The organism is Streptomyces flavusporus, assembly GCF_046267975.1.
Classification (GTDB): Bacteria; Actinomycetota; Actinomycetes; order Streptomycetales; family Streptomycetaceae; genus Streptomyces; species Streptomyces flavusporus.
In genome coordinates this window covers 9,489,696-9,546,409 of the sequence record NZ_CP176503.1, presented here as the reverse complement: position 1 = coordinate 9,546,409, position 56,714 = coordinate 9,489,696, and the positions used below count along the sequence as shown (strand labels likewise).

General features: G+C 71.0%; 51 protein-coding genes and 3 pseudogenes (2 of these 54 cut by a window edge). 33 read left to right on the top strand and 21 right to left on the bottom strand.

Translation table 11 applies throughout. The features are described 5' to 3' along the window. Window positions 1–324 carry the start of a hypothetical protein gene (locus tag ACKTSN_RS45020; protein WP_409474344.1) on the bottom strand. The gene continues 372 nt to the left of window position 1, outside the view, so only the first 324 of its 696 coding nucleotides appear in the window; its start codon is at window positions 322–324; its stop codon lies off the left edge, out of view. Between the two features lie 113 nt (window positions 325–437). Between ACKTSN_RS45020 and ACKTSN_RS45015 the strand changes: the two genes are divergently transcribed. Beyond that, a complete protein-coding gene (locus ACKTSN_RS45015; RefSeq protein ID WP_409474343.1) occupies window positions 438–1,364 on the top strand; it encodes a UTP--glucose-1-phosphate uridylyltransferase in 927 nt (308 codons plus the stop codon). Between the two features lie 36 nt (window positions 1,365–1,400). Continuing rightward, complete coding sequence (locus ACKTSN_RS45010; protein ID WP_409474342.1) at window positions 1,401–1,745, top strand: hypothetical protein; 345 nt, start codon at window positions 1,401–1,403, stop codon at window positions 1,743–1,745. Between the two features lie 24 nt (window positions 1,746–1,769). Here ACKTSN_RS45010 and ACKTSN_RS45005 read toward each other — a convergent pair whose 3' ends face one another. Continuing rightward, a complete protein-coding gene (locus tag ACKTSN_RS45005) occupies window positions 1,770–2,432 on the bottom strand; it encodes a TetR/AcrR family transcriptional regulator (protein ID WP_409474341.1) in 663 nt (220 codons plus the stop codon). 110 nt (window positions 2,433–2,542) lie between these two features. On the opposite strand from ACKTSN_RS45005, the gene ACKTSN_RS45000 reads away from it, so the two are divergent. Both ACKTSN_RS45000 and ACKTSN_RS44995 read left to right on the top strand, forming a co-directional pair. Further along, entirely contained in the window at window positions 2,543–3,205 is a 663-nt protein-coding gene (locus tag ACKTSN_RS45000) for a DUF5701 family protein (RefSeq protein ID WP_409474340.1), read from the top strand. Between the two features lie 52 nt (window positions 3,206–3,257). Continuing rightward, window positions 3,258–3,986, top strand: coding sequence for a type 1 glutamine amidotransferase (locus ACKTSN_RS44995; RefSeq protein ID WP_409474339.1), 729 nt, complete (start codon window positions 3,258–3,260; stop codon window positions 3,984–3,986). A gap of 26 nt (window positions 3,987–4,012) precedes the next feature. On the opposite strand, the gene pgm is transcribed toward ACKTSN_RS44995, so the two are convergent. Then, window positions 4,013–5,653 carry a phosphoglucomutase (alpha-D-glucose-1,6-bisphosphate-dependent) gene (gene pgm / locus ACKTSN_RS44990; protein WP_409474338.1) on the bottom strand — a complete coding sequence of 547 codons (1,641 nt, stop codon included), beginning with the start codon at window positions 5,651–5,653 and terminating at the stop codon, window positions 4,013–4,015. Between the two features lie 116 nt (window positions 5,654–5,769). Continuing rightward, on the bottom strand, window positions 5,770–7,005 hold the full coding sequence (locus ACKTSN_RS44985; RefSeq protein WP_409474337.1) for a saccharopine dehydrogenase family protein: 1,236 nt from the start codon (window positions 7,003–7,005) through the stop codon (window positions 5,770–5,772). A gap of 158 nt (window positions 7,006–7,163) precedes the next feature. Here ACKTSN_RS44985 and ACKTSN_RS44980 point away from each other — a divergent pair, with 158 nt between their 5' ends. Both ACKTSN_RS44980 and ACKTSN_RS44975 read left to right on the top strand, forming a co-directional pair. Further along, entirely contained in the window at window positions 7,164–7,889 is a 726-nt protein-coding gene (locus tag ACKTSN_RS44980) for a TetR/AcrR family transcriptional regulator (RefSeq protein ID WP_409474336.1), read from the top strand. 10 nt (window positions 7,890–7,899) lie between these two features. Continuing rightward, window positions 7,900–8,409, top strand: a complete 510-nt coding sequence (locus ACKTSN_RS44975) for a molybdenum cofactor biosysynthesis protein (RefSeq protein ID WP_409474335.1) — start codon at window positions 7,900–7,902, stop codon at window positions 8,407–8,409. Window positions 8,410–8,500: 91 nt separating this feature from the next. Here ACKTSN_RS44975 and ACKTSN_RS44970 read toward each other — a convergent pair whose 3' ends face one another. The 9 genes and pseudogenes from ACKTSN_RS44970 to ACKTSN_RS44930 all read right to left on the bottom strand — a co-directional run bounded on the left by ACKTSN_RS44970 (window position 8,501) and on the right by ACKTSN_RS44930 (window position 18,648). Further along, a complete protein-coding gene (locus tag ACKTSN_RS44970; protein WP_409474334.1) occupies window positions 8,501–10,471 on the bottom strand; it encodes a DUF1996 domain-containing protein in 1,971 nt (656 codons plus the stop codon). Window positions 10,472–10,742: 271 nt separating this feature from the next. Then, the gene (locus ACKTSN_RS44965; RefSeq protein ID WP_409474333.1) at window positions 10,743–12,188 is read right to left on the bottom strand and encodes a glyceraldehyde-3-phosphate dehydrogenase; all 1,446 of its coding nucleotides are present in this window, start codon (window positions 12,186–12,188) and stop codon (window positions 10,743–10,745) included. A gap of 135 nt (window positions 12,189–12,323) precedes the next feature. After that, window positions 12,324–12,842, bottom strand: a complete 519-nt coding sequence (locus ACKTSN_RS44960; protein WP_409474332.1) for an ATP-binding cassette domain-containing protein — start codon at window positions 12,840–12,842, stop codon at window positions 12,324–12,326. Continuing rightward, window positions 12,839–13,729: an ATP-binding cassette domain-containing protein gene (locus ACKTSN_RS44955; protein WP_409474331.1), complete on the bottom strand. Its 891-nt coding sequence runs from the start codon at window positions 13,727–13,729 to the stop codon at window positions 12,839–12,841. Before ACKTSN_RS44955 ends, ACKTSN_RS44960 begins: the two co-directional genes overlap by 4 nt. Before the next feature lie 22 nt (window positions 13,730–13,751). Beyond that, a pseudogene (locus ACKTSN_RS44950) lies at window positions 13,752–13,862 on the bottom strand (ATP-binding cassette domain-containing protein); the annotation flags it as partial. A 162-nt stretch (window positions 13,863–14,024) separates the two neighbouring features. Beyond that, on the bottom strand, window positions 14,025–15,026 hold the full coding sequence (locus ACKTSN_RS44945) for an MASE1 domain-containing protein (RefSeq protein ID WP_409474330.1): 1,002 nt from the start codon (window positions 15,024–15,026) through the stop codon (window positions 14,025–14,027). A 59-nt stretch (window positions 15,027–15,085) separates the two neighbouring features. Continuing rightward, on the bottom strand, window positions 15,086–15,916 hold the full coding sequence (locus tag ACKTSN_RS44940) for a PP2C family protein-serine/threonine phosphatase (RefSeq protein ID WP_409474329.1): 831 nt from the start codon (window positions 15,914–15,916) through the stop codon (window positions 15,086–15,088). A gap of 125 nt (window positions 15,917–16,041) precedes the next feature. Next, the gene (locus tag ACKTSN_RS44935) at window positions 16,042–17,133 is read right to left on the bottom strand and encodes an acyltransferase family protein (RefSeq protein ID WP_409475084.1); all 1,092 of its coding nucleotides are present in this window, start codon (window positions 17,131–17,133) and stop codon (window positions 16,042–16,044) included. 138 nt (window positions 17,134–17,271) lie between these two features. Next, on the bottom strand, window positions 17,272–18,648 hold the full coding sequence (locus ACKTSN_RS44930) for a diacylglycerol/lipid kinase family protein (protein WP_409474328.1): 1,377 nt from the start codon (window positions 18,646–18,648) through the stop codon (window positions 17,272–17,274). A 238-nt stretch (window positions 18,649–18,886) separates the two neighbouring features. Between ACKTSN_RS44930 and ACKTSN_RS44925 the strand changes: the two genes are divergently transcribed. From ACKTSN_RS44925 to ACKTSN_RS44915, 3 genes are all read left to right on the top strand, one after another. Then, window positions 18,887–19,507 carry a hypothetical protein gene (locus tag ACKTSN_RS44925; RefSeq protein ID WP_409474327.1) on the top strand — a complete coding sequence of 207 codons (621 nt, stop codon included), beginning with the start codon at window positions 18,887–18,889 and terminating at the stop codon, window positions 19,505–19,507. Window positions 19,508–19,730: 223 nt separating this feature from the next. Continuing rightward, entirely contained in the window at window positions 19,731–21,623 is a 1,893-nt protein-coding gene (locus tag ACKTSN_RS44920) for an ATP-binding cassette domain-containing protein (RefSeq protein ID WP_409474326.1), read from the top strand. A gap of 141 nt (window positions 21,624–21,764) precedes the next feature. Beyond that, the gene (locus ACKTSN_RS44915; RefSeq protein WP_409474325.1) at window positions 21,765–22,922 is read left to right on the top strand and encodes a S1 family peptidase; all 1,158 of its coding nucleotides are present in this window, start codon (window positions 21,765–21,767) and stop codon (window positions 22,920–22,922) included. 129 nt (window positions 22,923–23,051) lie between these two features. On the opposite strand, the pseudogene ACKTSN_RS44910 reads toward ACKTSN_RS44915, so the two are convergent. Then, a pseudogene (locus tag ACKTSN_RS44910) lies at window positions 23,052–23,765 on the bottom strand (glycoside hydrolase family 2 TIM barrel-domain containing protein); the annotation flags it as partial. Window positions 23,766–23,769: 4 nt separating this feature from the next. On the opposite strand from ACKTSN_RS44910, the pseudogene ACKTSN_RS44905 reads away from it, so the two are divergent. The 11 genes and pseudogenes from ACKTSN_RS44905 to ACKTSN_RS44855 all read left to right on the top strand — a co-directional run. After that, window positions 23,770–24,038, top strand: a pseudogene (locus ACKTSN_RS44905) (substrate-binding domain-containing protein); the annotation flags it as partial. A 165-nt stretch (window positions 24,039–24,203) separates the two neighbouring features. Continuing rightward, window positions 24,204–25,865, top strand: coding sequence for an FAD-dependent oxidoreductase (locus tag ACKTSN_RS44900; protein ID WP_409474324.1), 1,662 nt, complete (start codon window positions 24,204–24,206; stop codon window positions 25,863–25,865). Between the two features lie 207 nt (window positions 25,866–26,072). Continuing rightward, window positions 26,073–26,414: a hypothetical protein gene (locus ACKTSN_RS44895; RefSeq protein ID WP_409474323.1), complete on the top strand. Its 342-nt coding sequence runs from the start codon at window positions 26,073–26,075 to the stop codon at window positions 26,412–26,414. Between the two features lie 121 nt (window positions 26,415–26,535). Beyond that, a complete protein-coding gene (locus tag ACKTSN_RS44890) occupies window positions 26,536–27,213 on the top strand; it encodes a class F sortase (protein WP_409474322.1) in 678 nt (225 codons plus the stop codon). A gap of 207 nt (window positions 27,214–27,420) precedes the next feature. Next, window positions 27,421–28,575, top strand: coding sequence for a SchA/CurD-like domain-containing protein (locus ACKTSN_RS44885; RefSeq protein ID WP_409474321.1), 1,155 nt, complete (start codon window positions 27,421–27,423; stop codon window positions 28,573–28,575). Between the two features lie 65 nt (window positions 28,576–28,640). Then, window positions 28,641–29,099, top strand: a complete 459-nt coding sequence (locus tag ACKTSN_RS44880; RefSeq protein ID WP_409474320.1) for a cupin domain-containing protein — start codon at window positions 28,641–28,643, stop codon at window positions 29,097–29,099. Then, window positions 29,096–30,364 (top strand): beta-ketoacyl-[acyl-carrier-protein] synthase family protein, encoded by a 1,269-nt coding sequence (locus ACKTSN_RS44875; protein ID WP_409474319.1) that lies wholly within the window; start codon window positions 29,096–29,098, stop codon window positions 30,362–30,364. Before ACKTSN_RS44880 ends, ACKTSN_RS44875 begins: the two co-directional genes overlap by 4 nt. After that, entirely contained in the window at window positions 30,361–31,611 is a 1,251-nt protein-coding gene (locus tag ACKTSN_RS44870; RefSeq protein ID WP_409474318.1) for a ketosynthase chain-length factor, read from the top strand. Before ACKTSN_RS44875 ends, ACKTSN_RS44870 begins: the two co-directional genes overlap by 4 nt. Window positions 31,612–31,643: 32 nt before the next feature. Continuing rightward, entirely contained in the window at window positions 31,644–31,901 is a 258-nt protein-coding gene (locus ACKTSN_RS44865) for an acyl carrier protein (protein ID WP_409474317.1), read from the top strand. A gap of 1 nt (window position 31,902) precedes the next feature. After that, window positions 31,903–32,379, top strand: a complete 477-nt coding sequence (locus ACKTSN_RS44860; RefSeq protein ID WP_409474316.1) for an SRPBCC family protein — start codon at window positions 31,903–31,905, stop codon at window positions 32,377–32,379. A gap of 20 nt (window positions 32,380–32,399) precedes the next feature. Next, window positions 32,400–32,732 carry a TcmI family type II polyketide cyclase gene (locus tag ACKTSN_RS44855; protein WP_409474315.1) on the top strand — a complete coding sequence of 111 codons (333 nt, stop codon included), beginning with the start codon at window positions 32,400–32,402 and terminating at the stop codon, window positions 32,730–32,732. A gap of 80 nt (window positions 32,733–32,812) precedes the next feature. On the opposite strand, the gene ACKTSN_RS44850 is transcribed toward ACKTSN_RS44855, so the two are convergent. The 3 genes from ACKTSN_RS44850 to ACKTSN_RS44840 form a co-directional block, all read right to left on the bottom strand. After that, window positions 32,813–33,841 carry a methyltransferase gene (locus ACKTSN_RS44850; protein ID WP_409474314.1) on the bottom strand — a complete coding sequence of 343 codons (1,029 nt, stop codon included), beginning with the start codon at window positions 33,839–33,841 and terminating at the stop codon, window positions 32,813–32,815. 49 nt (window positions 33,842–33,890) lie between these two features. After that, on the bottom strand, window positions 33,891–34,955 hold the full coding sequence (locus ACKTSN_RS44845) for a right-handed parallel beta-helix repeat-containing protein (protein ID WP_409474313.1): 1,065 nt from the start codon (window positions 34,953–34,955) through the stop codon (window positions 33,891–33,893). A gap of 127 nt (window positions 34,956–35,082) precedes the next feature. Beyond that, window positions 35,083–36,780, bottom strand: a complete 1,698-nt coding sequence (locus tag ACKTSN_RS44840; protein WP_409474312.1) for a tetratricopeptide repeat protein — start codon at window positions 36,778–36,780, stop codon at window positions 35,083–35,085. Between the two features lie 252 nt (window positions 36,781–37,032). On the opposite strand from ACKTSN_RS44840, the gene ACKTSN_RS44835 reads away from it, so the two are divergent. From ACKTSN_RS44835 to ACKTSN_RS44805, 7 genes are all read left to right on the top strand, one after another. Then, a complete protein-coding gene (locus ACKTSN_RS44835) occupies window positions 37,033–38,469 on the top strand; it encodes a hypothetical protein (RefSeq protein WP_409475083.1) in 1,437 nt (478 codons plus the stop codon). A 129-nt stretch (window positions 38,470–38,598) separates the two neighbouring features. Then, complete coding sequence (locus ACKTSN_RS44830; protein WP_409474311.1) at window positions 38,599–39,297, top strand: nucleotidyltransferase family protein; 699 nt, start codon at window positions 38,599–38,601, stop codon at window positions 39,295–39,297. Further along, complete coding sequence (locus ACKTSN_RS44825) at window positions 39,281–39,568, top strand: BON domain-containing protein (protein WP_409474310.1); 288 nt, start codon at window positions 39,281–39,283, stop codon at window positions 39,566–39,568. The genes ACKTSN_RS44830 and ACKTSN_RS44825 overlap by 17 nt, the downstream gene beginning before the upstream one ends. Beyond that, entirely contained in the window at window positions 39,565–40,329 is a 765-nt protein-coding gene (locus ACKTSN_RS44820) for a metallophosphoesterase family protein (protein WP_409474309.1), read from the top strand. Before ACKTSN_RS44825 ends, ACKTSN_RS44820 begins: the two co-directional genes overlap by 4 nt. 239 nt (window positions 40,330–40,568) lie before the next feature. Next, the gene (locus ACKTSN_RS44815) at window positions 40,569–42,005 is read left to right on the top strand and encodes a trypsin-like serine protease (RefSeq protein WP_409474308.1); all 1,437 of its coding nucleotides are present in this window, start codon (window positions 40,569–40,571) and stop codon (window positions 42,003–42,005) included. Window positions 42,006–42,307: 302 nt separating this feature from the next. Beyond that, the gene (locus ACKTSN_RS44810) at window positions 42,308–43,867 is read left to right on the top strand and encodes an APC family permease (RefSeq protein WP_409474307.1); all 1,560 of its coding nucleotides are present in this window, start codon (window positions 42,308–42,310) and stop codon (window positions 43,865–43,867) included. A 204-nt stretch (window positions 43,868–44,071) separates the two neighbouring features. Then, window positions 44,072–44,809 (top strand): D-Ala-D-Ala carboxypeptidase family metallohydrolase, encoded by a 738-nt coding sequence (locus ACKTSN_RS44805; protein ID WP_409474306.1) that lies wholly within the window; start codon window positions 44,072–44,074, stop codon window positions 44,807–44,809. 63 nt (window positions 44,810–44,872) lie between these two features. Here the strand turns inward: ACKTSN_RS44805 and ACKTSN_RS44800 are convergent, their stop codons facing one another. After that, window positions 44,873–45,049, bottom strand: coding sequence for a CsbD family protein (locus ACKTSN_RS44800; RefSeq protein ID WP_409474305.1), 177 nt, complete (start codon window positions 45,047–45,049; stop codon window positions 44,873–44,875). Between the two features lie 94 nt (window positions 45,050–45,143). Next, the gene (locus ACKTSN_RS44795; RefSeq protein WP_409475082.1) at window positions 45,144–46,673 is read right to left on the bottom strand and encodes an FAD-dependent oxidoreductase; all 1,530 of its coding nucleotides are present in this window, start codon (window positions 46,671–46,673) and stop codon (window positions 45,144–45,146) included. Between the two features lie 110 nt (window positions 46,674–46,783). Between ACKTSN_RS44795 and ACKTSN_RS44790 the strand changes: the two genes are divergently transcribed. Both ACKTSN_RS44790 and ACKTSN_RS44785 read left to right on the top strand, forming a co-directional pair. Beyond that, window positions 46,784–47,623, top strand: coding sequence for an alpha/beta fold hydrolase (locus ACKTSN_RS44790; RefSeq protein WP_409474304.1), 840 nt, complete (start codon window positions 46,784–46,786; stop codon window positions 47,621–47,623). Window positions 47,624–47,629: 6 nt separating this feature from the next. Next, window positions 47,630–48,625: an aldo/keto reductase gene (locus ACKTSN_RS44785; RefSeq protein WP_409474303.1), complete on the top strand. Its 996-nt coding sequence runs from the start codon at window positions 47,630–47,632 to the stop codon at window positions 48,623–48,625. 66 nt (window positions 48,626–48,691) lie between these two features. On the opposite strand, the gene ACKTSN_RS44780 is transcribed toward ACKTSN_RS44785, so the two are convergent. Continuing rightward, window positions 48,692–49,327, bottom strand: a complete 636-nt coding sequence (locus ACKTSN_RS44780) for a class I SAM-dependent methyltransferase (RefSeq protein WP_409474302.1) — start codon at window positions 49,325–49,327, stop codon at window positions 48,692–48,694. Window positions 49,328–49,487: 160 nt separating this feature from the next. Here ACKTSN_RS44780 and ACKTSN_RS44775 point away from each other — a divergent pair, with 160 nt between their 5' ends. Continuing rightward, window positions 49,488–50,345, top strand: a complete 858-nt coding sequence (locus ACKTSN_RS44775; RefSeq protein WP_409474301.1) for a fructosamine kinase family protein — start codon at window positions 49,488–49,490, stop codon at window positions 50,343–50,345. A 44-nt stretch (window positions 50,346–50,389) separates the two neighbouring features. After that, window positions 50,390–51,052: a lipoprotein gene (locus ACKTSN_RS44770; protein WP_409474300.1), complete on the top strand. Its 663-nt coding sequence runs from the start codon at window positions 50,390–50,392 to the stop codon at window positions 51,050–51,052. 16 nt (window positions 51,053–51,068) lie between these two features. Here ACKTSN_RS44770 and ACKTSN_RS44765 read toward each other — a convergent pair whose 3' ends face one another. Beyond that, window positions 51,069–52,052: an alpha/beta fold hydrolase gene (locus ACKTSN_RS44765; protein WP_409474299.1), complete on the bottom strand. Its 984-nt coding sequence runs from the start codon at window positions 52,050–52,052 to the stop codon at window positions 51,069–51,071. 278 nt (window positions 52,053–52,330) lie between these two features. On the opposite strand from ACKTSN_RS44765, the gene ACKTSN_RS44760 reads away from it, so the two are divergent. Both ACKTSN_RS44760 and ACKTSN_RS44755 read left to right on the top strand, forming a co-directional pair. Next, window positions 52,331–54,856, top strand: a complete 2,526-nt coding sequence (locus ACKTSN_RS44760) for a SpoIIE family protein phosphatase (RefSeq protein ID WP_409474298.1) — start codon at window positions 52,331–52,333, stop codon at window positions 54,854–54,856. 81 nt (window positions 54,857–54,937) lie between these two features. After that, on the top strand, window positions 54,938–56,714 hold the 5' portion of the coding sequence (locus ACKTSN_RS44755; RefSeq protein ID WP_409474297.1) for a SpoIIE family protein phosphatase. 1,043 nt of this gene lie beyond the right edge of the window; only the first 1,777 of its 2,820 coding nucleotides appear in the window; its start codon is at window positions 54,938–54,940; its stop codon lies off the right edge, out of view.

The following is a 56,714-nucleotide window of genomic DNA, read 5'->3' as shown; positions in this document are numbered from 1 at the left end:
CCACGCGGCCTGGGCCAGGCCGGTGGCGAGGACCCCCGCGCCGGCCCCTGCCGACCAGGGCCGATTCCCCTCACCGCCGCGGGCCCGGCCCAGCGCCTGCCATGCGTCGGCCCGGTCGGCGTCCGGAACCGGTACGGACATGGGTGCCTCCAGTGCCAGCGCCGCAGGCCGGCCGGACACGAGGGCGGCGGTCAGGGCACGGACCGCTGCTTCCGGGTCGGTTCCCTGTCCGACAAGCGCCGGCAACGGTGCGTCGACGGCGGCCCAGGCGAACCTGCCCAGCGACACCGAACCGACATCGACTCCGACCACCCGGGCGTCCATGGATCACAGTCCAGCACAGGCATGTGCCCGAACAAGAGCGGAAGCGGGCATTGGTAGCGTCGGCATGTGCCGTGCCGGCCGGTGCGGTGTGCCGTTCGACCGAGGGAGATTCCATGTCCCCGACGATCCGCAGGGCCGTGATCCCCGCCGCCGGGCTCGGCTCCCGTCTCCTGCCCCTGACCAAGGCGACACCGAAGGAGATGCTTCCGGTCGGCGACAAGCCGGTCATCGAGCACACCGTGCGCGAACTGGTGGACTCCGGCATCACCGACATCACCATCGTCGTCTCCGGCGGCAAGAGCCTCATTCAGGACCACTTCCGTCCCAACCCCGCCCTCGTCACCCAGTTGCGCAAGGACGGCAAGACGGCGTACGCGGACGCAGTGGAGGAGGTCGCGGAGCTGGCCCGCAAGGGGCACATCACCTACCTCGACCAGTACGGCCCGTACGGCAACGGCACGCCGGTGCTGAACGCCGCCCGCTCCTTCGGCGACGAGCCCGTGCTGGTGCTGTGGCCCGACGACGTGTTCGTGGCCGAGGTCCCCCGCGCCCAGCAGCTGATCCGCGCCTACGAGCAGACCGGCTGCCCGGTACTGGCCCTGCTGCCGATGGACCCCGCCCACTCCCAGCGCTACGGCGTGCCCATCGTCAAGGAGGACCTCGGCGACGGCCAGCTGCGCATCACCGGCCTGGTCGAGAAGCCGAAACCGCAGGATGCGCCGTCCCCGTACGCGGCCATCGGCGGCTACGTGATCACCCCGGGCATCGTCGACGAGCTGCGCGAGCAGACCCGCCGCTGGTACGAGCACCGGACCGGCGAGATCTATCTCACCGACGCCATCAACGCCTACGCCTCCACCCGCGCGGTGTACGGGCAGGTCATCCAGGGCCGTTGGTACGACACGGGCAACCCGGCCGACTATCTCGTCGCCCAGATGGCCTTCGCCCTCGCCCACCCCGAGTACGGCCCCCTGCTGCGCGGTCTGGTCGACGAACTCGACGCCGCCCGCCCGGGCACCGCCGACGACACCGGCAACTGACCTGCCGGTCGTTTCAGTCGCCGGGAGGGAGGACAGATGGGCGGGTTCGATCCGCACGTGCACGTGGAGTTGAAGGTGGTGCAGGGCGATGCGGCTGTCCGCAACCTGATGGCGTCCACGTTCGGGCTGGCCGGTGATCTGCCGAGCCATGTCACTACGGGGTGCGGGCTGCGGGTGCCGTATGCGATGACCTCTCCGCGTCCGGATCGCGTCACCTGTCTGGCCTGCCGTGAGCACGCACGGCTCGAGCACCTGCGCTTCGCGGAGAACGCCGAGCGTTTGGGCCGCATGCCCGGATCGGCCATCAGCCCTGCCCAGGCGAAAACGGCCGCGGACAGGCATCGCGACCTCGCGGAGAGGTTTTCCGACACGGAGGGCTGAGCGGTCGGCGGCGACCCCGCGCGTTCATCGGGCGTAGTCGGACAGAGCCGGTTCGAGGAGGGTGAACGCCTCCATGGCCTCCGGCAAGAGGACGGAGGCGATCTCGGAGTTGGTGTGCCCGGCGAGGGTGAGTTCCTGGATACGGCCGAACAGGACGCGGTGGACGCCGCCGAGCAGGGACGCGGCCGTGCGTGGGGTGATGTCGCCGGGGTCCGCGCCGGTGGCTTCGGCGAGGGCGGCGGCCAGGGCGTCCTCACGCCGATCGTGCAGGCCGCGCAGGCAGGTGGTGAGGGTGGGGCTCTCCGCGATCATGCGGGTGAACTCCGGGCCCGCGAAGCCGGCGACCGGGTCGTGTGCCATGACCGCTGACAGGAACGAGCTGCGCAGTGCCGCGAGGGCGGATTCGCCGGGTTCGCGGGCGGCCACGGTACGTGCCAGACCGGCCACGAACTCGTCCTGGTGGTCGAAGGCCAGGTCTTCCTTGTGGGGAAAGTAGTTCGTCACGGTCTTCTTGGCGACGCGGGCGGCGTCGGCGATCTCGGCGATGGTGGTCCGCTCGAAGCCCTGCGCGATGAAGAGCTCGGTCGCCCGGTCGGAGATCAGCTGCCGCGTCTCGCGCTTCTTGGCCTCGCGCAGGCCGATGGCCGCCGCGGAGGCGGCGGTCGTGGTGCTCGACTCGATACCCATGGCGGAATCTTACCCCTGTTGTATTTTTACGTTGACACCCTGCGCGCCCCACGCGTAAGTTTACGTCCGTTGTAAGTTTTCCGTCGTACTCGCCTCCGAAAGGGGCCGCCTTGACCGACACTGCCTTCGACGGTGAAGCCGAGTTCGACCGTCAGGTCCGCACCCTCATCGAGCTCGGGTATCCGGCGCTGTCCGGACTCGACCCGGACCAGTTCGGCGCGCTGGTCGCCCCGCTGCGCGCCCGCGCCGCGACGGCTCCCGCCGGCCCCTACGAACCGGAGAGCGGCCGCGTGCCCTTCGTGCTCGTCGTCACCCGGAACGTGGCGCCGGTCGAGGAGACGATGCCGCGCACGACGCTGCACCGCGGGCGCACGCCCGGCTTCGTCGACCGCTCCTTCGAGCCCGGCTCCCTGGAGCGGTTCGTCGCCACCGAGGAGGCCGGACCACCCCACCCGGACGCCTATCTGCTGTTCGACATCGAACGCGGCGAGGAGTTCTGCGGCGCCGTACCCAACGACGCGATGAAGGTCATCGCCGAGCGGGGTCGCACACTGCTCACCATCGAGGAGGGCATCGCTCTCGTCACCCACTTCCCGCAGGTACTGGTCAAGAACAAGTGCTTCTCCCTCGGTGGTTCACGATGCGGCGACCGCAGGGTCCCGGCGATCTGGATCAGCCAGAAGGCGCCGAAACTCGGCTGGTGCTGGGAGGGAAACCCGCACACCTGGCTGGGCATGGCCTCGGCCGGTTCCCGGGTCGCCGGCGACATCTGACCACCACCGGCAGGCTTGCGTCCCGGCACCGGCTCTTGATGGTGTGGGCCTTGTGAGTGAAGCAGCGAACACCGACCGGGACGCCCGCAGGGTGCTGATGGTGCGCAACGCGGAACGCAGTGGTCCCGGCCGACTGCGGGCGTGGCTGCACGCGGAGGGGCTGACCGTCGACGAGGTGTCCGGCCCGGCAGTGCCGGCCACTTCGGCGGGCTTCGACGCTGTGGTGCTGCTCGGCGGCGGTTTCCTGCCCGACGCCGACATGCACGCTCCCTGGTTGCCCGCCGAGCGGGCTCTCGCACGTCAATGCGCCGGCAATGGCGTGCCCTTGCTCGGCATCTGTCTCGGCGCCCAGGTGCTGGCCGTGGCGACGGGCGGCGAGGTGACGGGCGAGTACGGTCGGCCCGAGCGGGGATCGTGCACGATCGTGCTGCGCTCCGAGGCCGAGCACGATCCGCTCCTGGCCGGGATGCCTCCGAGGTTCCCGGCAATCCAGAACCACCGCGACCAGGTGACCGCACTGCCACCCGGGGCTGTTCATCTGGCCGAGAACGAGCAGTGCCCGGTGCAGGCGTTCCGGGTCGGTGAGCGCGCCTGGGGTGTGCAGTTCCATCCCGAGGTCGGTGCGGGCCGCCTCGCGGGGTGGGACGAGGCGGCCCTCGCCGACGCCGGGCTCGACCTGGAGATGCTGCGCGCCCGCGCGGCGACAGCGGAGGCGGACTCGGCTCGGGCCGCCCGGCGCCTGACGGCCAACTTCGCCGCCGTTGTCCGTGCGCGTACCTGAGCGGTACACGGATCCCGACTGCCGCGTCAGCCGCCCAGTGCCGCCAGGACCACGGACTTGGCCTCCTCCTGCACCTGACGCAGGTGGTCGGGTCCGAGGAACGACTCCGCGTAGATCTTGTAGACGTCCTCGGTTCCCGAAGGACGCGCCGCGAACCATGCGTTGGCGGTGGTCACCTTGATGCCGCCGATGGGCGCACCGTTGCCGGGAGCGTCGGTGAGCACCGCGGTGACCGCCTCGCCGGCCAGGGTGTCCGCGCTGACCTGAGCGGGCGACAGCTTGGCGAGCAGGGCCTTCTCCTCGCGGGAGGCAGGGGCGTCGATGCGCGCGTACGCGGGTACACCGAAGCGCGCGGTCATCCCCGCGTAGTGCTCGGACGGGGTCCTGTCGGTGACCGCGGTGATCTCGGATGCGAGCAGCGCGAGGATGATGCCGTCCTTGTCGGTGGTCCACACGGAGCCGTCCCGGCGCAGGAAGGACGCACCGGCCGACTCCTCACCGCCGAACCCGAGCGAGCCGTCGACCAGCCCGTCCACGAACCACTTGAACCCCACGGGAACCTCGACCAGTTGACGGCCCAGATCGGCGGCGACCCGGTCGATCATCGCGGACGACACCAGGGTCTTGCCGATGCCCGCACCGGCCGGCCACTGGTCACGGTGGGCGTAGAGGTAGGCGATGGCGGCGGCGAGGTAGTGGTTGGGGTTCATCAGGCCCGCGTCCGGGGTGACGATGCCGTGCCGGTCGGCGTCGGCGTCGTTGCCCGTGGCGATCCGGAAGCGGTCGCGCCGGTCGATGAGCGAGGCCATGGCGTAGGGCGACGAGCAGTCCATGCGGATCTTGCCGTCCCAGTCCAGCGTCATGAAGCGCCAGGTGGGGTCGGTGAGCGGGTTGACCACGGTCAGGTCGAGCCGGTGCTGTTCGGCGATGCGCCCCCAGTAGGCGACGGACGCCCCACCGAGCGGGTCGGCGCCGATGCGCACGCCGGCCGCGCGGACGGCGTCCAGGTCCAGCACGCTCGGGAGGTCGGTGACGTAGGTCCCCAGGAAGTCGTACCGGCCGGTGCCGGGTGCGGCGAGCGCCCGGGCGTACGGAAGGCGCCGTACGTCCTTGAGGCCGCCCGCGATGATCTGGTTGGCCCGGTCCTGGATCCAGGAGGTCGCGTCCGAGGCTGCCGGGCCGCCGCTCGGCGGGTTGTACTTGAAGCCGCCGTCGGCGGGCGGGTTGTGCGAGGGGGTGACCACCACCCCGTCCGCGAGGCCCGAGGTGCGGCCACGATTGTGGGTGAGAATGGCGTGCGACACGGCGGGAGTGGGCGTGTAGCCGTCCGCGCTGTCGATGAGCACCGTCACGTCGTTGGCGGCGAACACCTCCAGGGCGGTGACCCTCGCGGGCTCCGACAGGGCATGGGTGTCGGCGCCCAGGAAGAGGGGGCCGTCGGTGCCCTGGCCGGCGCGGTACTCGCAGATGGCCTGGCTGGTCGCGGCGATGTGGTCCTCGTTGAACGCACTCGCCAGTGACGAACCGCGGTGTCCGGACGTGCCGAAGGCGACGCGCTGGCCCGGCTCGCCCGGGTCGGGGTGCAGCGCGTAGTACGCGGTGACCAGCCGGGCGACATCGACGAGGTCCTCGGGATCGGCCGGCCTGCCCGCTCGCTCGTGCTGCATATGCCCGCTCCTCACATTGCTCGGTCCTTGGCTTGCCTCCTCATCTTTCCTTGTCACGGGGCGCGGACGCGAGTGCGTCACGTGCCATTCAAGGCGGTTGGCCGTCGCGGGTGTCCTCACACGCTCTGCTGCTCGCGGATACCCCACGGAGATCCGTACGCCGTCAGGAGGTCGAGGAACGGCCGGGGTGCGAAGGCCTCCGGGCCGAGCACGCCCGCGCCCGACCACCTGCCGTTCGCGATCAGTTCCAGCGCGACCACGGGGTTGACGGCCGTCTGCCACACGACCGCCTGACAGCCGTACTCCTGCATCGACCAGGCGTTGTCCACCACGTGGTACAGGTAGATCTCGCGCGGTCGTCCCTCGCGGGTGCCCCTGACCCAGGTGCCGGCACACGTCTTGCCGTGCATCCGGTCGCCGAGCCCGGCCGGGTCGGGCAGGCAGGCCGCCACCACGTCGCGCGGGGACACCTCGACCCGAGTGCCGTCCTTCGCGGTGACCGTCACGGGGTCGGTACGGTCGAGACCGATCTGGTGCAGGACGCGGAGCGCCGTGATGAACTCCGCGCCCAGCCCGTACTTGAACGTGACCCGGTCGGCCTTCACCCAGCGCGGGATCAGCAGGACCTCCTCGTGCTCGACGTTCACGCACTCCACCGGACCGATGCCTTCGGGGAAGTCGAAGACCTCGGGCTCACTGAAGGGTGCGGTCGTGAACCAGCCACGGTCCGCTTCATAGACGACCGGCGGGTTCAGGCACTCCTCGATCGTCGTCCAGATGCTGAACGACGGGGCGAAGTCGTGCCCGTCGACCGTCAGGTTCGCGCCGTCACGGACACCGATCTCCTCGATCGTGTCGAAGAGTTCGTCGGCCGCGTACCGGGCGAAGACGTCCGACAGGCCCGGCTCTACGCCCATGCCCACAAGGGCCAGCCGCCCGGTGCGACGCCACTGGTCGTCCACGGCGAACTGCTCGTCGCCGAGCTTCGTCCCGGTCTGTTCGTACGGCAGGTCCGGATGCGGCCGGGACAGGGACATCGCCATGTCCAGGTAGTGCGCGTGGGCCGTGTGCGCGGCGCGGAACAGCGGCATCACGAACCGGGGGTCGGTCGCGTTCAGCAGGACGTCGCACCGCTCGGCCGCCAGAAGCCGGGCCACCGCGCCCTCGTCGGAGGCGTCGACGCAGGTGGCGGCGAAGCGCTGGTCACCGTCGGCGGCCGCGGTGGCCACGGCTGCCTCGGCACGCGCGAGGTCGTAGTCGGCGACGACCATCCGCTCGAAGAAGTCCCGGCGGGCCGCGATCCGGGTGATGGCCGTGCCCACTCCGCCCGCACCGACCAAGAGGATGCGCATAGCAGGTCCTTTCATCGTGAAAGAGGGTGAACGACGCGTTCGCCCTGTCGCCGCCGATCGAACGCCACGGGCGTTGTCTTGGTCAATGGCGTTGGCATAAGGTCCCCGCAACGGCCCGACCACGCCCCAACCGTGCCCCAACCGTGGAGGAATGCGCGATGCCCAAACGGGTCGTGACGGAGAGCGAACGACGGCGCAGACGGCCCACCAAGCAGGGCGCCGTGCTCTCCGAGCGCCACATCGTGCTCACCGCGCTGCGTATGCTGCGCGAGCACGGCAGCCAGGGACTCACGGTGCGCCGCCTCGGGCTGGCCCTCGGCGCCGACCCCAGCACCCTGTACCGATACTTCCGCGGCATGGACGACCTTGTCCTGGCTGTCGGCGACGAACTCATCGGACGCGCTTTCGACGGCTGGACGGCGACCGGGGACTGGCAGACCGACCTGCGCACGCTGGGACTGCGCATCCACCGCTCGTACCTTGCCCATCCCCAGGCGGCGGTGCTCACCGCCAGCCGGGTCTCGGGACGCGCCCACGAGATCGCGGCCGACGAGACCGTGCTCGATGTGCTGCACCGTGCCGGTTTCCCGGTCGCCGAAGCGGTACGGATCTACCACTGCTTCATCGACCAGGCCCTGGCCTTCGCGGCGCTCGACGCGGCGGCGCTCGCGCTGCCGGCAGCGGCCCGGGAGGCCGACGAGGCGGTGTGGCAGGCCACCTATGCCAGGCTGCCCGAGTCCACCCACCCTCGGATCGCCGCAGCCGCCGGCCATCTCGTCGCCGAGATGAACGTCAGTGCCTACCCTGCGGCGCTCGACATGCTGATCGACAGCGCGGCAGCCCGTCTCGGCGGTGGCGAGCCGTCACCCGGACGGGCGGCTTAGGCTGGCCCTCATGACCAAGGTCGAGGTGGTGCAGCTGCTGGTGTCGCCCGCGCACCGTTTCGCGGGGCGTCCCGCGGACGGGCCGTCGGCCGGGTCCGCAGACGAGCTGCGGCATCGAGCGGAGGTGCGCGCCGACCTCGGTCTGGTCGGCGACCGCTACTTCGGGCAGCGGGTCCATCGCGACGCGGCGGTGACCATCATGGCCGTCGAGCACCTCCCTTTCGACATCAACCCGTCCATCGGCCTTCTGCAGACACGCCGGAACATCCTGCTGCGAGGCGTCGACGTCGACTCCCTCATCGGCTCGACGATCACTCTCGACTGCGGTGCGGGCCCCGTGACGTTCACCCTGAACCGTCCGGCCCGGCCCTGCGCGTGGATGGACGTCACCATCGGCCCGGGCGCGCAGCGCGCCCTGCGCGGCAAGGGCGGTGTGCGGTCCACACCGCTGACCGACGGAGTTCTTGCCGTCGGGGAGGCGACGTTCCGTGTCGTCGCCGAGCCGCACGCCGGTCAGTAGCGGGTCGGCGAGGGTTTCAACGGCGCCGGGGCGCACGCCCCTCCCCCGACCGTCGGCCGCCCGCTGAGCGGGCGGCCGACGGTCGGGGGCGTCACAGGGAGCGGCGCGCGGTGCGACGCAGCAGGACGAATCCGGCGATCAGAAGGACGGCGCCGGCCGCCGCGGGCCACAGGCGCGCACCGGTGTCGGCGAGTCCGCCCTGGACGGCCTGCGGCTCGGTCTGTCCGGAGGCTGAGGGGTCGCTGCCGGATTCCTCCTCCTGCGGCACTTCGGCGGCGGCAGCGTCCGAGTCGTCCTGCGCCCCGGTGTCGGACGGTCGTGAGGTGGCCGAGGGCGAGGCGTAGACGTTGGGTGCGCCACTGGCGGGGGCGGTTTCCGTGGGAGCGGAGGGCGCCGGGTCTGCGCCGCCCGCGCCGTTCGAGGGCTCGGCAGACGGCTCGTTGCCCTTGTCGCCGGGCTGGTCCGCGCCGTCGTCGGGCTGTTCGGCGCCGTCGTCGCCGGGCTTGTCCGCACCGTCGTCGCCCGGCTGCTCCTCGCCATTGCCCTCATCGGGCTGTTCCCCGGGGTTACCGTCCTGGGGTTCCTCCGGAGTCGCCGTGGGCTGCTCCCCCGCTCCCTCGTCGGGGTCGGCCCCGGAGCCCGGCTCCGCATCGCCCGAATCGCACTGCCGGCCGCCGTTGATGCAGTCGACCATCTCGCCCATCAGGTCTTCGTCGAAGACGTTGATGAAGTCACCGTGGTCCGTGACCGGCTTGTGCAGTTGCTCCGGGAAGGAGTCCACGGCGAACAGCGGGGTCGTCCGGCCTCCGTCGTTCAGGCTCGGCGCGTCGACGTCGTACACGATGCGCTGCACCAGCTGCGGTATCGCCCGGAATCCGGCGGGGCACTGACCGGCGGCGTCGGCGAAGGCCACGTGGGTGCGGTGGTTGGCGCTGTCGATGTTCCGGCCGTCCCAGCAGCTCTGGAACTTGAAGGTGCGCACCACGTCACTGCCGGACGGGCACAGCGGGTACTTGTCCTTGAGCTGCCGGTCCTCGAAACCGGTGCAGCTCCAGGAGGCGTTGGCGTTGGTGGTTCCGTTGACGAACGCCTTGGCGTCGCCGGTGATGATGCGCAGCAGTCGCGGCATGGCCGTGACCTCGCCGACCGGGCTGCCCACGAACGTCAGCGTGACCTGTGCGGGCGTGACGATCTCACCGGCGTTGCCCTCGATTCCACCGCCGGGGGCCTCGGCGTCCTGCTCCACGGTGCCGTTCTGAAGGCGCAGCACCGGCCAGTAGTACGACGACTTGTCGCCGGGGTTCTCGCAGCTCGTCTCGGCGTTCGCGAGGTCCTGGTCGCTGGCGAAGGCGTCGTTGGCCTGGTTACCGACGTAGTCGTGGAAGTGGTGGGCTCCGTTGGTGACGCCGGGGGCGACGATCACGTTGTCGGAGTTGAACAGGCCCTGTTCGTTGACGCCGCAGCTGGTGGTGAAGCTGCCGCGGGACGCCTTCGCCTGCTGGGGCGGTTTCTGGACGTTCGGCTGCACGGTGGTGATGTCCGCGTAGTCCGCGGCGACGGGCCCGTTACCGGCCTGACCGCCGTTTCCGGTCTGGCCTTCGCCTGGCTGGTTCTCGTCGTCCTGGGAGCCGCCGTTCTCGCCCTGACCGGCGTCGGCGCCGTCACCGCCCTCGTCGCCCGCGGGTCGCAGCGTGCAGGCCGCGAGGTCTTCCAGACCCTGCGGACGCTCGCCCGTCCGGTCGATGGCGGCGGCGATGCGCTCGATCGTCCCGGTCCGCTGCTCCTGCAGCGGCGTCATGATCGCGTCCGCGTCGAAGTCGCCGTCCTGCGCGGCGCCCGCCGACTGCTGGAGCTGCTGGTAGGCCTCCGTCACCTGCTGGTCCAGCAGGGCGAGTCCCTTGTCCACGTCCGCTCGCGCGTCGTCCGGAACCTCGGTCAGCTTCTCGCCCACGTCCGGGCAGTCGATGGTGGTGGCCGTCCCGGCCCCGGCTTCGTTCGCGAGCGTGCTGTTCGCACCCCCCGAACCGCCGTCGGTGGCGGAGGCGTAGACATTCGCCACCACCAGTCCCCCACCGCCCAACATCAGAGCGACAGCTGCGAATGTCGCCCGTCTTGCACCTTTGGGGCGTCTGCGCGTCTTGCGTCCCACGGAGTACTCCTACGACTGATGGCCGACCTGGTCATGGAAGCCTTCCGGTCACATACGCAGCCGAGCGCCGACATGTTCAACCGCGTCGTGGATTCACGTGTGCGCGGCTCCAACAGGCCGTGAAACGACGTCGTCCCTGGCGAACCTCCCGCGGTGTTCGCCAGGGACGCAGCAAGCGCCGAGATCAGTGCAGCGGAGCCGGGTAGGTGGGGTACTCCACTCCGGACACGTGCTGGACGACGCGGATGACCTGGCAGGAGTAGCCGAACTCGTTGTCGTACCAGAGGTAGAGGATCGCGTTGTCGCCCTCCACCTTCAGCGCGCCGGCGTCGACGATCGAGGCGTGGCGTGAGCCGATGAAGTCGCTGGAGACCGCGTCGGGGGCGCTGATGAAGTCGATCTGGCGCTTGAGCGGCGAGGTCAGTGACACATCGCGGAGGTGGTCGAGGACCTCCTGGCGGGTTGTCTCGCGGGCGAGTTGCAGGTTGAGGATCGCGATCGAGACATCGGGCACCGGGACACGGATCGAGCTGCCGGTGATCTTCGCCTTGAGGTCGGGCAGCGCCTTGGCGACGGCGGAGGCGGCGCCGGTTTCGGTGATGACCATGTTCAGCGGCGCCGAACGGCCGCGCCGGTCGGACTTGTGGTAATTGTCCAGCAGGTTCTGGTCGTTGGTGAAGGAGTGGACGGTCTCCACGTGGCCGCGCAGGACGCCGTATTCGTCCGCCATCGCCTTCAGCGGCGGCACGATCGCGTTGGTGGTGCAGGACGCGCAGGACAGGATCTGCTCGTCCGGCTTGATGGTGTCGTGGTTGACGCCGTGGACGATGTTCGGGACGTCGCCCTTGCCCGGCGCGGTCAGGACGACCTTCTCGATGCCGGGGCGAAGGTGCTTCGACAGGCCTTCGCGGTCGCGCCACTTGCCGGTGTTGTCGATGAGGATGGCGTCCTTGATGCCGTACGCCGTGTAGTCCACCGTCGTCGGGTCGTCGGAGTAGACGACCTGGATCTCGTTGCCGTTGGCGATGATCCTGCTGTTCGCCTCGTCGACGGTGATCGTGCCCTGGAACTGGCCGTGGATGGAGTCACGGCGCAGCAGGGAGGCGCGCTTGACGAGATCCTGGCTTCCGCTGTTGCGGACGACGATGGCCCGCAGCCGCAGTCCGTTCCCGGAGCCGGCCTTCTCGATGAGCAGGCGCGCGAGGAGCCGTCCGATGCGGCCGAAGCCGTAGAGGACGACGTCGCGCGGCTCCCGGCGCTCGATCTTGTTGGCGCCCGTGGCGCCGGCCACGGCCTCGGCGGTGAACTCCTGCACCGACAGACCGCGGTCGTCGGTCCGGTACGTCGCGGCGAGCATGCCGATGTCGATCTGGGAAGGGCCGAGATCGAGGGCGGTCAACGCCTGCAGGAAAGGCATCGTCTCGGTGACCGAGAGCTCCTCACCGGCGATCTGCCGGGCGAAACGATGGGTCTTCAGGATGCTGACGACCGATTTGTTCACCAAGGAGCGGCTGTGCAGCAGGACGGTGACGTCCTGCTCCCGGTGCAGCTTCCCGATGACCGGGATCATCGACTCCGCGATCTCCTCGCGGTGCTTCCAGTTGGTGAACGAGTCTTCGTTGACAGTCACAAGTACATCTTTCGAGCTAGGCGGCGCTCATATGATAGACGTTCGCTCTTCCGGGTCATACAGCCGGTGCCGTCGCAGCGCGCTCCGTGGTCGCGCTTGCGGGGCCCCGCGGCACGGGGCCCCGCATTTGGGCCGTCAACTCAGAGCCAGGTGAGGCCAGTTGCGGATGTCGCGCTGCATCTGGCGGTCGTGCGTGGCCACGACGACCGCCGCGTCGGTGGCGTGGAGGGCGTCGGTGAGTTCGTCGACCAGGGCGATGGACAGGTGGTCGGTGGGCTCGTCGAGCAGCAGGACGTGCGGGCGGGCGGCCAGCGCCAGGGCGAGGTCGAGGCGTCGCTGCTGGCCCATGGACAGCTCGGTCACGGCCTTGCCGGCGTCTCGCGAGGTGAGCAGGCCCAGTGCCGTGAGCCCTACGACTTCGCCCTCCTCCAGGACGCCGGCGGTGACCAGGTGCGCGGTGTGCGCGTCGTAGAGGTCTCGGGCCCGGCGGTGTGTGGCGTGCGGTGACTCCTGGCCGAGGAGGTGCAGTCGGATGTTCCGCGGCCGGTGGACCCGGCCCGTTGTGGGGGCGAGCCGTCCGGCCAGGACGGACAGGAGCGTGGACCTGCCCGCGCCGTTGGGTCCGGTGACGGCCAGCCTGTCGCCGGATGTCACGGACAGATCGGCCGATCGGTGCAGCCGCCCGGCGACGGTGGCCGCTTCGGCGCGCAGCAGTACGACACCGGGCCGGGCGGGCAGGTCGGGCAGCCAGAAGCGCAAGGGTGGGCGGGGGCGGTGACCTTGTGCTGTTCCAGGTCTTCCTGACGGCGGTGCACGGACCGGACGAGCGCTCCGGCGCGGGTGGCGCGCTGGTGCTTGCCGGTGCCCTTGTCGGGCCGCCAGCCGGTGGCCAGACGGTTCTGCGCCTCCGACAGGGCCTGCTTGAGGCGGATCTGTTCGGTCTGCTGCTGCTCGTACTCCGCCACCCACCGCATCCGTTCGGCCTCGCGGCCTTCCCGGTAGCCGGTGAAGCCTCCGCCGTAGACACGCGGACGGCCGTCGCGGGTGGGATCGAGGTCGAGGACGGTGGTGGCCACGTCCGACAGGAGCGCGCGGTCGGGGCTGACCACGACGACGCCGCCGGGGTGGGCGCGCAGCCTGGCGGTGAGGTACTCCAGCCCCGCCAGGTCGAGGTGGTTGGTCGGCTCGTCCAACAGCAGGAAGTCGTACTCGGCGCCCAGTAGGCAGGCCAGGCGGATCCGGTAGCGCTGGCCGACCGACAGCGTCGCGAGGGGGCGGGCACGGTCGCTGACCGCGCCGAGCCCGCCCAGGGCGACGTCGACTCGGCGGTCGGCGTCCCACGCGTCCAGTGTCTGTGCCGCTTCCAGCACGTCGGCGTAGTGCTGTTCGGCGCCGGGCCGCTCCTCGGCGAGCGCGGCCGCGGCGGCGTCGAGTTGCCGCAGGGCGGCGCGGGCGTCGGCGAGGTGCGCGTCGATGATGTCGCCGAGGGTGCGCCCGTCGTCGGCCGGCATCTCCTGCCCGGCCAGGGCGAGGGTGCCCACGCGGTGCACGGTCCCCTCGTCCGGGGGGCAGTGTGCCGGCCAGTACATGCAGCAGGGTCGACTTGCCGCGGCCGTTCTCGCCGACGACGCCCCAGTGTGATCGCGGGGAGACGTTCATGTCGACGTGGTGCAGGACGGTGCGGCCGCCGCGGGCGACGTCGCGGCTCCCGCCGCCTCAACCGTGGTGTGAGGAGCGGGGCCAAGGCCCGATCAGAGGAAGAGAAGCTGAGTCACGCAAATGCCTTAGCAGTCGGTGGCGCGTGCGGCGTCGGCGCACCGGCCGGATGGCCGTCTCTCAGGACGCTCCCGGCTGTCCGCGCCGGCCGTCGTCCATGGCCGGCCAACCGGGCGGAAACTCCCCTGCGGTGAGATGTTCCAGGACCTCCACCAGCTCCTGGCACGCTCGTTCCACCGACCGCCTGGTGTTGCGCTGCTCGGTGATCACGGCAGACAGGAGCAGGGCGGTCAGGGCCATCGCCCCGTTGAAGGCCTGAAGCTTGGTCATCACTTCCACCTGGGTCAGCCCTTCGAACGGTCCTATCCGGTCCGTCGCCGCGACGGTGGCCATGACCGAGGCGAACAGGGCGCACAGCATGCTGCCCGCGAGCTGGAAGCGCAGTGCCGTCCAGATCAGCAGCGGGTACACGAGGAACAGCAGGCTGATGGAGCTGTGGGTGGCCGCCGGCACGACAGCGCAGGCGATGACGGCCAGGCACAGGGCCTCCTTCCATCGGGTCACCCGCAGTGGCCGACGCAGTCCGTGCAGCAGGAGCAGGACCGGGGTGACGATCAGGACGCCCATCGCGTCGCCGACCCACCAGGCCATCCAGACCGGCCAGAATTCGGGCGCGTCCAGGCGCCCCGTGAGCACAAGGAGTCCGGCCCCCACAGTCGCGCTGATCACCATGGCGGTCAGGGCGCCCAGGAACACGAGCGCGAGACCGTCTCGTAATCGGCCGATATCCGTGCGGAAGCCCACCTTGCGCAGCAGGAGAGACCCGCAGACGGGGGCGGCGGTGTTGCCCACGAGGATGCCGATCGCAGCGGGCCGGAGCGTGGTGAGGGACGTCATGATGAGGAGGGCGCCGAGGGCGATGCCGGGCCAGCAGCGCATCCCGAGGACCAGCAGGCAGGCCACCGCCACGCCCGTCGGCGGCCAGATGGGTGTGACCACCGCGCCCTCGACGACGAGCGGCCGCATCAGGCCCAGCCACCCCGCCGCGTAGTAGCCGGCGGCGACTGCCGACGTCTGCAGGGCGACGACGACTGACCGGCGTAGATCCTCGGTACCCACCACAGCAGCCATCAGACACCGGCGCCGCCACGTCGGCGACGTGGGAGACGTGCCCTCCGGCCCTATGGCTGAACGTCGAGCCCGTCGTGGCCGACGACCAGTACGGCGGCGTCGTCCTCGTGCCCCACCCGTTCGGCACCTTTGATCACGGCGGCGGCGAGGGAGCCCGCCCCCATGCCCGCGACGGCGGCGATCCCCGCCAGCCGCACCACCTGGTCGAGCCCGGCCTCGACGTTCAGCGTCGGCCCCTCCACGACACCGTCCGTGAGCAGGACGAACACCCCGCCGGTGGTGAGCCGGTACCGAGTCACCGGGTACTCCATGCCCTCCTGAACGCCGAGGGGCGGTCCTCCCTCGTCCTCGGAGACGCCGGACTTCCCGTCGGCCGTGGCCCAGACGCAGGGGATGTGTCCGGCCCTGGCGCTCTCCAGCACTCCGGTGGACGGGTCGAGCCGCATGAAGGTGCAGGTGGCGAACAGATCGCCGCCGAGGGACAGGATGAGGTCATTGGTCAGAGCGAGGAGTTCGCCCGGCTCGCTCGTGACGGAAGCGAGCGCACGCAGTCCGACCCGGACCTGGCCCATGAAGGCGGCGGCCTCGATGTTGTGGCCCTGAACATCGCCGACGGACAACCCGATGCGGCCGTCGGGCATCGTGAAGGCGTCGTACCAGTCGCCTCCCACATTCAGGCCGTAGCACGCCGGTGCGTACTCGACGGCCAGGTGGAACCCCCGGGCGACCGGCAGATCCCGGGGAAGCATGTCGCGCTGCAGGGCGATGGCCAGCTCGACCCTGGAGCGCTGCAGCTCCGCCTGCATGCGCGCCTGGGCGGTCAGCGATCCGAGTCTGGCCAGCAGCTCGTCGCCGTCGTCCGTCGGGGCCGTGCGGGACATTGATCACTCCGGCGAGGACAGAAGCCCCCTGAGGCAAAGCAGCATTTTTCCCATCAAGGGATGATAGCGATGCCCCATCGGGGCATGACACCACGCGCGGCCATGCCCCCGTGGGGCGCTTCCGATCATGCCGGCGGGCGTGCAGCAACGCCTGCCGCAGGCGTGGTCCGCCGGAAGGCCCACTCCATCTTCGGCTCCATCACGAAGCGGAAGATCCACCGCACGGGTGGGGTGCACAGCAGCGTCACGACGACGGCGGCGACGACGGTCACGGTGATCTCGCCGAGCGGCCGGTGGAGCCAGCCGTTGTCGTACACGTGGAAGTGGTTCACGGTCTGCATGCCGAAGCCGTGCAGCAGATAGCCGTACAGCGTGCCCGCACCGAGAGCGGTGAACCACATGGCACGCCCCGGCACCCAGGCGAGGAAGCAGGCGACGAGGATCAGCGAGCAGCCGAAGAGGGCCAGCGTCATGAGGGGCCCGTACCAGCCGGGTGCGCCAAGCTGTTCGGCGCTGGTGCGGTGGAAGAACCAGGCGTAGTTCATCCGCGGGACCGCCCAATACGCCACAACGAGCGCCGAGGCGAAGACGGGCACGGCCAGCAGGCGTACCTCGCGGCGGCGGACCAGTTGGAAGTGCTCCGGCTTCAGGCACAGGCCGAGCACGAAGTAGGGCAGGAACTGCAGCATGCGCTGCAGGTCCAGGTCCTTGCCGATGGACGGTGTGAGGGTGGCGAGCATCGCGATGCCGAGCGCGATCGGCAGCGGCCACCGTACGACCTTCCAGATCGGGGTGGTCAGCCGCCAGACGAACAGCGCCGCGAGGAACCACGTCAGGTACAGGGGGTCCAACAGGCTGAACGCCCGGTCCGGTTCGTTGTCGGCCCACCGTGTGAAGAGGGTGTACGCCACCTCGAAGACTACGTAGGGCACGGCGACACCGGTCAGCAGGCGCTTGATCCGACCCGGGGTCGCCTCGAAGCCGCGCGAGAAGTAGCCGGAGATGACGATGAACGCCGGCATGTGGAAGCAGTAGACGATCATGTAGAACGCGGTGACGGTTCGGCTCTCGCTGCGCAGCGGCTCCCACGCATGGCCGATCGCCACCAGCACGATCGCGAGGTACTTGGCGTTGTCGAAGAACGCGTCGCGCTGCTTGGCCGGCCCCTCGGCCGTCCCGGACGCGGCCTTCTGCGGCCTGACGACCGCGCGTTCCACCGAGCGTACGGCGTCACTCACCGGACCTCCCGAGGCAACCCGGGGCCGCCGTTCCTCGTCCTACATGAATCAGGGGTATCTCAACAGTGAACATCAGCGGGCACATTAGTCACACGAGTGAGCCCCCGTACAGCCCTCTCAGCGTCGGGGCTCCTCGTCCCCCGGCGGTCGGCGCCTGTGAGCGGAGCGCGTAGGGACGGCCGTACGGCCCACCGCGGCGGCGAGTTTGCGCAGTCGGCGCCAGTCCAGTCGGGGCGGCAGGTCGGGGACGCCCGGCCGTTCACGGGGGACCCGGACGCGCAGGGCGCGGCGTTCGATGCGGCAGCGGACGGGAGTGCGCAGGGTGACGGCCTCACCGTCGAGGCCTACCTCCAGCTGCGGCTCGTCGGCGTCGATGACCACCTCGCGAGCCGTCAGCGCCCCGACCCCCTGGGGGGCCAGCAGCAGTTCGGCCGCCTCCACGGCGCTGTCCACCTTCACGGCGAGGACGCCGAGCCGGCCGGAGTTCAGTCGCTGGCGCCGACCGAAGCCAAGGGGGTCGTCGATGCGGTAGGGATTGTTGCTCACCAGGACGGCCTGCGGATCGGTGAACGTGGTGCCGTCGGCGTGGGCGGTCAGGCGTGGACCGCGCTGACGGGTGAGCAGGTCGGGCAGCAGCTCCAGCGCGGCACCGACCTTGTCGTCGCGGTAGCCGGGGCTCTGCACGACCGCGCCGTACACCCCGAACGAGGCGTTGTTGACGAACGGGCGGTCGTCGGCGAAGCACAGGTCCACGCGGAGTTCGACACCGTCGGTGAGGGCGTCGAGGCAGGTGGCCGGGTCTTCGCGGTCCAGGCCGAGATCCATCGCGAAATGGTTGCGGGTGCCGGCCGATATCACGAGGAACGGCAGTCCGTGCTCCGCGGCCACCGCCGCGACCTGGGCCTGTGTTCCGTCACCGCCGGCGACGCCCAGGAGGTCGGCTCCGTCCGCCACGGCGGTTCTCGCGAGGGCGGCCACGTCCTGATGCTGTTCCGGATCCAGCAGGACGACTCGCGCACCGAGCCTTTCGGCCTTGTCGCGCAGGGCGAACTTCTCCACCTTGCCGCCCCCGGAGCGCGGGTTGAGCAGCAGGAAGGGACGCTTCGGGGGCGGCGTCCGGTACTCCTTGATCCGCCCTTGGCGCAGCCCTGTGCTGCGCAGCGCGTACCGGCCGCACCAGACTGCCGCGGCCCAGAGCAGCCCGGACAGGGCGATCACCCAGAGCAGGTTCTCCCGCAGAAAGAGCACGACGAGGGCGATGGGCGTGACGACGGCCAGCAGAGCGGCGCCGGCACGTACGGCTCCGCGGCGAGACAGCACCCACCACAGTGCGGCGACGGTGAGGGCGAGGCCCGCGAGCCCGACGACGAGCAGCAGCAGACCGCCCGGGCCGCCACGGACGAGCGGCAGCAGAACCGCCGCGGCCGCCGCAGTCAGGGCTCCCCTGGCCGCCCAGGCCTGCTTGCGGTGCAACCGCTGCATCGGCGTCGACATCACAGATCCTCCACGCACCCCGTCGGCGTCACCGTCACAGCACTCCCAGCGCCCTCGCGAACGGGCAGGCGGCGTTCCAAGATCTCACGCTCGTCCCCCGGCCGGACAACGGCGCGGAACAGATCAAAGTTGCCGTTCAGTGACATTCGGGACAGATCTGTAGCAGGAACAGAGGGCAACGAACGGAAAGCTCGGCGAGTCGTACCAGGCGTAGTGAGCGAACGATGTGGAGGGAATCATGAACGTCCGCACTCGAAGCACCCGACTCACCCTGGCCGCCATGGCAACCGGGGCGGCCGTCGCCCTGACCGCCGCCCCGGCGGCGTCCGCCGGCACGTCGGTCTCCGACACACCCCGGTTCCTCAAGCCGGGCGAGCTGCCGCCGCACCCGACGTCGCCCTGGTACGCCGGGCCCGTCACCGCCGGGCAGCCGGACCCGCTGCCGATCTGTGTGGGAGCGGCCCTGCCGTCGATCGCCACCCACCGCACGTACTGGACCGAGTACGACACCAACGCCCTTCAGGTGACGGTCGTCGAGCGGGACACGCGGCGCGCCAAGGCGTTCGCCGCCCTGCTCCGCAAGGACCTCGCCGACTGCGCGAAGAAGCTGATGCAGCAGTACCCGGACATCACCGCGACCAGGAAGTACTACGGCCGGCTGAACGTCGAGGAAGGTGCCCACGTCTACGGCATCCACACCGCCTCCGCCTGGGGGTCCTCCGACATAGGGCTGTTCTCGGTCGGCCGGGACGGCAGGACCGTGACCGTCGTCAAGTGGGCGCAGATGGGCAACTTCGAGCATGCCCAGGTCGACGACTTCAGGGCCACGACCGTCAGGGCGGTCAACAAGCTCTATTGATGCCCCACCCGCCTCATGCGCCTCCACCTCGGCGTTTCGGCCAATCCCGGGTCTCTGCGGACCCTGACGGCCCAACGGTCGATGGCCCCTGCACAAGCCTCCACTCGCTCCGCCCTGCGGATTCCGGTCCGTCCGAAATACGTGTGTTCGATGACGCGGCTCACGTCGTTGACCCGGATGTCGCCGTCGGCACGTACTTCAAGACCGAACCGGAGGAACCGAGTTGGCCTCAGCAGATGCCCGGGAGGAGAGGCGGACACAAGCCCTCCCTCCCCCACCGCCCGCCGAGATCAGGTACTCGGGCGAGTACTCCGTGAACCCGCTCGGCGAAGCCTCCTTCCGCAGGCTGAGCGCGCAGATCCCCAAGGTCCTGGGCCGCATCATCGCCATGGCCTGGCGCATCGAACGGCGGGCCGTCGTAATCCTGTTGGCCTGTCCGGTGGTCACCGGTGCCGCCGCCGCGGTCCTGCTGACGGCGACGGCCCGGGCGATGGGACCGCTGCTCGGCGCGGGCACGGTCACCGACCGCCTCCGGCAGGCCCTGCCGGCGCTGGTGGTCGTCGGCATCGCCGCCGGTGTCGCCCGGGTCGCGGGCGTCGTGGCGGCCTACGCCGAGCGGCGGATCACTCCCCGGCTCACCACCCAGGCGGACACCGCCCTCGTGGAGGCGGTGTGCCGCGTCGAGGCGTCGGCCTACGCCGTCGACGGTTTCTCCGACCGGCAGGAAGCCGCGGAAATGGGAGTGATCCGCACCCATGTGATGGTCACGGACGCACAGCGGTTCCTGTCGGCCCTGATCCGGATGGTCACCGCGGCCGGAGCGCTGTCCGTGCTCAATCCGTTGCTGCTGCCCCTGCTTCTCCTCGCCGTGCTGCCGGCGGGTGTCGGCGCGGTGCTCACCGCGCGCGTGGACTACGAGATCCACTACGCCAACATCGCCGATCGCAACGTCAGAGGCATGATGCGCTGGTGGTCCACGACCCCCAAGTACGGCGACGAGGTCCGCGCGAACTCGATGACGGACTACCTCATCTTCTGGTACCAGTCCCTGTCCGAGCGCTGCGACCGGCGCACGCTGGCCGCCGCCCCGCGCACGCTGCGCATCGCCCTGGCCTCCTCCCTGGTCGCCGGCGTGTTCCTCGTCGCGACCTGGGGAACGCTGGCCTGGCTGGCGACGACGGGGAGGATCGCGCTCGCGCTCGCCGCGACGGCCGTCGTGGCCGTCCAGACGACCCTCGCCGGCCTCTCCCAGGTGATCATCAACGGTGCCGCGCTCTTCCACACGAGCCTCTATCTGAGCGACATGCAGGCATTCCTGGACGACGCCTCGGCGCGAGCGCCCGAACGGGGCGCGTTGTCGGTCGTCGCGCCGGTGGACGAGATCCGGCTGGAAGAGGTCGTCTACCAGTACCCGGGCAAGGAGCGGCCCGCCGTCCACGGTGTGTCGCTCACCCTGCGGCGGGGCGAGATCCTCGCGGTCGTCGGCGCCAACGGCTCCGGCAAGTCGACGCTCACCCGCCTGATCACCGGGATCTACCTCGCCGACAAGGGCCGGGTGACCTGGAACGGCCTGGACCTCGCCGGCACCGACCCGGCAACTGTCTGGCAGCAGACGGGACTTGTGCCGCAGATCTTCGCGCAGTGGCCACTGCGCGTGCGGGAGAACGTCACCCTCGGCCAGCCCCGGACCCGGGACGACGGGCCGGTGTGGGAGGCGATCGATGCCGTCGGCATGCGCCGGCCGATCGAGGAACTGCCCGCCGGTCTCGACACCCTCCTCGCCCGGGAAGTCTTCGGCGGTGCGGAGCTGTCGGGCGGGCAGTGGCAGCGCGTCGCCTGCTCGCGGGCGCTGTACCGGCGTCCCGCCCTGCTGATCCTCGACGAGCCCACCTCCCAGATGGATCCGCGCGGCGAGCACCAGATCTTCGAGAAGATCAAGGCCATCGCCGGCGACCGCATCACCATCGTCGTCACCCACCGCCTGGAGAACACGAAGATCGCCGACCACATCGTGGTCATGGAGGAGGGCCGCATCACGGAACAGGGCCGGTACGACGACCTCGTGCACGCCGGCGGCACCTTCGCCGAACTCCTGGAACTCTCGCAGGACCGATAGCCGACCGAGATGCGGCGCAATCCGCACATTGGCATGGACCTGATAGGCATACGGAGCTACGCTCGGCCCAACCCCCGTGAGAGCGCTCTCAGTTGCGGTTGTTCCACCCCCACCTTGCTGGAACGACGAAGGGCACCTTCCGTGAGACGCATCAGACTCCTGCACGTCGGCCTGGCCGCCCTCCTCATGCTCGGCAGCTGGTCCGCCGCCGGTACCCTGCCGGCCGCGGCGCACGACACCGCCGCCGACGACGCGCCGCCGGCCTCCGCCGGACTTCTGCACGCCATGCAGCGCGACCTCGGCCTGTCGAAGGATCAGGCGGAGGCACGGCTGGCGGCGGAGCGCACCGCCAGGGACGTCGCACCGACGGCGCGCCGGGCGGCCGGCGCCGCGTACGGCGGCTCGTGGTTCGACGCGGACAACGAGCGGTTGATCGTCGCTGTCACGTCGGACGCCTCCGCCGCGACCCTGCGGGCCGTCCGGTCCACCGGCGCGACCGTCCGAACCGTCGAGCACAGCGCGCGACAGCTCGACGCGGCCAAGGCACGCATCGACCGGTTGTCCGCCCCGTCGGGCGTGAGCAGCTGGCACGTCGACCCGGCGGCCAACGCGGTCGTGGTGCACGTCGTGGAGACCGAGCGCGCCGACAACGATGTCCGGCGCTTCGTCGCCCGTGTCCGCGCTGCCGGGCCGGTGACCGTGGAGACGGTCCCGGCCGCCCCGCGGACCTTCGCGGCGGGAACGGTCGGCGGCGACCCCTACTACACCGGCAACGTCCGCTGCTCCATCGGCTTCTCGGTCCACGGCGGGTTCGTCACCGCCGGACACTGCGGCGGGGGCGGCGCCGCTGTGCGCGGCTGGGACGGCACACACATCGGCACCTTCCAGGGCTCCTCGTTCCCGGACAACGACTACGCGTGGGTCAGCGTCGGCAGCGGCTGGTGGACCGTCCCGGTGGTCCTCGGCTGGGGCACGGTCCCGGACCGGCTGGTGCGCGGCTCGGCCGAGGCACCCGTCGGCACCTCGATCTGCCGGTCCGGCTCCACGACCCACTGGCACTGCGGCACCGTGCTGGCCAGGAACGAGACCGTCAACTACAGCCAGGGCGCGGTGCATCAGATGACGAAGACCAGCGTCTGCGCCGAACCCGGCGACTCGGGCGGCTCCTTCATCAGCGGTGACCAGGCACAAGGGGTCACGTCGGGAGGCTGGGGCAACTGCTCCGGCGGCGGTGAGACCTGGTTCCAGCCGGTCAACGAGATCCTCAACCGCTACGGGCTGACCCTGCACACGGCCTGATCCGCACCACGACCCGAGGGTCCCGCCGGTGGTCCGGCGGGACCCTCTCGCACGCCGGCCGCGATCCGCCCACCGTCAGGGCGGGCGGACCTTACGGCGCACAGAGCACGGGCCGGGATCGACCGGGCGTCAGACGCACCCGGCGGGGGCCGGCCGCGACGCGTCGTCGATCAGCGTCTCGTGGGCCGCCGCGAGGCGTTGCACATCCGGTTTGATCACCCTGCGGTCGTACGTCAGCAGGCCGTTGAGCTCGCCCTCGACGTCCGAGATCTGGGTGTAGACGGCGCCGTTGCTTCCCCGGCACACCAGGGCGCGTTGCCCGTCGGGACGGGGCGACAGGGCCGGGCTCGGGTAGCCGTGCTCGTCCATGATGTCGCCGGTGCCGCCGTCGGCACCGAGGTTGAGGCCGGACTGGTTGTTGACCAGGCGGGTCGGATCCCAGGCCCCCGCCTGCTCGGCGATGCGGCCGACGTCGTACTGACCCCAGCCCTCGTTGAAGGTGACCCACGTGACAACCGAGGGGCTGCTGATGTGCTCGTCGATCATCTGCTTCATCTCGCGCTCGTACTGCGCGCGGGCCTCGGCACTCGGGTTCACACCCGCGGTCATGGCCGGCATGTCCTGCCACACGAGCAGGCCGAGCCGGTCGGCCCAGTGGAACCAGCGGTCGGGTTCGACCTTGATGTGCTTGCGCACCGAGTTGAAGCCCATCTTCTTGTGCATCTTCAGGTCGTACGCCAGGGTCTCGTCGGTCGGCGCGGTGTGCAGACCGTCGGGCCAGAAGCCCTGGTCCAGGGTGGCCATGAGGAAGACCGGCTCGCCGTTCAGGACCGTGCGCGGGACGCGCCGGGGGCTGCGGGTGCCCCAGGACGTGGCCGTGGTGGGCTTCGACGACATCGCCGAGGGCCGTTCGGGGCCGTGTCCCTGACCACCGTCTCACCGGACAAGCAGGCCATCGCCCGCATGGCGGTGGCCTCGCTGCTGCGCAGCCTGTCGGGGAACGGCGAGCCGGACGGGCGTGAACTCACCGCCCCGTACCGGCTGGTGGAGCGGGAGAGCACGCTGGGCGGCGTCGGGGCCCGTCCGGCGGATCAGGTCGGCTCCACGGGGCGGTGACTGATCGGCGCAGGTGAACGGTGTCAGGCCCCGCGATTCCGGCATGAGCCGCGGGCAGGCCCTATGCGGGTGATGCGTGAGACGCCGTGTGCCCTGCGGGGCATGCATGAGTGTCTCCGGCCTTATCCGGCCGGCTCTGCGGACACGACGCGTTGGAGGCGAGTGATGAACGAAACAGCCGATCAAGCCGACCCCACGGCCGACGAAGCCCAGGTCCCGGTCCTCATTGTCGGCGGTTCCCTGGTCGGCCTGTCGACCTCGCTGTTCCTGGGCCGACTGGGTGTCCGGCACACACTGGTGGAGCGTCATGCCGACACCTCCATCCACCCCCGCGGCCGCGGCAACAACGTCCGCACGATGGAGCTGTTCCGGGTGGCCGGCGTCGAGCCGGCGATCCATGAGGCCGCCTCCACCCTGGCCAAGAACCACGGCATTCTGCAGGCGCCCACCCTGGTCGGCGACGCGGGCGACTGGCTGTTCAAGCAGATCGACCCGGGCGGCGGACTGGCCCGCTTCAGCCCGACGTCATGGTGTCTGTGCAGCCAGAACGACCTGGAGCCGGTCCTGCTGGACCATGCCGAGGGACTCGGCGGCGACCTGCGCTACTCCACCGAACTGATGGCGTTCAACACCGACGCGGACGGCGTCACGGCGTTGGTCAAGAACCGGGAGACGGGCAGGCACAGCACCATCCGCGCGGACTACCTCGTCGCCGCCGACGGCCCCCGCAGTCCCGTCCGGGAACAGCTCGGCATCGGCCACAACGGCCCCGGCGACCTGTTCCACAACGTCAGCATCACCTTCCGGTCCCGTCGTCTCGCCGACGTGGTGGGCGACCGTCGCTTCATCGTCTGCTACCTGACCCGCCCGGGCGCCGACGGGGCACTGCTGCCGGTGGACAACCGCGAGAACTGGGTCTTCCACGCCCCCTGGCACCCCGAAGACGGCGAAACGGTGGAGGCGTTCACCGACGAGCGGTGTGCCGACCACATCCGCCGCGCGGTGGGGGACATGGACATCGACGTGGAGATCACCGGAAGGGCGCCCTGGCACGCCGCCCAGCGCGTCGCCCGGAGCTACCGGTCGGGACGCGTCTTCCTGGCGGGCGACTCGGCCCACGAGATGTCCCCCACCGGAGCCTTCGGCTCCAACACCGGTATCCAGGACGCGCACAACCTCGCCTGGAAGCTGGCTGCCGTGCTCGGCGGCTGGGCAGGGGACGGACTTCTGGACACCTACGACATCGAACGCCGCAGGGTCGCCGAGGCGACCAGCGCCCGCGCGGCCGCCCGGTCGGCCGAGCACAGCCACCCCGGCTACACCCCTCCGCCCACCGCCGGCAACGCGCCTCAGCGCGGCATCCTCAACATCACACTCGGCTACCGCTACCCGAAGGGCGCCGTCGTCGGCGCCGATCCCACGACGGCGGTCGTGCCCGAGAAGCTCGCCCTGACCGGGGAGCCCGGCAGCAGGGCACCCCACCTGTGGGTACGGTTCCGGGGCGAACGGATCTCCACCCTCGACCTGTACGAACGGTCCCTGGTCCTGCTCAGCGACGCGGATGAGCCGAGCGGATGGCACGAGGCCGCCACACGCCTCGCCGAAGAGATGTCGGTCCCGCTCGTCTCCTACCGGGTGGGGATCGGACCCGGCAGCGAGCTGGCATACGAGGACGGTGCGGACTGGTCGGAGGTCCACAGCACGACACGCGCAGGGGCCGTACTGGTCCGGCCCGACGGGTTCGTCGCATGGCGGTCGCCAGGTGTGGTCCCGGACGCCGAATCGACACTCCGTCAGGTCGTGAGGACGGTCCTCGCATTGACCTGACCTTCGTGACACGAGAGCACGACGTCGCGCCGACGGCCCATGCTGCCGGCGCGACGTCATGCTGTGGTGCCCCAGGCGCCCCGTTCACCCAGGTGAACTCCTTGAGTGGTGGGAGGCCGACAACTGACTGACGGTTGATCACGTCAGGGTCGGGTCATCTCAGCTGACGAAGTGCCAGCTGCCCGGCCGTGGCGAAAGGACCCTCATATGCGCTCAGCACGCATGCTCCTGGCCACCGCGGCGGTCTCGGCCGTCCTCACCATGACCGCACCCGGCGTCTACGCAGCCGATGACTGGAACCACGACGACTCGTCTTACAGCAAGGAGCACGACAACGGAGGCAAGCACGACTCTGGAGGCTACAAGGACAGCGAGCACGACAAGGGCGGCTGGAGCAGCGACCACGACAAGCCCCACGGCGGGATGCACACCGGCGGCGGCGCGCTGGACGCGCCTACGGTGACCGCGGGCGGCCTGGCCGTTCTGGCCGTCGCGGGAACCGGCCTGTACGCCGCGCGTCGAAGGAACTCGGCACACGGCACGGCCTGACCCATGCCGGACGCGATAGCAGCCGTAGGCCCGGCCGCCACGCGTGCACCGTGTGGCGGCCCGGCCGGCTTCCCGCCCTCCCCGTCCGCCCTGTTGCCGTGCACTAGTGAGGTGGTCTCCGATGCCGGCCCAGCCTTCTTCCCCCGCCGACGACGAACAGGTGCCGTCCGGCCAGGGGTCCCACGGAGGCATGATCGTGCTGTGTGCCGTGGCTCTCCTGATCCTGACGGTGCGCCTGATCGGCGGCGACGACACGCCGTCCGACACCTCCCGCCCGGCGCACGCCCCACCGGCGCCACACGCCACAGCGCCGGCAACGCCTGGCCCGCACGCGGCGGGAAGGCACCTGCCGCGGTCGAAACCGGTGCGCCTGCTCATCCCGAAGATCTCGGTCGACGCGCCCTTCACGGACCTTGCCATCGGCCCCAACGGGCAGCTCGAACCCCCGCCCGCCCACGACGTCAACCTCGTCGGCTGGCACGCCAAGGGGGCCAGCCCCGGAGAGGCCGGCACCTCGATCATCGCCGGGCACGTCGACACGGCCACGTCCCCCGCCGTCTTCGCCGAACTCGGTGCCCTGCAGAAGGGGGACGTCTTCCACGTCGAACGAGCCGACGGGCGCACGGCGTCCTTCGTGGTCGACAGCGTGGAGATGTTCGCCAAGGACCGCTTCCCGAGCCGGCGTGTGTACGGCGACACCCCCCAGGCCCAGGTCCGGCTCATCACCTGCGCGGGTGATTACGACCGCACGGTCAAGGACTACACGGACAACCTGGTGGTCTTCGCTCATCTCACGTGAGCAGACCTGGTTGTCCGTCAGGTGTGCGCGCAGGCAACGCGTCGGAGCTTCCCCGCCCCCACGGGAGCGGATCCGCGCCGCCGGTCACCCACGTAGTCCATACGATTCGCGCACTGGTGGGGACCGGCACAAGATCGAGGCACGCTGATGTCGCTTCACCGCAATCGACGTCAGCCTCCCCCTCCCCGCTAAGGAGATGTGCGCAGGATGACCACTTCCGCACTTGCTTCAGAACCGCTGACGCAACAGGTGCCGCACCATGTCTCGCAGTCCGTCTTCGACGGCTCCCGGCTCCGGGTCGTCCTTCTGGTGGACGTCCACGACGGAGCCCAGCAGCAGTTCCTGGAGGCGTACGAGCAACTCTGCAACCAGGTTGCGTCCGTTCCCGGGCATGTCAGCGACCAGTTGTGCCAGTCGATCGAGAATCCCTCGCAATGGCTCATCACGAGTGAGTGGGAGAGTGCCCCGCCGTTCCTCACCTGGGTGAACAGCGAGGAGCACGTGCGGATGGTGGAGCCCTTGCACCGCTGCGTCCGGGACACCAGGTCGCTGCGCTTCCACATCGTCCGCGAGACCGGCGACCCGGCGGAGGACGCCAGGTCCGGCAAGCGCCGGCTCCAGGCATCACCCCGGATCGGGGACGGCGTCATCCGGCACGCGCTCACCTTCACGGTCAAGCCGGGCAGTGAGCAGACCGTCGCCAGGATCCTCGCCGACTACGCCGCGCCCGAGCCGCAGGTCGACGACACCACCCGGCTGTGCCGCACCTCCCTGTTCATGCACGGCAACCGTGTGGTGCGGGCCATCGAGGTGCGCGGCGACCTGCTCGCCGCGCTGCGCCATGTCGCCCGGCAGCCCGAGGTGCGGGCCGTCGAGGAAGCCATCAACCCCCATCTGGAGCAGGACCGGGACCTCGATGATCCCGAGTCCGCCCGCGTCTTTTTCACCCGCGCGGCGCTGCCCGCCGTACACCATGTGACGGCGGGCCAGGAAACCGGGCAGACCGTGCGGCACGCGTTGTACTACCCGGCCCGGGAGGGCGGCGGAATGCGGCTCGCCGAACTGCTCGCCCGGCAGGACGAGGCGGCGGCGGAGGATCCGCACAGCCCGGTGCTGTGCAGCACGATCTTCCAGCGGGACGACATCGTGATGCGGCTGATCGACGTGCGCGGCGGCCTCGACGCCGACCCCGGCGCGGTGCTCGGGCTGACGGACCGCGGTCAGGCAGCCGAGGTGACGGCGCTCCTCGACGGCGACGCCCTCGGTGCTGACCCTTCCGCGCTGATGGACGCCGCGCCCGCCGGCCTCCTCACGCTCGCCCGCATGGAACTCGTCACCGACCGCCGCTCACCAGAGGCCTGACCCAGCTCGCAGGGCGCGGCCGCCCGGCCCCCCAAGTCGACACAGCACACGATCGGAGCAACGTCGTGATCAAACCCCGTCTCAACATCGTGGATCTCAGCGAGGTCGAGCCCAACACCAGGCGCGGTGGCGATCTGCGCGCCATGCTCACCCCCACCACGGTCGGCTCCACCAGCGGATTCATGGGCGTGGCCATCGTGCAGCCCGGCGACCGCATCGCGGAGCACTACCACCCGTACTCCGAGGAGTTCGTGTACGTCGTCTGCGGGCAGCTGGAGGTCGACCTGGACGGCGACCCCCACCCCCTGCGTCCCGAGCAAGGGCTCATGATCCCCGCCCACATGCGGCACCGCTTCCGCAACGTCGGCAACGTGGAGGCCCGCATCGTCTTCCACCTCGGCCCGCTGGCCCCGAGCCCGCCACTCGGCCACGTCGACACCGAGGAGACCGACTCCGTCCCGGTCGCGGCCCAGGAAGCCGCGGGTGCGGGCCGGACGGCCGAACGAGGGGAGGTCCGGTCATGAAGCGGCGCGTGGCGGTCACCGGGATAGGCATCGTCGCGCCGGGCGGCATCGGCATACCGGCGTTCTGGGATCTCCTGACCAACGGGCGCACCGCGACGCGGGGGATCACCTTCTTCGACCCGGCCGGCCTGCGTTCGCGGATCGCCGCCGAGTGCGACTTCGACCCTGCAGCCCACCGGCTGGACGGGGAGGACGTCGCACGATGCGACCGCTACATCCAGTTCGCCCTGGCCGCCGGCGACGAGGCGATACACGACGCCGGACTCGACCTCGACCAGGAGAACCCCTGGCGGATCGGGGTCTCCCTGGGCACCGCGGTCGGCGGCACCACCCGGCTGGAGCACGACTACGTGCTGGTCAGCCACCACGGGGAGCGCTGGGACGTGGACCACCGGGAGGCCGACCTGCATCTGCACCGCGCGTTCTCGCCCAGCACGCTCGCCTCGACGGTGGCGGAGCGGTTCGGGGCGCGCGGGCCGGTGCAGACCGTCTCCACGGGCTGCACCTCGGGGCTCGACGCGGTCGGGTACGCCTTCCACACGATCGAGGAGGGCAGGGCCGATGTGTGCGTGGCCGGTGCCTCGGACTCGCCGATATCACCGATCACCATGGCCTGCTTCGACGCGATCAAGGCCACGTCGCCGAACAACGACGATCCGGCCCACGCCTCCCGTCCCTTCGACGCCGACCGCAACGGGTTCGTCATGGGCGAGGGCGGTGCGGTGCTCGTCCTGGAGGAGCTCGAGCACGCCCTGGCCCGCGGCGCACACGTGTACTGCGAGCTCAGCGGCTACGCGACCTTCGGCAACGCCTACCACATGACCGGTCTGACCAGAGAGGGGCTGGAGATGGCCCGTGCCATCGAGACCGCCCTCGACCACGCCGAGCTCGACCGCACCGCGATCGACTACGTCAACGCCCACGGGTCGGGCACACAGCAGAACGACCGTCACGAGACCGCCGCGGTGAAGCGGGCCTTGGGACAGCACGCCTACGACACACCCATGAGCTCCATCAAGTCCATGGTGGGCCACTCCCTGGGTGCGATCGGCGCGATCGAGGTCGTCGCCTGTGTGCTGGCCCTGGCCCACCAGGTGGTACCGCCCACCGCGAACTACGAGACCCCGGACCCCGAGTGCGACCTGGACTACGTCCCGCGCGTCGCACGCGAGCGGAGACTGAACAGCGTGCTCTCCGTGGGCAGCGGGTTCGGCGGTTTCCAGTCCGCGGTGATCCTGACCCGGCCGAGGGAGAGGACACGATGAGCGAACCGCATCCGCGGCGCGCGGCCGTCACCGGAATCGGTGTGGTCGCGCCCAACGGAGCCACTACCGAGAGCTTCTGGAAGTCCACCAAGGAAGGCATCAGCGTCCTCGCCCCGGTCACCCGCGAGGGCTGTGAGCACTTGCCGCTGCGGGTGGCCGGCGAGGTACGGGACTTCGAGGCGTCGTCGGCGGTCGAGGAGCGCTATCTCGTCCAGACCGACCGGTTCACGCACTTCGCGATGGCCGCGGCCGACCTCGCGCTGGACGACGCCCGCCTCGGCCAGGCCGACACCGGCGACTCGCCGTTCTCCGTGGGCGTGGTCACCGCGGCCGGTTCCGGCGGCGGCGAGTTCGGTCAGCGGGAGCTGCAGCGGCTGTGGGGAAAGGGCAGTCGCTTCGTCGGGCCGTACCAGTCCATCGCCTGGTTCTACGCCGCCAGCACCGGCCAGATCTCCATCCGCCGCGGCTTCAAGGGCCCCTGCTCGGTCGTCGCCGCCGACGAGGCGGGCGGCCTGGACGCCATCGCGCACGCGGCGCGGGCCGTGCGGCGCGGCACCGACGTGATCGTGGCCGGGGCGACCGAGGCGCCGCTCGCCCCCTACTCGGTGGTCTGCCAGCTCGGCTACGAGGAGCTGAGCACCGTCGAGGACCCGGAGCGCGCCTACCGCCCGTTCACGGAAGGAGCTTGCGGATTCGTGCCGGCCGAGGGCGGCGCCATGCTCGTCGTGGAGGAGGAGACCGCGGCCCGGGAACGGGGGGCGCGCGTGCGAGCCACCCTGGCCGGACACGCGGCGACGTTCACCGGCGCCTCCCGCTGGGAGCAGTCCCGGGAAGGCCTCGCCGAGGCCATCCGTGCGGCCCTGGACGAGGCCGGGTGCGCCCCCGAGGAGATCGACGTGGTCTTCGCGGACGCCCTCGGCGTACCGGAAGCGGACCGTGCGGAGGCGCTGGCGATCGTCGACGCCCTCGGCTCCCACGGCCGGCGCGTGCCGGTCACCGCGCCGAAGACCGGTATCGGCCGGGGCTACTGCGCGGCGCCGGTGCTGGACACGGCAGCGGCGGTGCTCGCGCTGGAGAACCACCTGATTCCACCCACCCCCAATGTCTTCGACATCTGCCATGACCTCGACCTCGTGTCCGCCCGCGCCCGTGTCGCCGAGCTGCGCACGGCGCTGGTCCTCAGTCGGGGACTCATGGGGTCGAACTCGGCGCTGGTGCTGCGGCACGGCGCCGCCGACGCCTCGTAGCGAGGCGTCACAGTGCAAAGGAGAGTAACCGCATGAGTGACCGCATCACCGTGGAAGAGCTGGCCGAGCTGATGAAGAAGGCCGCCGGGATCACCGTCGCCCCGGCGGATCTCCAGCAGCAGTACAACTCCGGCTTCGACGCCCTCGGCATCGACTCGCTCGGACTGCTGGGCATCGTGGGCGAGTTGGAGAACCGGTACGGCACGCCGATGCCTCCCGACGCGGAGCGCAGCAAGACGCCACGGCAGTTCCTCGACCTCGTCAACAGTGCCCTCATGACAGGAGCGTGACATGGCCGGACACACACAGAACGAGATCACCATCGCCGCGCCGGTGGACCTGGTCTGGGACATGACCAACGACGTGGAGAGCTGGCCACAGCTGTTCAGCGAGTACGCCTCCGCGGAGATCCTGTCCACGGAAGGGAACAAGACCACCTTCCGGCTGACCATGCACCCCGACGACAACGGCACCGTGTGGAGCTGGGTCTCGGAACGGGAGACGGACCGCGACACGCTCAGCGTCAAGGCCCGCCGCGTCGAGACCGGGCCCTTCGCGTACATGAACATCCGGTGGCAGTACGAGGAGGTGCCCGAGGGCACCCGGATGGTGTGGACGCAGGACTTCGAGATGAAGCCCGACGCACCGGTCGACGACGCCTGGATGACGGACAACATCAACCGGAACTCCAAGGTCCAGATGGCCCTGATCCGGGACCGCATCGAGCAGGCCGCGGAACGCCGGCGTGTGCCGACCCTGACCGACTGAGCCGAACGGAAGACAGCACGATGCACCACACCCTGATCGTCGCCCGCATGGCGCCCGGGTCGGCCCCGGACATCGCCAAGATCTTCGAGGAGTCGGACCGAGGAGAGCTGCCCCACCTCGTGGGCGTCTCCCGGCGCAGTCTCTTCCAGTTCGATGACGTGTACCTGCACCTCATCGAAGCCGAACGGGACCCCGCACCCGCCATCGCCAAGGTGGCCGGGCGTCCCGAGTTCCGTGACATCAGCGAGCGGCTGTCCGCGTACGTCACCGCGTACGATCCCGCGACCTGGCGTTCACCGAAGGACGCGATGGCGCGCTGCTTCTACCGCTGGGAGCGGGACTCCACCATCTGAACGGCCACTCGGCCACCGGCCCCGGGCCCGCGACAGTCGCGGGCCCGGGGCCGGTGGTCTGCGGAGCGCGTCCGGGGTGATCAGCCGGGCACGGTGCAGTCGAACGCGTGCAGGTAGGGGTTGACCTGACGGACGTCGTCGATGACCAGCCCCGCGTCGGTCAGCCGACGGACCATGCTCTGTCTGGTGTGCTTCGCCCCACCGACATTGAGGAGCAGCAGCAGGTCCATCGCGGTGCTGAAGCGCATGGAGGGCGTGTCGTCGACGAGGTTCTCGATGACCACGATCCGCGCCCCGGGGCCGCCGGCCTCGATGACGTTGCGCAGGGTCCGCGCGGTGCTGTCGTCGTCCCACTCCAGGATGTTCTTGATGATGTACACATCGGCCCGGACCGGGACGGCCACGCGGCAGTCGCCGGGCACGATGCGCACGCGGTCCGCGAGCGCTCCTCCCGGACGCAGCCGTGGGTCGGCGTTCTCCACCACGCGCGGCAGGTCGAGCAGGGCTCCCTGGACCGACGGGTACTTCTCCAGCAGGCTCGCCAGGACATGACCCTGACCACCCCCGATGTCGGCGAGCGAAGAACTCCCCAACAGATCGAGGAACTGCGCGACGTCCCGCGCGGACTGCATGCTCGAGGTCGTCATGGCGCGGTTGAAGACGACGGCGGACTCGGGGGCGTCCTCGTTGAGGTACTCGAAGAACTCCTTTCCGTACAGGTCCTCCACGACGTTCCGGCCGGTGCGCACCGCCTCGTCCAGCCTCGGCCACGCGTCCCAGGTCCACGGTTCGGTGCACCACAGGGTGATGTAGCGCAGGCTGTGCGGATCGTCCTCGCGCAGCAGCCGGGACATGTCGGTGTGCGCGAACGTCCCGTCCTGCTGCTCGGCGAACACGCCGTAGCAGGACAGAGCCCGCAGCAGCCGTCGCAGCGGCTGCGGTTCGGTCTTCACCGCGGCCGCGAGGTCCTCCACGGCCATGGGGCCGTCACCGAGGGCGTCGGCGACTCCCAGCCGGGCAGCCGCCCGGAGCGCAGCGGCACACGCCGCCCCGAACACCAGCTCCCTCAGCCGCATGGACGGCGGTGGAGCAGTCTCTGCGGTCGTCATGTGCCGCCTTCCTTCCTTCCTGGGTCCACGGGTGACGGCAGTCGGCCGGTCAGCACAGTCCCGCGGGCTTGGACGCCCAGCAGGAGTTGTTCGCGAAGGTGTTGCCCTTGCCGGTGTCCGTGTTGACGAGGTCGGCCGGTGCGTTGCCCTCCAGCTCGTTGTCGCTGATCCGGTTCTTCTCGCTGGTGACACCGACCAGGCTCTGGAACAGGACGATGCCGCCCGACAGCGGGGAGGTACCGGCGTTGTCCTTGATCACGTTCCCCGTCACCAGGGTCTTCTCGGCGCCGGTCAGGACGACGCCGGAGCCCTGCAGGAAAGGCAGCCGTTCGGTCTTCGGGCAGTACTTGTTGTTCTCCACGACGTGGTTCTCGCGCACGGCCAGGTCGCCGGCCCTGGGCTTGTTTTCGTCACCGACGACGAACAGTCCGGCACAGTTGCCGGTGATGTGATTGCCCTCGACGCTGAGGTTGCGCAGGCGCCGAACGGTGACGCCGATCCGGTTGCCTTCCAGCTGGTTGTACTCGACCACGGTGCCCCGGGTGTCCGCGGCGCCTTCCTCGGCCGTGACCGAGTTGGCGAGGAACAGACCCGCGTCGCCGTTGCCGCGGGCGGTGTTCCCCCGGAACACGCCGCGGACCGACTGCTCCTGGGCGATGCCCCACACCCCGTTCTTCACGGCCGTCACGTTCCGGACGGTCAGCCCGTCCGTCCCGAACGCCGACACACCGTTCTTGGCGAAGCCGGTCACCGTCAGGGAGGACACGGTGACGTCCTCGAGCTTTTCGTCCTTCGTCCCCACCACGCAGATGCCGTTCCCGGCCGCGGCGCAGCTGTTGGCGGTCTTCGTCCTGCCCGGTTTGATCACCGTGCCCCGTCCCGCGCCCCGCAGGGTCAGCCCGGGCGTGGTCACCTTGACGCTCTCGCGGTAGGTGCCGGGGGACACGAGAACGGTGTCGCCCGGCTCGGCGGCGTCCACCGCCTTCTGGATCGATTCGCCCTCGACGACCACATGGATCGAATCGCCGGAAGAAGACGACGGCGAAGCGGCACCAAGACCGGTCCCGACGATTGCTGCAGTGCACGCCAGGTAGGCAATATGGCTTTTGATCATATGCCGTACAATAAGCCCCAAGTCTCCGCAAATCGGGCGGATCGTCCGTCCGACGGCGTGTCATGATTCGCTCCCTGCCGCCGACTTGGGCACATGGGCCCTTGCCCCGCCCGACGTCTGCCCGCATTCACCCGTGATCGCGGTGTGCGCAGCAGTCGGTCGGGCCGACGGCGTCGAAGGGGCGTTCCAGGCGGCAGAAGCAGGACGCCTCGATCGGTACGTCCGCCATGGCGGCGGCCAGCTTCAGCTGCTGGGCCACGATCTGCGCCTCCCCCACCTTGCCGAGGCGGACCAGGCACTCGTGGAAGCCGTGCAGGGACCAGACGTTCCCGGGGTGCTGCGAGGGGCGCGGGAGGGTGTCGTCAAGGCCCAGGTCGGCCCGGTAGACCGCCTCGGCTTCGGCGACACGTCCCTGTTCCAGCAGCAGGGCGCCGTAGGCGTGCCGGGTGGGCTGCATCCAACCCCACGGCTCGTCGTAGGGGAGGCTGTCGTCGAGTTCGATCGCCCGCTCCAGCGCGGCGAAGGCGGCGTCGTGGTTGCCCTTGCGGTACTCCAGCTCACCGTCGAGCATCGCCGAGGCGACGGCGAGGATGTCGGCGCAGGTGTTGTTGAACAGCATGCGCGTCTGCGGGACGCCGGCCAGCGCCTCGCGGAACAGTTCGCGTTCGGCCTCGGCCTCGGCGATCCGGCCGGTCGCCGAGAGGGCCATGCCGCGGGCGTAGCGCAGCATCGCGGTCGTCACGCTGTAGAGCTGCGGGTCGGCGGGCAGGGGCAGGTCCAGGATGTCCACCCAGCGGCCGAAGCGGATCAGCACATGGACCCGCATCGCGAGAAAGCCCTCCAGCCAGTCGGCCATGGGCGGGCTCTGCACGCGCAGCAGGTCCTGTGTGATGGTCGACTCGAGTTCTGCGGCGGTCTCGAGGGCGGTCCGGGACTGGCCGAGGAACATCGCGCCGTAGATCTTGAAGTGGTAGTTGTGCGAGCGGTACAGGGTGTAGAAGTTCATCGCCCCGGCCCGCGCGCGGTATTTCTCGTCGGCGGCGATGGCGTCGCTGTTGTCGGACACGACGCGCCGGTAGTCGCCGCAGAGCACCTCCAGGTGGGTGGGCATGTGCTGGAGGTGGCCGGCGTCGGGCACCAGGCCGCGCAGCCGGTCCGCGACGGGCAGCGCCGCCTCGGGCGTCGGGGACATCTCCATGAGGTGGATGTACATGTGCAGCACGCCCGGATGCCGGGCCCCGTCCTCGGTGGCCAGCGCGCGCTCGAGGACGGCCTTGGCGTCGAGCGTGCGGGCGCCTTCGGCGGGCTCGCCGGTGCGGATGTCCCACAGCTGCCAGGGCGTGAGATTCATCAGGGCGTCGGCGTAGAGGGTGACGACGTCGAGGTCGTCGGGGTCGAGTGCGTGAACGGCGCGCATGGCGTCGGCGTAGGGCGCGTTCCACACCGTGCAGTCCTCGACGGGACTCGCCTGCGGGTAGCGGGCGCGCAACGACTCGACCAGGGCGCGTTCGACGGGGGTGGCGCCGACCGCCGCCTTTTCGTGGGCGAGCTCCACGGCGGCGTGGGCGCGGTCGACACTGCGTGCCAGGTCCTGGCCGTCGAAGGCCTCCCAGGGCTTGTTGTAGTTGGGGCCGAGCGCATAGGCGATGCCCCAGTGGGCCATGGCGCAGTCGGGGTCCGCCGCGGCCGCGGCCTCGAAGCAGGAGACGGCCTCCTCGTGGTTGAAGGCATACGTCCAGGCCAGCCCGCGGTCGAACCACAGTTGGGCTTCGGGCGACGAGGTCGTCACGCGGCGGCTGTGGGTGCCGAGGTCGTAGTAGTCCATGCGTCCGTCCTCCATCCGCGACCGCCGTGCGACGATGGATGCATACCCTGCCAGCCTAGTTGCGATCTTTCGCCGGGGACGGCTCCGGCTCACATGCCGGCACAGTTCGCGGGACGCCGCCGAACAGTATGAACGCAAAGATCAAGGCCATGGCTCTTTGCTCGGCGGCTCCCTGGCATCGCGGCGCACAGCGCAACGATGCGCCAGCACGGACGAGGGAGCCGCGCCGTGAAGACATGGAAGTTTCCCGGGATCCGCCGGCCGTTCCGTCCTCGTGCGCGGGGACGCGCGGGGACGGCCACCTGCGTCGCGACCGTTCTCGCAGCTGCGCTTGCCGGTGCCCCTCCGGCCCGGGCGCAGAACGGGCCCCCGGCGTCCGCCGACTGTCCGGCGAACCTCGCCGGCAAGGCCACGTGTCACACCGGCCAGGACGCGAACGGTGCCTACTACGCCATCGCCGTCCCCCGTCACTGGAACCGTTCCCTGGTCGTCCACGCCCACGGCGGCCCCGACCTCGGGGACGGCTCCGATCCGGAGCGCAGCCTCGACGATCTGGAGCGCTGGGCGGTCATGGTGGACCAGGGCTACGCCTGGGCCGGCTCGTCCTATCGCCGCGGCGGCTACGGCACCCGCATGGCGGCCGCCGACACCGAGCACCTGCGCCGTCTGTTCGTGTCCGAGTTCGGCAGGCCGCAGCGAACCTATGTGCACGGCCAGTCGTGGGGCGGGAACGTCGCCGCCAAGGTCGTGGAGGTCTACGGCGGGCAGCGCGGCGCGTACGACGGGGCGCTGTTCACCAACGGCGTCCTCGGCGGCGGCTCCCGCGGCTACGACCACCGGGTCGACCTGCGTGTGGTCTACCAGTACTACTGCCGGAACCTGCCACGTCCCTCGGAGCCGCAGTACCCGCTGTGGCAGGGGCTGCGCCCCACGTCGACCCTGACGACGGACGGGCTGCGCGCACGGCTGCAGGAGTGCACCGGATACGCCTCCGAACCGCGCGAGCGGACCGCGCTGCAGCAGCGCAACCTCGACGACATCCTGGCCGTCACCCGGATCCCGGAGCGCACGCTGGAGTCGCACTTGCGCTTCTCGGTCTTCACGTTCCGCGACATTGTGCACAACCGGCTCGACGACCGAAATCCGTTCGGCAACCGGGGCGTGTGGTACTCCGGGTCGCACGACGACGCGGCGCTCAACGCCGGTGTCGAGCGGTTCTCCGCCGACCCGGCCGCCGTCCGGGACCTGTCCTACGACAGCGACCTCACGGGCAGGGCCGGAATCCCCGTCCTGACGCTCCACGCGATCGACGATCCGACGGTGTTCGTCGAGCACGAGGCGGCCTACCGTGCCACACTCCGGGGTGCGCACCGGGACGGGCGACTCGTGCAGACCTTCACCCGGGAGTCCGAGCACAGCGGGCTGAGCGACGCCGAGTACGCCAACTCCCTGTCGGCACTGGACGGTTGGGTGCGCAGCGGACGGAAGCCGACGCCACGGTCGATCGCCGAGTCCTGCGCCGCATTCGACCGCACCTACGGCTCCGGATGCTTCTACGACCCGGACTTCGTTCCCTCCCCCTACGCCACCCGCGTCCGGCCCCGCCCGGGCGGACTGCACTGGCCGGCCATGACCGCCGCCCAGGAGCGGGCCTGGAGCCGCATCGAGGGGGTCGGAATCGCCCCCTGACGGAGGCCGACCACGGTGGGTGCCGCCGTGTCGAACGGCGCACGTCGGGTACACAGGGCAGAGCGCGGGACGTCGCAGCGCCCGGTGCGGGTGGACTGCGGATGGATCGGTGCGGCAGAGGGAGTGGTCATGACGCAGAACAGTGATGACGCGACGCTCGCCCCACGCGTCGGGATCCCCGATCTCCCTCAGGCGGCGCAGCTGCCCCGGCCGCACCGCCGGGCGGGAGAGCCGGAACTGCCGCGCGACCGCACCCAGGCCATTCTCGAGGCGACCAAACAGGTCGGCGCGCTGCTGAAGCAGGGCGGACACGACTTCGCCCTGGCGGGCAGCGTGGCCGCCTACGCCCACGGGGCCGGCGAGAACCTCCAGCACGACGCCGATTTCTGCATCAGGCCCGAGGACGCCGACGCGGTCGCGGCCACGTTGAAGAAGGCCGGCCTCCCGGTCTACTCCCCGCCCGAGGACTGGCTGCTCAAGGCCACCTGTTTCGGGCAGGACATCGACATCATCTTCCAGCTGGCACACCGGCGCGTGACGACGGACATGCTCGACAGAGCGCAGGAGATCCCGGTCGATTCGGTGCGCATGCCGGTCCTGGCCCCGACCGACCTGCTGTCCAGCCTGCTGGCCGCGTTCTCCGAGCACCACTGTGACTTCGGTGCGGTGCTGCCCATCGCCCGGGCGCTGCGCGAGAAGGTGGACTGGGAGCGGGTACGGCGCGAGAGCGGGGACTCGCCCATGGCCGCCGCCTTCCTCTTCCTCCTCGAACGGCTCGACGTGATCACTCCGCATCACAGGGGCAGCAGCCATGACGCATCCCGGTGATCGAGGCGTGTCCGGCACTCCGGGCGCTCAGCACCTGGACTACCGCGTCGCCCACCTCCGTGACCGCCTGGCCGGTGGGCCCCTCGGTGAGCTGGGCGTGCGGGTCGAGGCGCACGGGGATGCCGTGCTGGTGACGGGGTGCGTTCCGTCCGCCCGCTGCCGCGACGACATCCGGCGCATCGTCCGGGAGGAGCTGGCCGGGCTGGTGGTGCACTGCGACATCATGGTCACCGACGCGTCGTCACCCGACCACGCGGAGGACCTCACATGATCCGGATCGCAGCCGTCGGGGACATCCACATGGGTCCGGACAGCCAGGGCCTGCTGCGTCCGGCGTTCGACACCCTGCCCGACTGCGCCGACGTCCTGTTGCTGGCCGGGGACCTCACCCGCCACGGGACCCCGCAGGAGGCCCGAGTGGTGGCCCGGGAGGTCGAGGGCCTCGGTGTCCCGGTCGTCGCCGTGCTGGGCAATCACGATCACCACGACGAACGTCCGGACGAGGTCACGGCCATCCTCCAGGACGCCGGTACCCGGGTGCTGGAGGGGCAGGCCACGGTCGTGAGCATCGGCGAGGCCCGCGTCGGGGTGGCCGGCACCAAGGGGTTCGGCGGGGGTTTCGTGGGGCGCAGTGCCGGTGAGTTCGGCGAGCCGCTCATGAAGGAGTTCGTCAGGTACTCGCGCCAGTGCGCCGACGGTCTGCGTGCGGCCCTGGAGCAGCTGGACGAAGAGGGCTGTGACGTACGGGTCGCCCTGACGCACTTCTCCCCCGTACCAGAGACGCTGGCCGGTGAGCCCCTGGAGATCTACCCGTTCCTGGGCAGCTATCTGCTGGCCGAGGCCATCGACACCGCGGGCGCGGACCTCGCGGTGCACGGGCACGCGCACGCGGGGACGGAGCACGGCATGACGAGCGGCGGCGTCAGGGTGCGCAATGTCGCGCAACCCGTCATCGGCCGCGCCTTTCACGTCTACCACGTGCCGGTGCCCGAGCGGCTGACAGCCGGCGGAACGGGGGAAGTCGCCGGGTGAGCGCCGTCTCCCCGCCTCCCTCAGTCTCCGCAGGATCCCGTGGAGGGTGATGGCGCGGCAGGTCTCTCCTGCTCTGCGCCGGTTCGGCGCGTGTGACCTCCCGGTGCGTACTGCACTTGGCGCCGCTTTCCCTCACCAAAGCGCGAAAGCCCCGCGTCGGTGACATTGGTTCGGTCCTTCCAGGCAAGCCCTCGCCTCATGGCAGCTTCACCCGTATCGGACTGGAAGGAACCATTCGCATGGTCCACAGACATGTCCCGACCGCACGCCGCGCGGCCGTGATCGCCCTCGGCACGCTGGTTCTGAGCGGGATCTGCTCGGCCGCGGGGGCCGAGCCGCCGCCCGCGCCGGGACCCCTTCCCTCGGCGGCCCGGACAGTGGGGGCCGACAGGCCGTCGCCGCAGGTGCTCCGCGCGCTCCAGCGGGACCTCGAGCTGACTCCCGCCCAGGCAGCGGAGCGATTGGTGAACGAGGCGGAGGCCGGCAGCTGGGCAGGGCGGCTGCGCAACGCGCTGGGCAAGCGCTTCGCCGGCGCCTGGGTGAGCGGTACGACATCCCAGGAGCTCACCGTCGCGACCACCGACAGCGCGGACGTGGCCGCCATCCGGGGTCAGGGCGCGAAGGCCATGGTCGTCAAGGAGTCCCTGGCCGGCCTGATGGCCGTCAAGAAGAAGCTGGACGCGGCGGCCCCCCGTGTCGCGACCACCGACACGCCGCTCTGGTACGTCGACGTCCCGGGCAACCGGGTCGTGGTAGAGGCTCACAGCCGGTCGTCCGCGGCCGCGTTCGTCAAGGCCGCCGGCCTCTCGGGCAAGCGCGTCGCCGTTCAGATGTCGGCGGACCGGCCGCGCCTGCTGGAGGACGTCGTCGGTGGAGACCCCTACTACGTCAACGGATCGATTCGCTGCTCCGTCGGCCTCTCCGTCACCAGGGCCGACCAGCAGGGCTTTGCCACCGCCGGTCACTGCGGCACGGCCGGCGACACGACGACCGGCTTCGACCAGGCCGACCAGGCCGACCAGGCCGACCAGGCCGACCAGGCCGACCAGGCCGACCAGGCCGACCAGGCCGACCAGGGCACCTTCCAGGCCTCGACGTTCCCGGGCAAGGACATGGCGTGGGTGGGCGTGAACTCGGACTGGACCGCGACCGCCGACGTCAGGGGCGAGTCGGGCCAGCGCGTGCAGGTCGCCGGTTCGGTCGAGGCGCTGCTCGGGGCGTCGGTGTGCCGCTCCGGCTCGACCAGTGGCTGGCACTGCGGCACGATCCAGCAGCACGGTACGAGCGTCAGGTACCCCGAGGGTGTGGTGAACGGCCTGACCCGGACGACGGTGTGCGCCGAACCGGGCGACTCCGGCGGCCCGTACCTCTGGGGTGCTCAGGCGCAGGGGATCACCTCCGGCGGGACGGGCGACTGCACGAGCGGTGGAACGACCTACTATCAGCCCATCAACCCGCTGCTCAGCGACTTCGGCCTGATCCTCAGGACGGCTTCCGACACGACGGCGACACCGGCCCCGCAGGACGGCGGCGCCGGCGGCTGGACCTCGGGGCGCGTCTACGGCGTCGGGGCCACGGTGAACCACAACGGAGTGCGTTATCAGTGCCTGCAGACCCACCAGGCGCAGGGCTCCTGGACGCCGGCGGCGACTCCCGCGTTGTGGCAGCGCCTCTGACAGGTCCCACGGAACTCGCCGGCACCGGCCGCGGCCCTCTCGCGCCCGCGACCGGGGCCGGGGCCGCTGTGTGGCGCGGATCACACGGAAAGACTCCACCGCCACACATCGCTCGTCGCTGCGATTACCGAATATCGGACAACCGGCAGCACCCTTTGGATATGCCGGGCAGAAGCAGTACACGACCTTGGAATCGCAAGACTAATAAGCGATCAGTCATCGATCATTGGGCTATTGCAAGACACGCTCACTGAAAGTCACGCAGAGTTGCCACGGAAACCGCAGGATTTAACGTCCTGTTCATGACTCAGCTGGACGTACGGCCCGGAGCCGGAGACACAGGCGACGCCACCCCTGCCGAGGGCATGCGCGCCAAGGGCCTGAGCGGGAACTCCGTCGGCCTGCTGGGCAGCGCGGTCATCGGTGTGTCCACCGTGGCGCCCGTGTACTGCCTGACCTCGACGCTCGGTTCGACCGCGGGCGAGGTGGGTGTGCAGATGCCCGCTGTGTTCCTCGCCGGGTTCCTGCCGATGCTGCTCGTCGCCTTCGCCTACCGCGAGCTGAACAAGGCCATGCCGGACTGCGGTACCTCGTTCACCTGGACGGTGAAGGCGTTCGGGCCGCGTGTGGGCTGGATGTGCGGCTGGGGCCTGGTGATCGCCACGATCATCGTGCTGTCGAACCTGGCCGGCGTGGCGACCTCGTACTTCTGGCTGCTCGCGGGTGAGGTCACGGGCAGTGACGCCGTCGCCGCGCTCGACGACAACAAGGCCGTCCACATCGTCACCTGTCTCGCGCTGATCGCGGTCGCGACGGTGATCAGTTACCGCGGTATGACCGCCACGAAGGGTGTGCAGTACGCACTGGTGGCGCTCCAGCTGGTGGTGCTGGGTGTGTTCGTGGCGATGGCCTTCGGGAAGGCGGGGAGCCCCGCGTTCCCGACGTCGGCCGAGTTCTCGTGGTCATGGCTGAATCCGTTCGCCGTCCAGTCGTTCGCCGCGTTCACCGCCGGACTGTCGCTGTCGATCTTCATGTACTGGGGCTGGGACGCCTGTCTGACCGCCAACGAGGAGACCAGCGGCAGCAGCCGCACCCCCGGCCGGGCGGCACTGGTCGCCATGGTGGTGCTGGTCGGCTCGTACCTCGCCACGGGGGTGGCCGCGCAGATGGTCGTCGGCTCCGGTGACCAGGGGCTGGGGCTGGCCAACCCCGAGACCTCCGACAACGTCTTCGCCGCACTGGCGGGCCCGGTGATGGGTCCGGCGCTCGGCATCCTGCTGTTCCTCGCGGTGCTCGCCTCGGCCGCGGCCAGCCTGCAGACCACGTTCATCCCGGTGGCCCGTACGGTGCTGGCCATGTCGGCATACGAAGCACTGCCGGCGTCGTACGCCCGGGTCCATCCGCGCTTCCGTACGCCGGGGCGCGCCACGGTGACCGCAGGTGTCGCGACCGCGGTGTTCTACACCGTGATGACGCTGGTCAGCGAGCACGTACTGGTGGACACGATCTACGCGCTCGGCCTGATGATCTGCTTCTACTACGCCCTCACGGCCTTCGCCTGCGTCTGGTACTTCCGGGCGGAGCTGCTGCGGTCCGGACGGGACCTGCTGTTCAAGGGGCTGTTCCCGGTCGTCGGCGGGGTGCTGCTGGCGGCCGTGTTCGCCAAGACCCTCGTCGACATGTGGGACCCGGCGTACGGCAGCGGGTCGTCCGTGCTGGGGGTGGGGTCGGTGTTCGTCATCGGCGTGGGGCTGCTCGCCCTGGGCCTGGTGATCATGACGGTGATGCGGTGGCGCAGCCCTGCCTTCTTCCGCGGCGAGGTGCTGACGAGGTCGACGCCGGCGCTGGTCGCGCAGGACTGACCGGGGTGCGATGCGGCAAGGGACGCGTTGGCTGCCCTTGCCGCATCGCAGGAACGGTTGAATTGCGTGTCAACAGGCGGTGACCGTCCCCGCAACTGCGTGCGCGCGCCTTGCCGACAAGCAACGGCGTACCGCATGGTTGACGCGCGTCACACGTCCCTTCGCGCTCGACACCACCTCACGTCCCCCCGGCATGGAGGCCGTATGTACACACGCACCGTCAGACTCGTCCTCACGTTTGTCATGATCATGGCTGGCGCCTGCGCGGGTACGCTCGCCACGGCAAGCACCGCGCACGCCGACGGCTGCTACACCTGGAGCCGCACACTCTCGCAGGGCTCCTCGGGCGCCGATGTCACCCAGCTGCAGATCCGGCTCGGCGGCTATCCGGGCTACGGTTCCGTCCTGGCCGTCGACGGCGAGTTCGGGCCGGCCACCACGGCCGCCCTCAAGCGCTTTCAGTCGGCGTACGGCCTCACGGCCGACGGCGTGGCGGGGCCGAACACCTTCAACAAGCTGTACGCCCTGCAGGACGACGACTGCACCCCGATTCACTTCTCCTACAGCGAGTTGAACGACTGCAACAGCACCTGGTCCGGCGGCGCGGTCAGCGCGGCGACCGCCAAGTCCAACGCGCTGCACAGCATGTGGAAGCTGGAAGCCATGCGGCACGCGCTGGGCGACCAGCCGATCACAGTGACCAGCGGCTTCAGGTCCTACGCCTGCAACAGCGCCGTGGGCGGCGCGAGCAACAGCCGTCATCTGTACGGCGACGCCGTCGACCTCGGGGCCGGACCGCACTCCCTGTGCACCCTCGCCAAGCAGGCCCGCAACCACGGCTTCCGGGGCATTCTCGGCCCCGGCTATCCCGGCCACGACGACCACACGCACCTCGACCACCGCGCCAGTCAGTACTGGTCGGCGCCCACCTGCGGCATCTGAGCCGGACGCGAACGAGCGGCGGGTTCCCCGACAGCACCGGGGAACCCGCCTACGACCGTGCAGTCATCCGTGCCGGAAGACGTCCTTGCCTTTCTCCTTCGCCTGGCGCGCATCGCCCTTGGCCTGCTCCACCTTGCCTTCGGCCGTCATGCGCTCGTTGCCGACTGCGCGGCCCATCGCCTCCTTGGCCTTCCCCTTGGCCTGTTCCATCTTGGCCTTGGCCTTCTTCTCTCGCGCCACGGTGGTTCACTCCAAGTCACCAGCGACTTTCCGATGTCACTCACCGTGTGGCCCGGAACGCGACACCCAAACGTGCCGGCCCGTCGGTGGGCCGTCAGATGTCCCGGGGCTCCAGGGGCCGCACGGCCGGGCCGTGAAGGACCTGCCCGTCGGGGGCGAAGCGCGAGCCGTGGCACGGGCACTCCCAGGCCTGTTCGGCCCGGTTGAACGCCACCAGGCAGCCGAGGTGTGTACAGCGCGCGGACACCGCGTGCAGCCGCCCGTCCTCGTCCCGGTGCACCGCGCAACCCCGGCCGGCTATGCGGACGACGGCACCGTCGCCGGGGGCGAGCTCGTCGAGCGACGGCCGAGTCAGGGCCGGCAACCGGTCGCCGACGAAATGCCGGGCGACATGGATCTGGTGACGCAGGAACCGCGCTCCCTCGCGCAGGACTGGGGTGATGCGGCGCGGATCGTACAGCTCGCTCCACGGCGACTCCTGTCCGGTGATCTCGTCGCAGAGCAGGCGCCCCGCCATGATCCCGCCGGTGAGTCCCCAGCCGCCGAAGCCGGTGGCGACGTAGACGTGGCGGCTGGCGGGATGCAGCAGGCCGACGAGCGGTACGGAGTCGGTGGAGTCGTTGTCCTGGGTGGCCCAGCGGTGGCTGATGCTCAGCTCGCCGAAGGTGCGTTGGCCCCACCCCGTGAGCGTCGCGAACCGCTCCTCCACGTCCTGGCCGACGCCGAGGTTGAAGCGTTCCCCGGTCACGATGAGGAGCCGCTTACCGTCCGCGTACGGTGCCGTCCGCACCGAGCGGGTGCGGTGCTCGGGCGTGATGTACATGCCGCCGGGGGCCTTGGACGCATCGACGGGGGCGGCGACCACCACCTCCCGGCGCGGCGCGAGGCGGGTGAAGAGCAGGGCCCGGTCGAAGACCGGGTAGTGGGTGGCCACCACGACGTCCCGGGCGGTCACCGCGATCCCCTCTTCGGTGGTCAGCACACACGGCTCCCCCTCGGTCAGCCCGAGGACGCGGGTGCCTTCGTACAGTTGTCCGCCGCCGCGCCGGACGGCGTCGGCCACCGCCATGAGGTACTTCCGCGGATGGAACTGGGCCTGATCCGCGACCCGGACCGCGCCCGCGACGGGGAACGGCAGCTCTGTCTCCGTCACGTACTCGGCGGGCAGACCCGCCTCCCGGGCCGCCTCGGCCTCGGCCCTCAGATCGGGTATCCGGCGCCGGTCCTGCGCGTAGGTGTACGCGGCCGTGTCCTCCCAGTCGCAGTCGATGCCCAGGTCGCCGACGATCTCGGCGGCGCGGTGGATCGCCTCCGTCTGCGAGCGCGCGTACAACCGTGCCCCGTCCGTGCCGCGGGTGCGGCGGAGCCGGTCGTAGATCAGGGTGTGCTGGGCGCTGAGTTTGGCGGTGGTGTGACCGGTGACGCCGGCCGCGATCCGGTCGGCCTCCAGCACCGCGACGCCGTACCCACGCCGGGTCAGCTCCCAGGCGGTGCTCAGGCCGGCCATGCCGGCGCCCACGACGGCGACGTCGACCTCGAAGTCGCCGGCCGGTGCCGGAGCCGGGTCGCCCGGGGGCAGGGTGTCGAGCCAGTACGACCGGCCGGTTGCCGCCTGCGCGTTCATGGCGGCCGAGTTCCCGTGGCCGGTGCCGGTCACACGGTGGCGTACCACCGCGGGGTACGCCCGGGAAAAGCGAGTTGCCGCGGCCGGACGCCGGTGACAGGGTCGCGGCCATGCCCACCTTCTCCGCGTACGACGGAACCGAGCTCGCCCACCACGTCCTCGGGGACGGCCCTCCCCTGGTGTGTCTGCCCGGCGGCCCCATGCAGGCCTCCGCATACCTCGGGGACCTGGGCGGGCTGGCGGCGCACCGCCGGCTGATCATGCTGGATCTCCGGGGCACCGGCGGCTCGGCGGAGCCCAGGGATCCCGGCTCCTACCGCTGCGACCGGCAGGTCGACGACGTGGAGGCGCTGCGCGAGCACCTCGGCCTGGAGCGGATGGATCTGCTGGCGCATTCGGCCGGCGCCAATCTGGCGGCGCTCTACATGGCCCGCCACCCGGAGCGCGTCGGCCGGCTCGTGCTGGTCACGCCGAGCGTCATCGCCGTCGGGGTCCCGGTCACCGGCGACGACCGGCGGGCTGCGGCGGAGCTGCGCCGGGCGGAGCCGTGGTTTCCGGAGGCGTTCGCGGCGCTGGAAACGATCGTCGCCGGACAGGCGACCCCCGCCTCGTGGCAGGCCATCGCACCGTTCTACTACGGCCGCTGGGACGAAGCGGCCCAGGCGCATCGGGCCGCCGAGGACGAGCAGCGCAACGCTGAGGCCGCGGCGGCCTACGCTGGGGAAGGCGCCTTCGATCCGGCAGCCACGCGTGCGGCACTCGCACGGTTCGGGTCGCCGGTGCTGCTGCTCGCCGGGGAGGTCGATCTGGCGGCCCCGCGGCGGGCCATGGCCGAGTTCCAGGGGTTGTTTCCGGGTGCCGAGCTGGTCGTCCAGTCCGGTGCCGGACACTTTCCGTGGCTCGACGACGGAAGGCGGTTCGTGGGAATCGTCACGGAGTTTCTGAGGTGAGCTGCCGTGCGGGCGGATGACCTGGTGCCACTGGGCCGCACCGGCCTGCGGGTCAGCCGGCTGGGGCTGGGGCTGGCATCGGTGGGCGGGCTCTTCGCCCCGGTCGCGCAGGACACGGCGGCCGCGGTGATCGACACGGCCTGGGAGGCCGGGATACGGCTGTACGACACGGCGCCCGTGTACGGGTACGGGCGCTCGGAGTCCCGCACCGGCGCGGCGCTGGCAAGCCGGCCTCGCGAGGCGTACGTCCTGTGCACGAAGGTGGGGCGCATCATCGAGCCGGGAGGGCCCGACACCCAGCCGATCTGGGCGGACCCTCCGCCCGGCCTGGGGCCCCGGCTGGACTACTCGTACGCCGGGGTACTGCGCTGCATCCAGGAGAGCCTGGCGCGGCTGCGGCTCGACCGGATCGACGTGGTGCACGTCCATGATCCCGACGAGGACTTCCCCACCGCCGTGCGCGAGGCCTATCGTGCGCTGGCCGACCTGCGGGACGCAGGCACCGTCAGGGCGGTGTCGATCGGCGTCAACCATGCGCCCGTGGCCGTGCGTTTCCTGCGCGAGGCCGCCCCGCCCGGGCCCGACTGCGTCCTGCTGGCCGGCCGCTACACCCTGCTCGATCAGTCCGGCCTGGACGAGTTGCTGCCGTTGTGCGCCGAGCGGGGCGTCGCGGTCATGGCGGCGGGCGTGTACCAGGGCGGACTGCTCGCCGACCCCCGTCCTGGGGCGCTGCACGGGTACGGGGCCGTTCCGCGGCGGCTCCTGTGGCGGGTACGGGCCTGGGCGGCGGTGTGCCGGGCGTTCGACGTGCCGCTGCTGGCGGCCGCGGTGCAGTTCCCACTCGGGCATCCCGCCGTCACTAGTGTGGTGGTCGGTGCACGCTCGCCCGACGAGGTGACCGGCAGCGTGGACTCCTTCAACCACCCGGTGCCGCCAGGTTTCTGGCGGGCCGTCAAGGCCGCCGGCCTCCTTCCCGAGCACGCGCCCACGCCCGGCGGCTAGGGCCTGTCCGGCGGATCAGGTCGCAGGAAATTGGCGGCGTCTGCGGCATGATCCGCCGGACAGGCCCTAGAGTCGCCGGAACCGCCACACGTGGTCGTCCCGGAAGCCTTCCCGGCCGTCCGGGGAGACGTTCGTACGTCGTACCGTCTCCGCCGTCTCGACGATCCACTCCCCGTCGGGCAGCGCCAGTTCGGCCGGCACCCCGTCGAGCGTGGGAAAGACGGCGTCGAAGGGCGGCTCGGTCTGCCAGGACGGCCAGCCGCCGTGCATCACGATCAGCAGCGTGCCTTTGTCCGCGACCGCGTCGGCGGCGCGCCGCAGGATCCACTCCTGGTCCAGCCCCACCGGGGACTGCAGGTACTGGGCGTTCACGAGGTCGAAGGAGCCCTCGGGGAAGGACTCGCCGAGCTCGTGGCGTTCCCAACCGGTGCGGTCGCCGACTCCTGCGTCGACGGCGTGCAGGGCCGCGCGTTCGAGGGCGGTGACCGAGATGTCGACGCCGGTGACGTGCCAGCCGCGGGACGCCAGCCAGATGGCGTCCCCGCCCTCGCCGCATCCGAGGTCGAGGGCGCGGCCCGGCTCCAGGTCGGCGACCTCTCGCACGAGCAGCTGGTTCGGGCGGCCACTCCAGACACGGTCGGTGTCGCGGTAGCGGGTCTCCCAGAACTCTGCGGGCTGGGTGGGCGCGGGGAGTTCGGGCATGGTGCCTCCTGGTCGTCTGCTCGGTCAGGGTCGCCGTATGCCGTTTGGCGCCCTCGTGACCGAGCCTGGATCGCCGCCGCTCCGGCGACAACCGGCTTTGCCGATACGGCAAAGTGCGGTTCTCTCCGGACCGGCCGCAGGCTGTCGTACCGTGGTCGCCGTGCGCGAAGGACCCGACACGGCAGCGGCGAGGATCACCGGGCGGGAAGTGACCGGAGTCCGTGCGCTGTCCGGCGCGCTCGCCGAGGTCTCCCTCGACGGCGGGCAGGTGGTGATCGCGAAACGCCAGGACGCGCCGGGCGGCGTGGGGACCGAGGCCGCCGGGCTGCGCTGGCTGGGCGAGGCGGGCACGGTCCGCGTACCGGCCGTGCATGGTCATGACGGGGAGTGGCTGGTGACCGAACGCGTCCCGACCGGCCGGCCCAGTAGGCAGGCGGCGGTCCGGTTCGGCCGGGACCTGGCCGCCCTGCACGCCCGTGGTGCGGCAGCGTTCGGGGTTCCGCCCCCCGGCGGACCCAGGGACGCGTCCATCGGACTCGCCCCCATGCGCAACGTCCCCGGTGACGACTGGCCGACCTGGTACGCCGAGCACCGGGTCCTCCCCTATCTCCGCCGCGCCGTGGACGACGGGACGCTGCGGCCCGCCGAGGCGTCCGTCGTCGACCAGGCCTGCGAGCGGCTCCCCGGGCTCGCAGGCCCGGCCGAGCCGCCCGCCCGGCTGCACGGCGACCTGTGGAACGGCAACGTGCTGTGGGGCGCGGACCGACAGGCCTGGCTCATCGACCCTGCCGCGCACGGCGGCCACCGGGAGACCGACCTGGCCATGCTCCACCTCTTCGGCTGCCCCCACCTGGACCAGGTGCTCGACGGCTACCAGGAAACGGCCCCGCTCGCGGAGGGTTGGCGGGACCGCATCGGCCTCCACCAGCTCTTCCCCCTCCTCGTCCACACCGTCCTGTTCGGCCGGACCTACGCCGTGCAGGCGGTGGAGACAGCGCGGGCGGCACTGGCACGGTGACGGGGGGATACAGTGATCCGCCTCAACCGAGAGGAGACGGTGCGGTGCAGGTCGGGGCGGGGAACGCGTGGCGGGGGCTGGTCCACGTGGCGTTGGTGGCAGGGCTGTTGGCGGGCTGCGCGGACGGGGAGGACGAGGCCCCCGCGAGCACGTCGGCGTCGGCGGACGCGGCCGGCGGCAACGGCAGCGGCGATGTCGCCAGGAGCGGCGGCACCATCGGCGCCGAGGGATCGGCCTGCGAGCTGCCGGTGACGTTCGACATCGCCGAGAACTGGGCGGCGGAGTCCGTCGACGCCGCTGCCGGCGGGGCAGCGGAGGAACTGGCCGACGCCCTCCTCCAGCAGGGCCCGGTCACCGCCGCCTGCGAGGTGGACGCCAAGCCCGCCGGGAACATCGGCTTCCTCCGTGTCTGGACCGGCGAGCCGGGCGACGACGACGCGCGCACCGTCCTTGAAGCCTTCGTCGCAGCCGAGGACGGGGTGAGCAAGGAGAAGTACAGCTCCTTCGAGGCGGGCGGTCTCACCGGCGCCGAAGTGGAGTACCTCTACACCAGCGAACTGCTGGAGGAGACCAAGAAGGAGCGCGCGCTCGCCGTCACCACCCCGGACGGCCCGGTCGTCCTGCACCTCGGCGGGATGGACACCGAGGAACACGAGGCGATGCTCCCGGCGTACGAACTCGCCAAGCGCACCCTGCACGGTTCCTGAGGGGCGCCCCGAGGTGTCAGCCGGCGAGCCCGGCGAGCCAGTCCGTGAGGATCCGGTTGACCTGCTCGGGGCGTTCCTGCTGGACCCAGTGGCCGCAGTCGTCGAGGAGATGCGAGGCGACCAGGCCGGGCAGTGTGTCGGGGAACGCCTCGATCGCGTCGGCGAGCCAGGTGACGGAGGCGTCCCTGGCCCCGCCGACGAACAGGGAGGGCTGGGTGAGGGGCGCGCCGTGATGGCCGGCGAGGTCCGCCCAGTCCCGGTCCATGTTCCGGTAGCGGTTGAGCGCACCGCTCAGGCCGGTGCGCTCGAACTCTCCGGCGAAGACGTCGAGTTCGTGCTCTCCGAGCCAGTGGGGAAGCCGCTCGGCCGGGAGCCGGTCGCGCAGTCGGCCGCCGGGTCCGACGAAGTGCGGGTCGGGAGCGCCGGGATCCGGCATGGTGTCGGCGGACAGGGCGGCGTAGAAGCCGGCCAGCCAGCCGCGTACGTCGGGCTCGATCTCCGCCTCGGCACGGCCGGGCTGCTGGAAGTAGGAGACGTAGAACTCCTCCGTCCCGCCCATGGCGGCGAAGACGTCGCTCGGCTTCGGCCCGCCGGGCGGGCTGTAGGGCACACCGAGCAGTCCGGCGGCGCGGAACACATCGGGCCTGAGCAGCGCGGAGGTGGCGGCGACGGTCGCGCCCCAGTCGTGCCCGACGATCACGGCGGACCGCTCGCCCAGGGCCTCCAGCACGGCCACGTTGTCCGCCACCAGCTCCAGCATCCGGTAGGCGTCCACGGGGTCCGGCCGGGAGGAGCGGCCGTAGCCGCGGACGTCGATCGCCACCGCTCGGTGGCCGGCCGCCGCCAGGGCGGGCAGCTGGTGACGCCAGGAGTACCAGCCCTCGGGGAACCCGTGCACGAGCAGCACCAGCGGTCCGCTGCCCTGTTCCACCAGGTGGATCCGGCCGGCGGGTGAGGGCACCAGACGGTGGGTGAGGTCGTCGGCGGACGGGTGCGGCATGGTTCCTCCCGAAGCGGTGAGCGGGTCGTCCGGCGTCGCCGGAGAGGGGGGACGCGGCCCCGTGCCGTCCGCCGGTGTTCCTCGATCATCCGGCCGTCGGCGGCACAGGGGCGAGGCCCGTTGCCGTTCCGGCAAAACGCCCTGACGGGACGGGGTCGCTGTGGCATCGCATTCCGTACGCTCCCGCGTTCGCGCCCGCCCGGGTGCGGGCAGGGGTCGTCGTGGCGCATTCTTGCTGTGTCGCCTGCGCGACGGCGCGCACGGACGAGGTAGGGCCGATGACTGGGAGCGTCGAGGGCCGGAACGCAGAGCCCGGACGGCTGGCCACGCTGCTGGCCGACGTCGCGGCCGAGGCGATCCGCGCCACCGACGGGCGCGCCGCGGGAATCTACCTGGCCTCCGGCGCTCCCGGCGTTCTGCGGCTGGCCGTGCTGATGGGGCTGCCCGGGCGCCTGTACCGGCCGTGGTGGCGGCTGCACGCGCACCGCCGGTTCCCGGTCGCCGACGCCTATCGGCTGGGCGTGCAGGTGGTGCTGCCGAATGTCACGGAGGCCATGCGCCGCTACCCCCAGTTCGCGGCCGCTCTGCCGTTCCCCGTGGGGACGATCTGTGTACCCGTCCCGGGGAAGGAGGGACCCTACGGCGTGCTGACCGTGCTGCGGCCGGCCGCCTCGGACGCCACCGAGGTGCTGGCCGAACGGGACCGTCTGGCGGAGCTGGCCGAGGATCTGGGGGTGGCCGTGCGGCGCCTGGAGGAGGACGGGGAGCCGCTCGTGTGGGACGACGAGCCGCTGTGCGTACGGCCGCCCGGCACACGGCTGACGCCGGTCCGGATCGGGCGTTTCACCTGGGACCCGGCAACCGACGTCGTCACCGCGGACGATGCCGCGCGGGCCCTGCTGCGGCTGCCGGCCGAGGCCCTGCCCGGCCCCGCCGAGACCCTGACCGGGGCCGTGGCCCCGGGCGAGGCGGATCGCTTCCTGGAGCTGCTGTGCCAGGCGTCCCGTGGTGGGCCGCCGCCCGCACCTGTGCACCTGCACACCCCCGACGGCGCGCCGCGGCTGGTGGAACTGTGGAACCCGGACGTCACCGACCGCAGGCCCGCCGCCGGTGCTCCGTACCCCGTCGGCGGGATCGTGCTCGATACGGCCTCGATGGCCGACGCGGCCGCCGACCAGCTCCCTCAGGGCGTTTTCTGCCTGGACCGGCTGGGACTGATCGGCTACGCCAATCCGCGTGCCGCCGAACTCCTCGGCGAGCCGCGGGCGCGGTTCCTCGGCCGGCCCCTGTGGGAGGGTGTGCCGTGGCTCGGCGAGGCGGCCTGCGAGGACCATCTGCGCGCGGCCCTGCTCTCTCCCGACCCGGTGCACTTCCACGTCCGGCGGTCCGGCCGTGCGGGAGAGCCGCACGATCGAAACGACGGTGACTGGCTGGCCGTGTCCGTCCATCCGGGCCCGGACATCCTGACCTGCACCGTCGCCCCGGCGAACCGGGGGACGGAGGCTCCCGCAGCGCCGGCGCCCACGCCCGCGCCGGCGTCCGCCGACGCCTCCGATGCCGAGGTGGCCGCGAGCTCACCGGTCCACCAGCCGATCGTCCTCGCCATCGCACTGACGGAGGCGGCCACCGCCCGGCAGGTCTCCGCGGTGGTCACGCAGGAGCTGCTGCCCGCGTTCGGCGGCCGTCGGCTCGCCATCTACCTGCTGCAGGAACGGCACCTCTACCTGGCCTGGGAGACCGGGTTCCCGCCGGGATTCCTCGCGCCGTTCGAGGGCGTGAGCCTCAGCGCCCGGCTGCCCGGCGTCGAGACGCTGACCACCGGCCAGCCGCTCTTCTTCGACTCGATGCAGGCGCTGTCGGCCGCCTACCCCGGCATCCCCCTCGACGCGACCGAGGGAGCCCGCGCCTTCCTCCCGCTGATCGCCTCCGGGCGGCCGGTCGGCTCCTGCATCCTCGGCTTCGACCGGCCCCGCAGCTTCAGCACCAAGGAGCGCACCGTCCTGACCGCGCTCGCCGGGCTGATCGCGCACGCCATGGAGAAGGCGCAGCGCTACGAGACGGAGGCCGCGCTGGCCCGCGGACTCCAGCGGGCCCTGCTGCCCCGGCGGCTGCCCGACCACCCCCGGGTGGAGACCGCGGGCCGCTATCTGCCCGGCACCCAGGGCATGGACGTGGGCGGGGACTGGTACGACGTCGTCGAGGCCGGAGACGGCATCGCCCTGGTGATCGGCGACGTCCAGGGACACGGTGTGCAGGCGGCCGCCACCATGGGCCAGCTGCGCAGCGCGGTGCGGGCGTTCGCGCTCGACGACCGGCCTCCCGACGAGGTCATGAGCAGCACCAATCACCTGCTCATCGACCTCGAGCCCAGCCAGTTCGCGACCTGCTGCTACGTGCGCCTCGACCCCGTCACCGGCCTGGCCCGGGTCGCCCGCGCCGGTCATCCGCCGCCCCTGCTGCGGCACCCGGACGGCCGCACGCACGTCCTGGACCTCCCCGGCGGGATCGTGCTCGGCGTGGACCCGCTCGCCCAGTATCCGGTGACGGAGCTGCCGATGGATCCCGGCGCCGTGCTGGCGCTGTACACGGACGGTCTCGTCGAGCGGCCCGGCGGCGACATCGACGAGGGGATCACCGCGCTGCGAGTGGCCTTGGCCAAGGCGGGCGCCACGGCCGGGCGGCCGGGCGGCCGCTCGCTGGCGGCCGTCGTGGAGCGGCTCACCGTCACGGCCCGGCATGCCGTCGACCGGCACGACGACATCGCGCTGCTGCTGGCGGCCCGCCGCACCGGGCCCTCACACTGATGTCCGGCCGACATGCGTACGCTCCGCCACAGTGCGTGACGTCTCTCGCCTCCCGGGGGCTCGGCAGTGTAGACAGGGCACATGGTCCGACAATTGGGTCCATCCCGGGCTCAGTCCACCAGTGCTCTCCGAGCAGTGCGCGACCAGTGCGCGCCTGCGCGGAAGCTGTTCGTGCGCGAGTGGCGGGCGCGGTCGGCGCCGGACGGCTCACCGGACCGGAAGCAGCGGGGGAACGGACGGCCGGGACGGGGCCCGGCGGCGGGGGTGCGGTCGGTGCTGACCGGGCTCAGTGTCGCCGGGCAGGTCTTCGTCCTCCAGGTCGTCATCGTGCTGCTGCTGGTGGTCGTGGCGGTGGTGGCGCTGGTACTGCAGGGCCGCTACGACAGCACCCAGGAGGCCCGCAACCGGTCGCTCGCCGTCGCCGAGACGTTCGCCAACGCCCCGGGGACTTTGGAGGCGCTGAGGAGCTCGGACCCGACAGCCGTCCTGCAGCCGCGGGCGGAGGCGGCCCGCGAGGCGACGCACGTCGACTTCATCGTTGTCATGAACACCGACGGGATCCGCTACACCCATCCGCTGCCGGACCGCATCGGCAAGCGCTTCGTCGGGAACATCGCACCGGCGCTGGCCGGGCGCAATGTGACGGAGGAGATCGACGGCACCATCGGCCGGCTGGTGCAGGCCGTGGTGCCCGTCAAGGACGGCGACGGGAGGGTGGTGGGCCTGGTGTCGTCCGGCATCACCACCGAGCACGTGGGAGGTGCGGCCAACCGGCAGCTGCCGATGGTGCTGTTCTCGGCGGCCGGGGCGCTGGTCGTCGCCACCGCGGGCACGGCACTGGTGAGCCGACGGCTGCTGCGGCAGACCCGCGGGCTGGGACCGCGCGAGATGACCCGCATGTACGAGCACCACGACGCGGTGCTGCACGCGGTGCGGGAGGGTGTGCTCATCGTCGGCGGCGACGGCGGGCTGCTGCTCGCCAACGACGAGGCGCGCCGGCTGCTCGGCCTGCCCGACGACGCCGAGGGCCACCATGTCCGCGACCTCGGCCTGGAACCGGGGACCGCCGAACTGCTGGCGTCGGGACGGGTCGCCACGGACGAGGTCCACCTGGTCAAGGACCGACTGCTGGCGGTCAACCAGCGGCCCACCGATCTGCGGGGCGGCCCGCCCGGCAGCGTCGCGACCCTGCGTGACTCGACGGAGCTGCGGGCCCTGTCCGGCCGGGCGGAGGTGGCGCGGGAACGCCTCGACATGCTGTACGCCGCCGGTGCGGGCATCGGGACGAGCCTGGATGTCACCCGTACCACCGAGGAACTGGCGGAGCTGGCGGTGCCCCGGTTCGCGGACTTCGCCACTGTCGATCTGTTCGACGCCGTGCTGGGCGGTGAGCAGCCCGAGCCCGGGACGGAGCTGCGCCGCACTGCCTTCGCCGGCATACGGACGGACCCGCCGCTGTATCCGGTGGGCCGGCGGATCCGGTTCGTCCCGTCCTCGCCGCAGGCCCGCAGTGTGCTCGCCGGCCGAGCGATCATCGAGCCGCGACTGCGGGAGGCACAGGGCTGGCAGGCGCAGGACCTCGAGCGCACCGCGCAGACCCTTCAGTACGGCATCCACTCGCTGATCACGGCACCGCTGCGGGCGGGCTCCCTGATCCTGGGCGTGGTCACGTTCTGGCGCATGGAGAATCCGGAGCCGTTCGACGCGGAGGACCGGGCCCTCGCGGAGGAACTCGTCGCCCGCGCCGCGGTCTCCATCGACAACGCCCGCCGCTACACGCGCGAGCACAGCATGGCGGTGACACTTCAGCGCAGCCTGCTGCCGCGCAGCCTGCCCGAGCAGAGCGCCCTGGACATCG

Bases quoted from the DNA above. Each gene is read 5' to 3' on its own strand.
- ACKTSN_RS44925 (WP_409474327.1), top strand. From the start codon at position 18,887: ATGAACGTCCGCACTCGAAGCACCCGACTCACCCTGGCCGCCATGGCA.
- ACKTSN_RS44845 (WP_409474313.1), bottom strand. From the start codon at position 34,955: ATGATCAAAAGCCATATTGCCTACCTGGCGTGCACTGCAGCAATCGTC.
- ACKTSN_RS44885 (WP_409474321.1), top strand. From the start codon at position 27,421: ATGACCACTTCCGCACTTGCTTCAGAACCGCTGACGCAACAGGTGCCG.
- ACKTSN_RS44815 (WP_409474308.1), top strand. From the start codon at position 40,569: ATGGTCCACAGACATGTCCCGACCGCACGCCGCGCGGCCGTGATCGCC.
- ACKTSN_RS44855 (WP_409474315.1), top strand. From the start codon at position 32,400: ATGCACCACACCCTGATCGTCGCCCGCATGGCGCCCGGGTCGGCCCCG.
- ACKTSN_RS44795 (WP_409475082.1), bottom strand. From the start codon at position 46,673: ATGAACGCGCAGGCGGCAACCGGCCGGTCGTACTGGCTCGACACCCTG.
- ACKTSN_RS44860 (WP_409474316.1), top strand. From the start codon at position 31,903: ATGGCCGGACACACACAGAACGAGATCACCATCGCCGCGCCGGTGGAC.
- ACKTSN_RS44890 (WP_409474322.1), top strand. From the start codon at position 26,536: ATGCCGGCCCAGCCTTCTTCCCCCGCCGACGACGAACAGGTGCCGTCC.
- ACKTSN_RS44865 (WP_409474317.1), top strand. From the start codon at position 31,644: ATGAGTGACCGCATCACCGTGGAAGAGCTGGCCGAGCTGATGAAGAAG.
- ACKTSN_RS44820 (WP_409474309.1), top strand. From the start codon at position 39,565: ATGATCCGGATCGCAGCCGTCGGGGACATCCACATGGGTCCGGACAGC.
- ACKTSN_RS44975 (WP_409474335.1), top strand. From the start codon at position 7,900: ATGACCAAGGTCGAGGTGGTGCAGCTGCTGGTGTCGCCCGCGCACCGT.
- ACKTSN_RS44985 (WP_409474337.1), bottom strand. From the start codon at position 7,005: ATGCGCATCCTCTTGGTCGGTGCGGGCGGAGTGGGCACGGCCATCACC.
- ACKTSN_RS44830 (WP_409474311.1), top strand. From the start codon at position 38,599: ATGACGCAGAACAGTGATGACGCGACGCTCGCCCCACGCGTCGGGATC.
- ACKTSN_RS44930 (WP_409474328.1), bottom strand. From the start codon at position 18,648: ATGTCGACGCCGATGCAGCGGTTGCACCGCAAGCAGGCCTGGGCGGCC.
- pgm (WP_409474338.1), bottom strand. From the start codon at position 5,653: ATGCAGCACGAGCGAGCGGGCAGGCCGGCCGATCCCGAGGACCTCGTC.
- ACKTSN_RS45015 (WP_409474343.1), top strand. From the start codon at position 438: ATGTCCCCGACGATCCGCAGGGCCGTGATCCCCGCCGCCGGGCTCGGC.
- ACKTSN_RS44805 (WP_409474306.1), top strand. From the start codon at position 44,072: ATGTACACACGCACCGTCAGACTCGTCCTCACGTTTGTCATGATCATG.
- ACKTSN_RS44940 (WP_409474329.1), bottom strand. From the start codon at position 15,916: ATGTCCCGCACGGCCCCGACGGACGACGGCGACGAGCTGCTGGCCAGA.
- ACKTSN_RS44810 (WP_409474307.1), top strand. From the start codon at position 42,308: ATGACTCAGCTGGACGTACGGCCCGGAGCCGGAGACACAGGCGACGCC.
- ACKTSN_RS44980 (WP_409474336.1), top strand. From the start codon at position 7,164: ATGCCCAAACGGGTCGTGACGGAGAGCGAACGACGGCGCAGACGGCCC.
- ACKTSN_RS44825 (WP_409474310.1), top strand. From the start codon at position 39,281: ATGACGCATCCCGGTGATCGAGGCGTGTCCGGCACTCCGGGCGCTCAG.
- ACKTSN_RS44875 (WP_409474319.1), top strand. From the start codon at position 29,096: ATGAAGCGGCGCGTGGCGGTCACCGGGATAGGCATCGTCGCGCCGGGC.
- ACKTSN_RS44895 (WP_409474323.1), top strand. From the start codon at position 26,073: ATGCGCTCAGCACGCATGCTCCTGGCCACCGCGGCGGTCTCGGCCGTC.
- ACKTSN_RS44765 (WP_409474299.1), bottom strand. From the start codon at position 52,052: ATGCCGCACCCGTCCGCCGACGACCTCACCCACCGTCTGGTGCCCTCA.
- ACKTSN_RS44870 (WP_409474318.1), top strand. From the start codon at position 30,361: ATGAGCGAACCGCATCCGCGGCGCGCGGCCGTCACCGGAATCGGTGTG.
- ACKTSN_RS45005 (WP_409474341.1), bottom strand. From the start codon at position 2,432: ATGGGTATCGAGTCGAGCACCACGACCGCCGCCTCCGCGGCGGCCATC.
- ACKTSN_RS44760 (WP_409474298.1), top strand. From the start codon at position 52,331: ATGACTGGGAGCGTCGAGGGCCGGAACGCAGAGCCCGGACGGCTGGCC.
- ACKTSN_RS44790 (WP_409474304.1), top strand. From the start codon at position 46,784: ATGCCCACCTTCTCCGCGTACGACGGAACCGAGCTCGCCCACCACGTC.
- ACKTSN_RS44850 (WP_409474314.1), bottom strand. From the start codon at position 33,841: ATGACGACCGCAGAGACTGCTCCACCGCCGTCCATGCGGCTGAGGGAG.
- ACKTSN_RS44840 (WP_409474312.1), bottom strand. From the start codon at position 36,780: ATGGACTACTACGACCTCGGCACCCACAGCCGCCGCGTGACGACCTCG.
- ACKTSN_RS45010 (WP_409474342.1), top strand. From the start codon at position 1,401: ATGGGCGGGTTCGATCCGCACGTGCACGTGGAGTTGAAGGTGGTGCAG.
- ACKTSN_RS44900 (WP_409474324.1), top strand. From the start codon at position 24,204: ATGAACGAAACAGCCGATCAAGCCGACCCCACGGCCGACGAAGCCCAG.
- ACKTSN_RS44780 (WP_409474302.1), bottom strand. From the start codon at position 49,327: ATGCCCGAACTCCCCGCGCCCACCCAGCCCGCAGAGTTCTGGGAGACC.